The 54,715-nt window shown below is 63.6% G+C and carries 60 protein-coding genes (1 of these 60 only partly in view); 19 read left to right on the top strand and 41 right to left on the bottom strand.

Features of this window, described 5'->3' with window-relative positions; all coding sequences use genetic code 11:
* The 4 genes from AC2ETI_RS17750 to AC2ETI_RS17735 all read right to left on the bottom strand — a co-directional run.
* The coding region (locus AC2ETI_RS17750) for an ABC transporter ATP-binding protein (RefSeq protein ID WP_483634170.1) at positions 1–581 on the bottom strand (581 nt) is incomplete at its 3' end.
* Entirely contained in the window at positions 578–1,321 is a 744-nt protein-coding gene (locus tag AC2ETI_RS17745) for an ABC transporter ATP-binding protein (RefSeq protein WP_007728482.1), read from the bottom strand. The genes AC2ETI_RS17750 and AC2ETI_RS17745, both read right to left, overlap by 4 nt.
* A complete protein-coding gene (locus tag AC2ETI_RS17740; protein ID WP_195791843.1) occupies positions 1,314–3,572 on the bottom strand; it encodes an ABC transporter permease in 2,259 nt (752 codons plus the stop codon). Before AC2ETI_RS17740 ends, AC2ETI_RS17745 begins: the two co-directional genes overlap by 8 nt.
* 60 nt (positions 3,573–3,632) lie before the next feature.
* Positions 3,633–5,057, bottom strand: coding sequence for an ABC transporter substrate-binding protein (locus tag AC2ETI_RS17735; RefSeq protein WP_021343451.1), 1,425 nt, complete (start codon positions 5,055–5,057; stop codon positions 3,633–3,635).
* Positions 5,058–5,341: 284 nt separating this feature from the next.
* Here AC2ETI_RS17735 and AC2ETI_RS17730 point away from each other — a divergent pair, with 284 nt between their 5' ends.
* The 5 genes from AC2ETI_RS17730 to menE are packed head-to-tail and all read left to right on the top strand — an operon-like array spanning position 5,342 to position 8,653.
* A complete protein-coding gene (locus AC2ETI_RS17730; protein ID WP_019744333.1) occupies positions 5,342–6,541 on the top strand; it encodes an inorganic phosphate transporter in 1,200 nt (399 codons plus the stop codon).
* Positions 6,542–6,556: 15 nt separating this feature from the next.
* Positions 6,557–6,820: a hypothetical protein gene (locus tag AC2ETI_RS17725; protein WP_483634169.1), complete on the top strand. Its 264-nt coding sequence runs from the start codon at positions 6,557–6,559 to the stop codon at positions 6,818–6,820.
* A 54-nt stretch (positions 6,821–6,874) separates the two neighbouring features.
* A complete protein-coding gene (locus AC2ETI_RS17720; protein ID WP_019744335.1) occupies positions 6,875–7,210 on the top strand; it encodes a DUF3349 domain-containing protein in 336 nt (111 codons plus the stop codon).
* Positions 7,211–7,214: 4 nt separating this feature from the next.
* The gene (locus tag AC2ETI_RS17715) at positions 7,215–7,517 is read left to right on the top strand and encodes a DUF3349 domain-containing protein (RefSeq protein ID WP_019744336.1); all 303 of its coding nucleotides are present in this window, start codon (positions 7,215–7,217) and stop codon (positions 7,515–7,517) included.
* Entirely contained in the window at positions 7,514–8,653 is a 1,140-nt protein-coding gene (menE, locus tag AC2ETI_RS17710; RefSeq protein WP_020968952.1) for an o-succinylbenzoate--CoA ligase, read from the top strand. The genes AC2ETI_RS17715 and menE overlap by 4 nt, the downstream gene beginning before the upstream one ends.
* A 54-nt stretch (positions 8,654–8,707) precedes the next feature.
* Here the strand turns inward: menE and AC2ETI_RS17705 are convergent, their stop codons facing one another.
* The gene (locus AC2ETI_RS17705) at positions 8,708–9,601 is read right to left on the bottom strand and encodes a hypothetical protein (RefSeq protein ID WP_483634168.1); all 894 of its coding nucleotides are present in this window, start codon (positions 9,599–9,601) and stop codon (positions 8,708–8,710) included.
* A gap of 155 nt (positions 9,602–9,756) precedes the next feature.
* On the opposite strand from AC2ETI_RS17705, the gene AC2ETI_RS17700 reads away from it, so the two are divergent.
* Positions 9,757–10,764, top strand: coding sequence for a daunorubicin resistance protein DrrA family ABC transporter ATP-binding protein (locus tag AC2ETI_RS17700; RefSeq protein WP_003941960.1), 1,008 nt, complete (start codon positions 9,757–9,759; stop codon positions 10,762–10,764).
* The gene (locus AC2ETI_RS17695; protein WP_003941848.1) at positions 10,761–11,588 is read left to right on the top strand and encodes an ABC transporter permease; all 828 of its coding nucleotides are present in this window, start codon (positions 10,761–10,763) and stop codon (positions 11,586–11,588) included. The genes AC2ETI_RS17700 and AC2ETI_RS17695 overlap by 4 nt, the downstream gene beginning before the upstream one ends.
* Positions 11,589–11,609: 21 nt before the next feature.
* Here AC2ETI_RS17695 and AC2ETI_RS17690 read toward each other — a convergent pair whose 3' ends face one another.
* The gene (locus AC2ETI_RS17690) at positions 11,610–14,858 is read right to left on the bottom strand and encodes an AfsR/SARP family transcriptional regulator (protein WP_483634167.1); all 3,249 of its coding nucleotides are present in this window, start codon (positions 14,856–14,858) and stop codon (positions 11,610–11,612) included.
* Between the two features lie 49 nt (positions 14,859–14,907).
* Between AC2ETI_RS17690 and AC2ETI_RS17685 the strand changes: the two genes are divergently transcribed.
* Positions 14,908–15,777 carry a 1,4-dihydroxy-2-naphthoate polyprenyltransferase gene (locus AC2ETI_RS17685; protein WP_019744341.1) on the top strand — a complete coding sequence of 290 codons (870 nt, stop codon included), beginning with the start codon at positions 14,908–14,910 and terminating at the stop codon, positions 15,775–15,777.
* Between the two features lie 12 nt (positions 15,778–15,789).
* On the opposite strand, the gene AC2ETI_RS17680 is transcribed toward AC2ETI_RS17685, so the two are convergent.
* Genes AC2ETI_RS17680 through AC2ETI_RS17665 form a run of 4 tightly spaced genes read right to left on the bottom strand, consistent with a single transcriptional unit; the run spans position 15,790 to position 17,865 of the window.
* Positions 15,790–16,170 carry a phage holin family protein gene (locus tag AC2ETI_RS17680; protein WP_003941998.1) on the bottom strand — a complete coding sequence of 127 codons (381 nt, stop codon included), beginning with the start codon at positions 16,168–16,170 and terminating at the stop codon, positions 15,790–15,792.
* Between the two features lie 49 nt (positions 16,171–16,219).
* Positions 16,220–16,816, bottom strand: a complete 597-nt coding sequence (locus AC2ETI_RS17675) for a Clp protease N-terminal domain-containing protein (RefSeq protein ID WP_283384611.1) — start codon at positions 16,814–16,816, stop codon at positions 16,220–16,222.
* A gap of 5 nt (positions 16,817–16,821) precedes the next feature.
* Complete coding sequence (locus AC2ETI_RS17670; RefSeq protein ID WP_003941869.1) at positions 16,822–17,073, bottom strand: helix-turn-helix domain-containing protein; 252 nt, start codon at positions 17,071–17,073, stop codon at positions 16,822–16,824.
* A gap of 54 nt (positions 17,074–17,127) precedes the next feature.
* Positions 17,128–17,865, bottom strand: coding sequence for a lysophospholipid acyltransferase family protein (locus tag AC2ETI_RS17665; protein WP_007728504.1), 738 nt, complete (start codon positions 17,863–17,865; stop codon positions 17,128–17,130).
* A gap of 122 nt (positions 17,866–17,987) precedes the next feature.
* On the opposite strand from AC2ETI_RS17665, the gene AC2ETI_RS17660 reads away from it, so the two are divergent.
* Positions 17,988–18,611: a GNAT family N-acetyltransferase gene (locus AC2ETI_RS17660; RefSeq protein WP_019744345.1), complete on the top strand. Its 624-nt coding sequence runs from the start codon at positions 17,988–17,990 to the stop codon at positions 18,609–18,611.
* On the opposite strand, the gene cds1 is transcribed toward AC2ETI_RS17660, so the two are convergent.
* Positions 18,509–19,612, bottom strand: coding sequence for an L-cysteine desulfhydrase Cds1 (gene cds1 / locus AC2ETI_RS17655; RefSeq protein WP_019744346.1), 1,104 nt, complete (start codon positions 19,610–19,612; stop codon positions 18,509–18,511). The genes AC2ETI_RS17660 and cds1 overlap by 103 nt on opposite strands.
* The gene (locus AC2ETI_RS17650) at positions 19,609–19,995 is read right to left on the bottom strand and encodes a DUF4229 domain-containing protein (RefSeq protein WP_019744347.1); all 387 of its coding nucleotides are present in this window, start codon (positions 19,993–19,995) and stop codon (positions 19,609–19,611) included. The genes cds1 and AC2ETI_RS17650 overlap by 4 nt, the downstream gene beginning before the upstream one ends.
* Before the next feature lie 291 nt (positions 19,996–20,286).
* Between AC2ETI_RS17650 and AC2ETI_RS17645 the strand changes: the two genes are divergently transcribed.
* Together AC2ETI_RS17645 and AC2ETI_RS17640 are read left to right on the top strand one after the other, a co-directional pair.
* Positions 20,287–20,499, top strand: a complete 213-nt coding sequence (locus AC2ETI_RS17645; RefSeq protein ID WP_003942029.1) for a BldC family transcriptional regulator — start codon at positions 20,287–20,289, stop codon at positions 20,497–20,499.
* 164 nt (positions 20,500–20,663) lie between these two features.
* Complete coding sequence (locus AC2ETI_RS17640; protein ID WP_019744349.1) at positions 20,664–20,870, top strand: hypothetical protein; 207 nt, start codon at positions 20,664–20,666, stop codon at positions 20,868–20,870.
* A gap of 25 nt (positions 20,871–20,895) precedes the next feature.
* On the opposite strand, the gene AC2ETI_RS17635 is transcribed toward AC2ETI_RS17640, so the two are convergent.
* From AC2ETI_RS17635 to hemL, 7 genes are all read right to left on the bottom strand, one after another.
* Positions 20,896–22,269 carry a MinD/ParA family ATP-binding protein gene (locus AC2ETI_RS17635; RefSeq protein ID WP_483634174.1) on the bottom strand — a complete coding sequence of 458 codons (1,374 nt, stop codon included), beginning with the start codon at positions 22,267–22,269 and terminating at the stop codon, positions 20,896–20,898.
* 475 nt (positions 22,270–22,744) lie between these two features.
* The gene (gene ccsB, locus AC2ETI_RS17630; protein WP_047889757.1) at positions 22,745–23,707 is read right to left on the bottom strand and encodes a c-type cytochrome biogenesis protein CcsB; all 963 of its coding nucleotides are present in this window, start codon (positions 23,705–23,707) and stop codon (positions 22,745–22,747) included.
* On the bottom strand, positions 23,704–25,368 hold the full coding sequence (gene resB, locus AC2ETI_RS17625) for a cytochrome c biogenesis protein ResB (protein ID WP_021333939.1): 1,665 nt from the start codon (positions 25,366–25,368) through the stop codon (positions 23,704–23,706). Before resB ends, ccsB begins: the two co-directional genes overlap by 4 nt.
* Positions 25,365–26,213, bottom strand: coding sequence for a cytochrome c biogenesis CcdA family protein (locus AC2ETI_RS17620; protein ID WP_003941906.1), 849 nt, complete (start codon positions 26,211–26,213; stop codon positions 25,365–25,367). The genes resB and AC2ETI_RS17620 overlap by 4 nt, the downstream gene beginning before the upstream one ends.
* A 2-nt stretch (positions 26,214–26,215) precedes the next feature.
* The gene (locus AC2ETI_RS17615; protein WP_021333937.1) at positions 26,216–26,821 is read right to left on the bottom strand and encodes a TlpA disulfide reductase family protein; all 606 of its coding nucleotides are present in this window, start codon (positions 26,819–26,821) and stop codon (positions 26,216–26,218) included.
* Complete coding sequence (locus tag AC2ETI_RS17610; RefSeq protein WP_003941868.1) at positions 26,818–27,477, bottom strand: histidine phosphatase family protein; 660 nt, start codon at positions 27,475–27,477, stop codon at positions 26,818–26,820. Before AC2ETI_RS17610 ends, AC2ETI_RS17615 begins: the two co-directional genes overlap by 4 nt.
* Positions 27,478–27,544: 67 nt before the next feature.
* The gene (gene hemL / locus AC2ETI_RS17605) at positions 27,545–28,870 is read right to left on the bottom strand and encodes a glutamate-1-semialdehyde 2,1-aminomutase (protein WP_283384609.1); all 1,326 of its coding nucleotides are present in this window, start codon (positions 28,868–28,870) and stop codon (positions 27,545–27,547) included.
* 110 nt (positions 28,871–28,980) lie between these two features.
* Here hemL and AC2ETI_RS17600 point away from each other — a divergent pair, with 110 nt between their 5' ends.
* On the top strand, positions 28,981–29,328 hold the full coding sequence (locus AC2ETI_RS17600) for a hypothetical protein (RefSeq protein ID WP_007735283.1): 348 nt from the start codon (positions 28,981–28,983) through the stop codon (positions 29,326–29,328).
* Between the two features lie 59 nt (positions 29,329–29,387).
* Positions 29,388–31,319, top strand: a complete 1,932-nt coding sequence (locus tag AC2ETI_RS17595; RefSeq protein ID WP_046379830.1) for an acyl-CoA dehydrogenase family protein — start codon at positions 29,388–29,390, stop codon at positions 31,317–31,319.
* Between the two features lie 40 nt (positions 31,320–31,359).
* On the opposite strand, the gene AC2ETI_RS17590 is transcribed toward AC2ETI_RS17595, so the two are convergent.
* Positions 31,360–31,563: a hypothetical protein gene (locus AC2ETI_RS17590; RefSeq protein ID WP_483634166.1), complete on the bottom strand. Its 204-nt coding sequence runs from the start codon at positions 31,561–31,563 to the stop codon at positions 31,360–31,362.
* Positions 31,564–31,655: 92 nt separating this feature from the next.
* Between AC2ETI_RS17590 and AC2ETI_RS17585 the strand changes: the two genes are divergently transcribed.
* Positions 31,656–32,048: a hypothetical protein gene (locus AC2ETI_RS17585; RefSeq protein ID WP_483634165.1), complete on the top strand. Its 393-nt coding sequence runs from the start codon at positions 31,656–31,658 to the stop codon at positions 32,046–32,048.
* A 12-nt stretch (positions 32,049–32,060) separates the two neighbouring features.
* On the opposite strand, the gene AC2ETI_RS17580 is transcribed toward AC2ETI_RS17585, so the two are convergent.
* The 12 genes from AC2ETI_RS17580 to AC2ETI_RS17525 form a co-directional block, all read right to left on the bottom strand.
* On the bottom strand, positions 32,061–32,342 hold the full coding sequence (locus AC2ETI_RS17580) for a metal-sensitive transcriptional regulator (RefSeq protein ID WP_003942012.1): 282 nt from the start codon (positions 32,340–32,342) through the stop codon (positions 32,061–32,063).
* Between the two features lie 31 nt (positions 32,343–32,373).
* The gene (locus AC2ETI_RS17575) at positions 32,374–32,646 is read right to left on the bottom strand and encodes a hypothetical protein (protein WP_483634164.1); all 273 of its coding nucleotides are present in this window, start codon (positions 32,644–32,646) and stop codon (positions 32,374–32,376) included.
* Entirely contained in the window at positions 32,639–33,154 is a 516-nt protein-coding gene (locus tag AC2ETI_RS17570) for a hypothetical protein (protein ID WP_019744369.1), read from the bottom strand. The genes AC2ETI_RS17575 and AC2ETI_RS17570 overlap by 8 nt, the downstream gene beginning before the upstream one ends.
* A complete protein-coding gene (locus tag AC2ETI_RS17565) occupies positions 33,147–33,584 on the bottom strand; it encodes a hypothetical protein (RefSeq protein WP_019744370.1) in 438 nt (145 codons plus the stop codon). Before AC2ETI_RS17565 ends, AC2ETI_RS17570 begins: the two co-directional genes overlap by 8 nt.
* A gap of 15 nt (positions 33,585–33,599) precedes the next feature.
* On the bottom strand, positions 33,600–33,755 hold the full coding sequence (locus AC2ETI_RS17560; RefSeq protein ID WP_019744371.1) for a hypothetical protein: 156 nt from the start codon (positions 33,753–33,755) through the stop codon (positions 33,600–33,602).
* 57 nt (positions 33,756–33,812) lie between these two features.
* On the bottom strand, positions 33,813–34,475 hold the full coding sequence (locus AC2ETI_RS17555; protein ID WP_483634163.1) for a hypothetical protein: 663 nt from the start codon (positions 34,473–34,475) through the stop codon (positions 33,813–33,815).
* Positions 34,476–34,524: 49 nt separating this feature from the next.
* Positions 34,525–35,499 carry a porphobilinogen synthase gene (gene hemB, locus AC2ETI_RS17550; protein ID WP_113682361.1) on the bottom strand — a complete coding sequence of 325 codons (975 nt, stop codon included), beginning with the start codon at positions 35,497–35,499 and terminating at the stop codon, positions 34,525–34,527.
* Positions 35,500–35,574: 75 nt separating this feature from the next.
* Positions 35,575–37,137, bottom strand: a complete 1,563-nt coding sequence (locus AC2ETI_RS17545; protein WP_003941969.1) for a bifunctional uroporphyrinogen-III C-methyltransferase/uroporphyrinogen-III synthase — start codon at positions 37,135–37,137, stop codon at positions 35,575–35,577.
* A 60-nt stretch (positions 37,138–37,197) separates the two neighbouring features.
* The gene (hemC, locus tag AC2ETI_RS17540; protein WP_019744374.1) at positions 37,198–38,172 is read right to left on the bottom strand and encodes a hydroxymethylbilane synthase; all 975 of its coding nucleotides are present in this window, start codon (positions 38,170–38,172) and stop codon (positions 37,198–37,200) included.
* Positions 38,169–39,530, bottom strand: coding sequence for a glutamyl-tRNA reductase (locus tag AC2ETI_RS17535; RefSeq protein ID WP_020968933.1), 1,362 nt, complete (start codon positions 39,528–39,530; stop codon positions 38,169–38,171). Before AC2ETI_RS17535 ends, hemC begins: the two co-directional genes overlap by 4 nt.
* Entirely contained in the window at positions 39,527–40,390 is an 864-nt protein-coding gene (locus AC2ETI_RS17530) for a redox-sensing transcriptional repressor Rex (protein ID WP_483634162.1), read from the bottom strand. The genes AC2ETI_RS17535 and AC2ETI_RS17530 overlap by 4 nt, the downstream gene beginning before the upstream one ends.
* A 140-nt stretch (positions 40,391–40,530) precedes the next feature.
* The gene (locus tag AC2ETI_RS17525; protein WP_003941953.1) at positions 40,531–40,791 is read right to left on the bottom strand and encodes a glutaredoxin family protein; all 261 of its coding nucleotides are present in this window, start codon (positions 40,789–40,791) and stop codon (positions 40,531–40,533) included.
* Positions 40,792–40,991: 200 nt separating this feature from the next.
* Here AC2ETI_RS17525 and AC2ETI_RS17520 point away from each other — a divergent pair, with 200 nt between their 5' ends.
* A complete protein-coding gene (locus AC2ETI_RS17520; protein ID WP_020968932.1) occupies positions 40,992–41,987 on the top strand; it encodes an HAD family hydrolase in 996 nt (331 codons plus the stop codon).
* Positions 41,988–42,026: 39 nt separating this feature from the next.
* Here the strand turns inward: AC2ETI_RS17520 and AC2ETI_RS17515 are convergent, their stop codons facing one another.
* The 7 genes from AC2ETI_RS17515 to AC2ETI_RS17485 form a co-directional block, all read right to left on the bottom strand.
* Positions 42,027–43,064 carry a lysophospholipid acyltransferase family protein gene (locus AC2ETI_RS17515; protein WP_021333923.1) on the bottom strand — a complete coding sequence of 346 codons (1,038 nt, stop codon included), beginning with the start codon at positions 43,062–43,064 and terminating at the stop codon, positions 42,027–42,029.
* Positions 43,061–44,194: an NAD-dependent epimerase/dehydratase family protein gene (locus AC2ETI_RS17510; RefSeq protein ID WP_483634161.1), complete on the bottom strand. Its 1,134-nt coding sequence runs from the start codon at positions 44,192–44,194 to the stop codon at positions 43,061–43,063. Before AC2ETI_RS17510 ends, AC2ETI_RS17515 begins: the two co-directional genes overlap by 4 nt.
* 237 nt (positions 44,195–44,431) lie before the next feature.
* On the bottom strand, positions 44,432–44,533 hold the full coding sequence (locus tag AC2ETI_RS17505) for a 30S ribosomal protein bS22 (RefSeq protein ID WP_003402602.1): 102 nt from the start codon (positions 44,531–44,533) through the stop codon (positions 44,432–44,434).
* 244 nt (positions 44,534–44,777) lie between these two features.
* Positions 44,778–45,014, bottom strand: a complete 237-nt coding sequence (locus AC2ETI_RS17500) for a helix-turn-helix domain-containing protein (RefSeq protein ID WP_003941845.1) — start codon at positions 45,012–45,014, stop codon at positions 44,778–44,780.
* A gap of 126 nt (positions 45,015–45,140) precedes the next feature.
* Positions 45,141–45,956, bottom strand: coding sequence for a pyrroline-5-carboxylate reductase (gene proC / locus AC2ETI_RS17495; RefSeq protein ID WP_019744381.1), 816 nt, complete (start codon positions 45,954–45,956; stop codon positions 45,141–45,143).
* A gap of 34 nt (positions 45,957–45,990) precedes the next feature.
* The gene (locus AC2ETI_RS17490; protein WP_483634160.1) at positions 45,991–46,836 is read right to left on the bottom strand and encodes a thioesterase family protein; all 846 of its coding nucleotides are present in this window, start codon (positions 46,834–46,836) and stop codon (positions 45,991–45,993) included.
* Entirely contained in the window at positions 46,833–47,471 is a 639-nt protein-coding gene (locus AC2ETI_RS17485; RefSeq protein ID WP_020968930.1) for a MerR family transcriptional regulator, read from the bottom strand. The genes AC2ETI_RS17490 and AC2ETI_RS17485 overlap by 4 nt, the downstream gene beginning before the upstream one ends.
* Positions 47,472–47,621: 150 nt before the next feature.
* Between AC2ETI_RS17485 and AC2ETI_RS17480 the strand changes: the two genes are divergently transcribed.
* The 4 genes from AC2ETI_RS17480 (at position 47,622) to AC2ETI_RS17465 (ending at position 53,641) form a co-directional block, all read left to right on the top strand.
* A complete protein-coding gene (locus AC2ETI_RS17480; RefSeq protein ID WP_019744384.1) occupies positions 47,622–48,245 on the top strand; it encodes a TetR/AcrR family transcriptional regulator in 624 nt (207 codons plus the stop codon).
* 159 nt (positions 48,246–48,404) lie between these two features.
* Entirely contained in the window at positions 48,405–49,871 is a 1,467-nt protein-coding gene (locus tag AC2ETI_RS17475) for a wax ester/triacylglycerol synthase domain-containing protein (RefSeq protein ID WP_041814780.1), read from the top strand.
* Between the two features lie 3 nt (positions 49,872–49,874).
* On the top strand, positions 49,875–52,211 hold the full coding sequence (locus AC2ETI_RS17470) for a glycerol-3-phosphate 1-O-acyltransferase (protein ID WP_243617454.1): 2,337 nt from the start codon (positions 49,875–49,877) through the stop codon (positions 52,209–52,211).
* A complete protein-coding gene (locus AC2ETI_RS17465) occupies positions 52,208–53,641 on the top strand; it encodes an HAD-IB family hydrolase (RefSeq protein WP_019744387.1) in 1,434 nt (477 codons plus the stop codon). The genes AC2ETI_RS17470 and AC2ETI_RS17465 overlap by 4 nt, the downstream gene beginning before the upstream one ends.
* Here the strand turns inward: AC2ETI_RS17465 and AC2ETI_RS17460 are convergent.
* Entirely contained in the window at positions 53,621–54,505 is an 885-nt protein-coding gene (locus tag AC2ETI_RS17460; protein WP_019744388.1) for a sugar phosphate isomerase/epimerase family protein, read from the bottom strand. The genes AC2ETI_RS17465 and AC2ETI_RS17460 overlap by 21 nt on opposite strands.
* Positions 54,506–54,512: 7 nt before the next feature.
* Positions 54,513–54,715, bottom strand: partial view of a hypothetical protein gene (locus tag AC2ETI_RS17455; protein WP_483634159.1) — the 3' end only. The gene runs 913 nt beyond the window's last position; 203 of the gene's 1,116 nt are visible here — the last part of the coding sequence; its start codon lies off the right edge, out of view — the gene reads right to left on this strand; its stop codon occupies positions 54,513–54,515.

Genomic DNA, 54,715 nt, shown 5'->3' with positions numbered 1-54,715 from the left:
TACATCTGCGAGACGATTCGAGGTGCGAGACCCATCGACAGCTCGTCGAGCAGGAGCACCGTCGGGTGAGTGCCGAGCGCCCGTGACAGCGCCAGCATCTGCTGCTCGCCGCCGGACATCGATCCGGCCAACTGCCCGCGCCGCTCCCCCAGGATCGGGAACCTGCTGTACGCAACCTCTTCGAGTTCGGCCAACCCGACGCCCGTTCCGGTGGCGATCCACAGATTTTCGCGCACGGTCAGGTTTGCGAAGATCCCGCGCCCCTCGGGGATGGAGCAGACGCCCAGCCTCGCCAACTCCGAAGGCTCGACGCCGTTCACGACCTGGCCCGCGAGCCGGAACTCGCCGCGGGTGACCGGCAGGACGCCTGAGCAGATCTTGAGCGTCGACGTCTTGCCGCCGCCGTTGGGTCCGAGCAGCGCCACCACTGCGCCCGGTTCGAGTACCAGATCCACCCCGTGCAGAACCTCGATGGATCCGTAACCGGCACGGACACCGGACAGTTCGAGCAACGGTTCGGAGCGGTCGGGGCTGCGTATGCCCTCGTCGATTTTCGCCTCGCCAATTTTCGCTGAAGTCATACCGCCTCCTCCTCGGTCCCGATGTAGGCCGCGATCACTTCCGGATCCGTCCGGATCTTCTCCGGATCGCCCGATGCGAGGACTGCGCCGTAGTCGAGCACGTGAATGGTCGAGCACACCTTCATCACCAGCGGAATGTCGTGCTCCACCAGACAGATTCCGAGTCCACCCGCCGCCAGCTCAGTCAGCATCTCGGCAAAGACCTCGGTTTCCTGCTCGGTCTGGCCCGAGGCCGGTTCGTCGAGCAGCAGCACTCGCGGGTCGGTCATGAGCGCCCGTGCAACTTCGACGACGCGGGCGCGTCCGGTGGGGATGTCCGCGACGTCCTTGTCCGCGACATCCGTCAGCCCGGTCAGCTCCAGCAGACGATCCGTCTCGCTGTCCACGTCGATCTTGTTGCGGCCGTTCGCCTTGTGGATGTCTCCGGCGACACGCAGGTTGTCACGCACCGACAGCGAGACGAACAGTTCGAGCCGCTGGAAGGTACGTGCAAGCCCGCGACCTGCCCGCTTGTGCGGCGGTAGCTTCGTCACGTCGACGCCGCCGAGGAACACCTGACCTGACGTGGGTTTCTGCAGCCCGGTGATGGTGTTGAAGAGCGTCGTCTTGCCCGCACCATTCGGTCCGATGAGTCCCGTCACGGTTCCGGGTTGCACGGTGAGCGAAACGTCCTTGACCGCGACGTGCCCACCGAAACGAACACTCACACCGCGTGTTTCGAGAAGAGGTGTGTCAGACATGGGCGGTCAACTCCTTCGGCGAGCCGCCCTGGTACTGAGGAATCCCCAGTTCGCGGTCGATCTCGTCACGGATCTCGGGGCTGTACGGGACGTCGATCCCGACGTCTTCGGGAACGACTGTCGCCTTGGCGGCCAATTCTTCCGGAGTGAGAACCGCACGGGGCATGACCATCTCGCCGATCACGGGCAGCATGAACACCACCGCGATCGTGATGGACGCGAACCACCAGTTGCCGAGCACGCCGGTCAGAGCAAGGACGTAGGTCAGTAGAACGACTGCGGCGCCGCCGATCAGAACCGGCCTGGCATCGGAGAGTCGGCGGTATCCCTCGATCACGCTGTGCACGGTGCCACTGGGGTTCGCGCCGACACCGATGCCGATCAGCGCCGGGCTGACGGCCGCGATGTTGCCCAGCAGCAGCCACATTCCCTCCAACTCCGGTTGCGCCGAAGCCAGATTGGTGAACGAGACCATGATGACGGCAAAGCCGATTCCGGCCATGAGCCCACCGAACAGCGCGCCGGTGACGTATCCGATGCCCGCGACGACGGTCAGCATGAGCAGCGAGAGGCTGACCATGATGGCAAAGCTCTCGCCCGAGACCGAACCCATCGCGCTCGACATCAGAATGCCGCCGAGACCGGCGATCCCCGAAGAGATCATGAAGACGCTCAGCTTGAGCCGAACCAGGCTCTGGCCGAGCATGGCCGAACCGGCCGGGCTGTCCTTCATCGCAGCGAGACGGCGCCCGTAGCCGCTGTTACGCAACGCGATGACGCCGACGCCGAGTACCGAGAACAGCGCGGTCACGGTCATCAGGAACACCGTCTCGTTGCTCAGATCGAGCGGGCCGATCTTCAGCGGAGGGAGAGCGATGTTGCCGTCTTTGAACAGCGAATACTTCATGCCGAACAACTCGTGTTCGGTGGTGTCGCGAAGGACCATGTTGGAGAGGAACACTCCGAATGCCATGGTCGCAAGCGCGAGATACAGCCCTCGAAGTCGCAGCGCCGGCAGGGCGACGAGGCCACCGATCACTGCGGTGACGAGGACTCCGACGACGATGCCCCACAGGTTGAGGTGCGCAGCCAACCCGGAACCGGAGATCCCGAAGTGGAAGGCCACGATGGTAGCGATAGCGCCGAAAGATACCGGCGCCAAGTTCAATTCACCCGCGTAGCCGGTGAGGAGTGTGAGCGAGAGCGCGATGATCGCGAAAGTCATTCCGATGGTCAGTGTCGTGACCGCCGACGTCACCATCAGCAGACGGATCAGGTACACGATGACGATCAGTGCCACGCCCCAGACGACGGCCTTGCGTACGCTCGGAACGTGGTACCGCTCGCGAGTGCGAGTGACCGCGCCGCGCAGGCGGTCCTGAGGTAGGACGATGAGTACGACGAACAGCGCGATCATCGGCAGGGAGACACGGAAATTCGACGTCCAACTCCAACTTGTCGGGAAGTACGCCAATACGTACGTACCGGCAAGCCCGAGAACCACGGCGCCGACAAACGTGCGTGGGATGCTGCGCAACCGACCGAACATGGCCGCGGCAAACGCGTCGATCACCAAGAGCGTCAACATGTTCGCCTCGAGTGTGCCGCCACTGATCGGGGTGATCAGGATGCCGGCCAGGACTGCGAGCGTCGAACCCATCGCCCAGGACAGTGCCGCGAGACGCTCCGGATTGTGGCCGTTGAGGCGCAGTAGTTCCGGATCGTCGACGACGCCGCGCATCGCAACACCGGCCCGGGTGCGCGTGAATAGAATACGCAGACCGACGGCGATAGCGATCGCAACGAGGATGCAGATCAGCTCGTGGTAGCGGATGCTCGCGCCGAACACCGTGATCTTGGACTGGTCACCGAAGAACATCTGCATCGTTCGGGCGGTCTCGGGATGCCAGAACCAGTGAGAAATCGAGAGCATTCCGAGCAGGATCGATACCGTCACAACGATTTTGGTGACCTCGGCGGTATCGCGTAGCCCCTTCATGATCAGGACGTAGAGGCCGAGACCCATCAGCGGACCGACCAGGACCAACGAGATCAGCAAGGCAACGACAGTGGGAAGTTCCCAGCCGTAGCGCAACTGCCAGTAGATGAACGCACCGAGCATTGCCTGTGCACCGTGCGCGAAGTTGAAGATGCCTGACGTGTTGTACGTGAGTACCAGCCCGGAGGCGGCGATCGCGTACACCGATCCCAGGACCAGGCCCAGGATCGTGAAAGTGACAAAAGTGTTCATGGCTGAACCCTCGTTAGGGACTCGGGCGGCGGTTGGCGCTCGCCGCCCGAGTCGGAAGAATCAGGACTGCGGCTTGATGACGTTGGCGTTCTGGTACTTCGTCGAGACGCGGTCAGCGCCGAGCTCGGTTCCCCAGGTGCTCTTGTCGGTCGCGACGAGGTACTTGGGGTCGCACTTGAATTCGCCCGCGGTGGACGGGAACGCCTGCGAGTAGGTACTGCCCTTCAGCGAGGTCATGAGTCCGCAGGTGGCCGGCATGTTCTTGCCGGGATCGGTGGCGGCATGCAATCCGCCGCCGTCCCACTCGTGAATGTTCGAGAGTTCGTCGACCATGCACTGACGCGTCAGATCGCTGCCGCACTCGTCCGCGGCGGCCGCCCACAGCAGGAACGACGACGCCGCCTGCATACCGAGAAGCGCAGTCTTGCCACCTTGCTCGGAAACCAGATCCACGTACTTCTTCACTGCGGGCACCTTGTCCGCGTTCTCGAGCATCTGGAAGGTCATGCCCGCGTTGAGGTTGTCGAGCAGTCCGGTGTCCTTGTTCCAATCGGAGACGGTCGCGCCGTACCAGGTGGCTTCACCGAAGAAGATGGGATCGATCCCGACCTGATCGAGGGCCTTCACGAAGTTCAGCTCCGACGGGCTTGCCGATCGTGACGTCCAGATTCCCTTCGCACCGCACTCCTTGTACTTCTCGGCAAACGGCACGTAGCTCGATTCGCCCTCGTAGTTGAGTGTGACGCCGCAATCCTTGAGCTTGAAGCCCGCAGCCTCGGCGATCGAACGAATCTTCGTGGTGGAGCTGATGATCGTGGGCATCGTGCTGTTGACGACGTCGAAGTCGTTCACCAGATCGGGATGCATCTCGGCCATCTGGAACCACTGCGAACCGTTCGCGTAGTCGACGGGGAACGGAACTCCCTGGAACGTCATGGGTCCGTTCGCGGCGTCCGGCGAGACGGTGAAGCCTGGCACTGACACCAGGTTGCACGCGACACGCGTCTGCTCGGCGGTCTGATCCATCGCGAAGCCGTAGCCGACCATCATGAACTGACTCGCGCACGCTTCCTGCATGACCGAGTTGGCCTGCGTCATCGCGGCGTCGTAGTCGGTACCGACAACCTTGCGGCCGTTGATACCGCCTTGATCGTTGCACCACGAGATGAGCGCGTTCACCGCATCGCTCATTTCCTTGTTCAGCCCGGGAGACTTCACGTACCCGCGGTCGTCACCGAACCCGATCTTGATCTCGGTGTCGCTGACGCCTTGATCGGTTGCGCCGGTGGCATCGCCTTCGCCACACGGCGAATCGAGGGTGCCGAACTTCGCGTCGGATGTGCTCGACGCAAGATCGGCGCTGACGCCTGATCCGCCGACAGCGACGGCGTAGGGATCGTCACCACGATTCGATGCGCAGGCTGATGCCAGAACGGCGGTCGCTGCGAGTGCCACGATCAGCTTCGTGGACTTGTTGGGCTTCACGGTCGGAGCTCTCCTTCTCACTGACAGACACCGAGATACAGAGGTGAAACCCCTGTTCCGGTGCGCTCGGTGCCCGTAGGTAATCAGCGTTTAAAACGGTCCGAATGTGCCTTCCCGGTGAGTGAGACCAAAAAGTGAGGTCCCACACAGGGTTCGGATTTCGTGGCGCTGAACACATCGCGAACGGCAGCGCCGCAGCCCACGCGCGGGGACGTACTCCACGGAGGCCCTGTTCGCATCCCGTTCGCTGTACTTTTACGCGTTCGATACGCACAATTCACGTTGTGACCGCAGAGCTCGTAATCCTCCTGGTGGTAGTTGTCACCGCCCTCGCGTTCGATTTCACGAATGGTTTTCACGACACGGGTAACGCAATGGCCACCTCCATCGCGACCGGTGCACTCAAGCCCAAAGTTGCGGTCACACTTTCCGCGATCCTGAACCTGGTCGGTGCGTTCCTGTCCGTCGAGGTCGCCGCGACGGTAGCCAAAGGTGTCGTCAACCTCGGCGCGGTCAGTGGGCAGGATCTGCTGCTGATCGTGTTCGCCGGTCTTGTCGGCGGAATCATCTGGAACCTGGCCACCTGGCTTCTCGGATTGCCGTCGAGCTCCTCGCACGCGCTGTTCGGCGGATTGATCGGCGCCGCGATCGCCTCCATCGGTATGGGCGGAGTCGAGTGGGGCGGAGTGCTGACCAAGGTCGTCGTCCCCGCGATCCTCGCGCCGGTCGTCGCTGCTCTGGTCGCGGGCGTCGGCACCAAGCTCGTGTACCGCATCACCGCATCCGTCAAGGAAGACGAGCGCGAGCGCGGTTTCCGTTTCGGCCAGATCGGCACCGCCTCCCTGATCTCACTTGCACACGGCACCAACGACGCCCAGAAGACGATGGGCGTCATCTTTTTGGCCCTGGTCGCTCACGGCACCATCACCGCCGAGACCGAGATGCCGTTCTGGGTGAAGTTCACCTGTGCCGTCGCGATCGCCCTCGGCACCTACCTCGGCGGTTGGCGCATCATCCGCACCCTGGGCAAGGGTCTTGTCGAGATTGCCGCGCCGCAGGGTCTGGCAGCCGAAGCGTCGTCCGCCGCCATCATCCTCACGTCGAGCCACCTCGGACTCCCCCTCTCGACCACCCACGTCGCCACCGGCTCGATCCTCGGTACGGGTATCGGTCGCAAGGGCGCCGAGGTCCGTTGGGGTGTCGCCGGCCGGATGGCCGCAGCCTGGCTGATCACATTGCCGTCGGCTGCCGTCGTCGGAGCTATCTGCTGGGCTCTTGCGCATCTGGTCGGCGGACTCGCCGGCGTGCTCGTCGTCTTCGCCGCGCTCATCGCCTTCGCGATCTTCATGTACATACGCTCGCGTAAGGAACCCGTGGACGCGGCGAACGTCACCGCCGAATGGGACGAGAATTCAGATGCGGCAATTGCCGAGATCCCGGCAGCCGAACCCACGCCGTCCACCGAAGCCACCCGCAACTCCTGAAAGGGGCGCAAGAGAATGCATCTACTCACCGATACCCTCGATTCGCTCTGGCAGGTAGTGGCAGTAGGACTGCTCTTCGGAGCGGGACTGCCGGCGATCTTCGCATTCGGCCTCAAGTCGCTGAGCCTGCCTAATGCCGACGGCACCGAAGGACCGACCACCCTGGGTAAAATGGGTGCGTACCTCTGTTTTGCGATCGTGCTCGTCACGATCTTCGCCGGAATTCTGTTGTTGATGAAGAACTTCTTGGCCAGCACGTTCGGAATCCACGTCTTCTGAGTGGTCGTCGCGGCACACCACTGAAACCACCGAAACGAAAATGAGGCCGAGGATTTGAGCAAGTATTCATTGCGCAGCGTGCTCGACTGGCTACGCGCCGGGTACCCCGAGGGCATCCCGGACAAGGATCATTTCGCCCTGCTCGCGGTTCTCCGTCGACGTCTGACCGACGAGGAGATCGAGCAGGTCGTTTCGATGTCCATCGAGTCCGCGCACGAGGTACCGGACCGCCACGTCGACTACGACACGATTCGCGCCATCATCGAGGGGATCCTCAATGAGGAGCCGTCCGAGGACGACGTCGATCGTGTCACCGAAAGACTGCGCGCAGGTGGGTGGCCGGTTATCGAAGACGTGGACGCCGACAACGAAGTTCGAGATGTGAGCTGACGTCATGGCTCTTCCGCCCTTCCTCACGTCGATAGTCGGCTGGTTGCGGGCCGGCTATCCCAATGGCGTCCCCGAACAGGACTACATCCCGCTCTTCGCACTCCTCACTCGCAGACTCTCCGAGGCCGAGGTCGACGCCGTCGCCGACGCGTTGATCGAGGACGGCGATCTGCCCATCGAGAAGACCGACATCCAGGTCCTCATCACGAAGATCACCAACGAGATGCCTCTCGAAACCGATGTCGACCGCGTGCGAAGCCATCTGGCTGACGGCGGTTGGCCCCTTGCCGGGCCGGACATCCGGTGAACGTTCTTCGCACACTCGCGGTTCCGCAGGGCGAGGCGGCTTTCGAGGTATTGCCTGCCGTCGCGCAGATCCTGGGCGGCGAGCACGACGCCGTGCTCCCCGTCCCGGCTGCCGACGCACGCGAGACGGCCCGACTGAGCGACGCTCTGCACCCCGATCAGCCCATCGACGACGGCGTCTCGCTGGTGGTCGCCACGTCAGGAACCACGGGAACGCCGAAGGGCGCGATGCTCGGTGCTGATGCCCTGCGTGCCAGCGGCGACGCGACCCACGAACGCCTCGGCGGCACAGGATCCTGGTTGCTCGTTCTCCCTCCGCACCACATCGCCGGTATGCAGGTTCTGCTGCGCAGTGTTCTCGCCGGAACGCAACCGGTGATCGTCGACGTCAGTGCGGGTTTCGACCCGGCAGCGCTTCCGGGCGCCGTCGCCGCGATGAGCGGACCGCGCCGCTACACCTCCTTGGTGCCGACGCAGTTGGTCAAGGCGCTCGGTGATCGCGCCGCGGTCGAGGCGCTGGCGTCACTCGACGCGGTTCTGCTCGGCGGCGCTGCGACTCCCGCGCCGGTACTCGCGCAGGCCACCGAAGCGGGCATCACCGTCGTCCGCACCTACGGGATGAGTGAAACCTCCGGCGGTTGCGTCTACGACGGAATCCCGTTGTCCGGAGCGCAGATTCGTATCGACGACGGGCGAGTGCTGCTGGGCGGACCGATGCTCGCGTCCGGGTACCGCGGGCTTCCCGACCACCCCGCTTTCGCCGAACCCGGTTGGTTCCGGACCGACGACGCCGGAGCAGTGGTCGACGGAGTCCTGCGCATCAGCGGCCGGTTGGACGAGGCAATCTCCACCGGCGGGCTGACCGTCGTACCGCAGGTGGTCGAGGCCGCGCTGGCCGATCACCCGGCCGTTCGCGAGTGCGCGGTGATCGGCATCGAGGACCAGCGGCTGGGGCAGCGGGTGGTGGCCGTGGTCGTACCCGAGGGCGAAGCTCCGACGCTCGAGGAACTACGCGCACATGCTCAGCGGACACTCGACGTGACCGCAGCGCCGCGCGAGCTGTTCGTCGTGGACGCACTGCCGCTCCGGGGGCCGGGCAAGCTCGACCGCGCCGCTCTGGTGGCTCGGTTCAGCTAGCAGCCGCAGCACGATTGTTCAGCCGCAGGCCTGATCAGCGCCGCGGCTGCACAATCAGCGCGCGGCTCCGCGGAGGCAAGCCCGCTCGAACCTTTCGCGGACACGTTCGAAGTCGCGAAGATCCGCCCATACCCACCGGAACACCTCGAACCCCGCGTCCCGGATCGCGTCCTCCCGCAGTTTCTCGCGCTCTACCGCCCTCCCCGGATTGTCGCCGCGATACTTGACCATCCCGTCGAACTCGCCCACCACACCGTGCTCTTTCCAGAAGAAATCGACTCTCCCGATGAACCGGCCACCGTGACGGATCTCGTGCTGCAGGGTCGGCATCGGCCAACCGTCGTCGCGCATGCGTACCCGGCTGATGGACTCCCCCGGACTCTCGGCACCTGGTTCGATGAACGTCGCCGCCACTCGAGCGCGACTCATTCCCAGCCGTCCGCGCGCATGATCGAGCGAAGCGTCGACGTTCTCACGCCTCATCCCACGTCGCAGGGCGCAATCACCGATCACCACGGCGGTCTCGAACGGCGTCGTCCGTGCGAGGTCGACGAACGTTCGCGCAAGCGACGTGGTTGCGACGCCGTCGATCAGCACGACCTCCTCGGCCGGGACCACTGCCGGATGAAGATGCAAGGTTTGACTCTTCCGCCCACCCGAGCACCGGTTACGCGTCATGTGCACGGTGCCCAATCGCAATCCGCCGCAATCCAATCCGTGCAAGACCGCTGCCGAAGCGTGGCTCACGATTGCGCCTGGTCCACAGCTTTCGGTGGCTACCATGACAGCGCAGCGGTGGCGTGCTCTCGCATCGAGTTCGCGGAAGTGATCGGCGCGCATGTAGATCCCCGCTGCGATTCGGTGCAGCTCGCCGCGCCTGACCGCTCGCTGCAACTGCGCGTCGCTGGTGCCGTCGCGGTGAGCCTGTGCCCGCGTGAGAATCTCCATGCAGCGAGCGTGATGCCGCCGCGCCCGCACACCGACAAGCAAGATCCGTCTGGGGATTGTTTGCCGGTTGTGGAGCACCGACCCTCGCGCGCTGTGCAAGTAACCGCAAGTTCCACGCAAGGTCCATGCAAGATCGATCTGCCAAGCTTCATCCCATGAACCACACAGCTTCGCCTCTTGCCATCGAGGCCGACGGACTCGTCAAGAAGTTCGGCGAGCACCGCGCGGTCGACGGCGTCAGCCTCACCGTCCCCACCGGCTCGGTGTTCGGCGTCCTCGGGCCGAACGGCGCCGGCAAGACCACCACTGTCCGCATGCTCGCCACCCTCCTTCGCCCCGACGGCGGTGAGGCGCGCATCTTCGGTCACGACGTCAGCCGTGAACCCACCGCGGTCCGCTCCCTGATCGGCGTCACCGGGCAGTACGCCTCCGTCGACGAGGACCTGACCGCGACCGAGAACCTCGTGATCTTCTCCCGGTTGCTCGGCCTGAGCCGCCGCGATGCGCGCACCAAGTCCCTCGAACTCCTCGAGGAGTTCGACCTGGTCGAGGCCGCAACCAAGCCGCTGAAGAACTTCTCCGGCGGTATGCGTCGGCGCCTGGATCTGGCGGCCAGTCTGATCGCTCGCCCGCCGCTCCTGTTCCTCGACGAGCCCACCACCGGCCTCGATCCGCGCACCCGCGCCCAGATGTGGGTGACCATCCGGCGACTCGTCGCCGAGGGCTCGACGGTGTTGCTCACCACGCAGTACCTCGACGAGGCCGATCAGTTGGCCGATCGCATCGCAGTGATCGACCGAGGTCGCGTGATCGCGAACGGCACCGCCGACGAACTCAAGGCTTCGGTCGGGATCTCCTCCCTCCAGCTCAAGTTGGTCGACCGTGACCGAACCGAGGAAGCTCGCTCGCTCATCGCGGCTGCGCTCAGCGTCGAGGTGGGTGTCACCCCCGAAGTCGGGCGGATCACCGCACCGCTCAGCGACCCGTCGATCACTGCGGACCTGTTGATCCGTCTGCGTGAGCAAGGAATTGCCGTCGACGAGATCAACGTACAGAAACCCAGCCTGGACGAAGTGTTCCTGACCATTACCGGGCACCAGCCCGAAGACGGTGGACGCAACGACGCCCAGTCCGACAACGACTCCGATCGGAGCGTCGCATGACAACCACCCTCACCAAACCCCGGTCGCCGATAGCCCAGCCGGATGCCGCACCCCGCCGCATCAGCCTGCAGCAGAGCTTCGCGAACACGTTCACGATGGCGTACCGCGGAATTCTCAAGATCAAGCACAACCCCGAGCAACTGTTCGACGTCGTCATCCAGCCGATCATCTTCACGTTGATGTTCACGTACATCTTCGGCGGCGCGATCGCCGGTGACGTGACGGCATATCTGCCGACGATCATCCCCGGCATCCTCGTCCAGACCGTCATCACCGGTTCCATCGTCACGGGCACTCAGCTTCGTGAGGACATGGACAAGGGCGTGTTCGACCGCTTCAAGTCCCTTCCCATCGCTCGTATCGCCCCGCTGTCCGGCGCATTGCTCGCCGACGTCGTGCGCTACGGCATCGCCACGACCATCACGTTCATCGTCGGTTTCGCGATGGGATACCGCCCCGCAGGCGGCGTGGTCGGCATTCTGTCTGCCGCGATTCTGGTCATGGTGTGCGCGTTCTCCATCAGCTGGATCTTCGCCCTCATGGGCGTGCTGATGAACAAAGCGTCCACGGTGCAGGGTGTTTCGATGCTCGTGCTGTTCCCGCTGACGTTCCTGTCGAATGCGTTCGTCGATCCTGCCACCATGCCGAGTTGGCTTCAGAAGTTCGTGAACGTCAATCCGGTCTCACACTTGGTGACCGCGGTTCGCGAGCTGGCCAACGACGGTCACTTCGGTATCCACGTCGTGTGGTCGTTGGTCGGCGCCGCGGTGATCGTTGCCGTCATGGCGCCCCTGACCGTCCGGATGTACATGCGCAAGACATAAGTCCCGCAACATCGTCCAGCTCTAATCCAGCACCGGTCCGCGAAGCGCAGCCAACACTGCTTCGCGGACCGCTCTGCGTGAGTAGCCCGACACCTTCTCGGTTTCCACAGACCACCTGTCGACTCCCACCACACCGACAGCGAAGTCGGAGAGACGCGCATGGTGGAGCGAGACGAAGTCCTGTCTCCCCGGCATTTTCAACGACAGAGCCATCAGTTCGACCCCTCGATCGATGTTGCCCGTGACAAGATCGAACGACCCGATCGCCGACGCCAACGAACCCGCGAGCGGCAGGTCCGCATAACCCTTGGGATCGAACTTGAGAGCACTCGAATCCTTCATCTGCAGAACACGACTTGCCACGAGTTCATGTCGGCCGTGAACGACGTGAGCACACACGGCCGCAGCACCGAGCAGAACGACGAAGGGATCACCGAAGATGTTCTCGATCGCAGAGCCCAACAACTCCAGTGCTTCTCGATACCTGGCCAACCCTTCGTCGATTCGGCCGTCCGCGAGATCCGCCTCGGCGATGCTCGCTATGAGCGCCGCGCGCCGTTGATCGGTTTCGATGGCACCGGTCCCACCCGAGTGCGCCAAGGCCGGACGTGCCCGATCGAGAAGTGTTCGCCCGCCGGCGGTGTCACCGGATGCGATCATTGCTCCGGCTTGAAAGCAGATGAGCTGCATCGCCTCGTCACGTGCACCGAGGCGTTCCATCGACGCCGCCGCAATCGCGTAGAACTCGATGGCCTCGCCGTATCGCGCGGATTGGCTGTGGACCGACCCGACATGCTGGGCCGCCATCGCAAGGCCCCACTCGTCACCGGCATTGGTCGCGTAGTCGAACAACGCTTCCCCGTCCAGCAAAGCGCCCCGCAGATCCCCGATGTTCTCGCGCATATTCGAACGCGCGGACAGCGCAGCCATTCGGGTCTCGGGGTCGGAACTGCGAACGCCTTCCGCGACCAAACGCGCAAGTCTGTGGTTGGCGATCCCACTCGTGGTCAGCTTGATCAGAAATGCGAACAACGGACCGAGATCATCGCGCTCACGCAACAGCTTTCGAAGACGAACCCGCGCGCGGGCATGGTTTCGATCGGTCTCCGCGAAGAACAGATGCATCGCCACCAGGATGAACGTCGCGCCAACCAATTCTGCATTTACATCGCGTAGATCGTTGTCCGCGGTCGCCCCGACGATCTTCGACGCCCAGTTCGAGACTTCCGAATTCGATCCTCGTACGGCCCACAGAATCGCGAGGACGGGAAAGACGTTGGCTACGGTCACCGCGTCGCCGCGCTCGACAGCCCAGCGAAGAACAGCCAGAAGGTTGTCGTGCTCGGCGTCGAGGTCGGCAATCAGACGCAACTGATCCGTGCGTGCACGCACGACGGCGTCCTCTGCGATCGCGATTGCCCAGACATCCAGGCGCCGGATCACTTCCGGCCCCTCTCCGGACGCGGCGAGCTGCTCCTCGCCGTATTCACGGACCGTCTCGAGCATGTAGTACCGAAGCTCACCCTGCCCGTCGCTGACGGAAAGAAGTGACTGATTGACCAGCGCTTCGACAGCGCCGGCCACATCGTTCAACTCTCCCCACCCGGCAACGGCCTGCGCCGAGGAAAGCGTGAAACCTGCCGGGAATCGGCACAATCGACGCAGCGCAATCTGATCCCCGCTGCCCAACAGATTCCAGCTCCAGTCGATCACCGCGTGCAGCGTGCGATGCCGATCCGGAGACGTCGGATCATCGGAGCGCAACAACGCGAACCGATCTCTAAGTCTCGAACCGATTTCGTCGACGCTCATCGTGCGGACCCGGGCAGCCGCGAGTTCGATCGCCAACGGGAGTCCGTCGAGCGTCGTACACAGCTTGACGACCGCGTCGACGTCCAGATGAACGGACGGCCGCACCGCACGGGCTCTCGCCGAGAAGAGTTCGACTGCCGAGCCGGTTCCGTCGTCGATCGCCAACGGCGGCAACGGGTACACCGCCTCGGCACTGATCATGAGCGGCGAACGACTGGTGGTCAGTACCGTCAGCTGACGACCGGCCGCGATCATCTCGGCCACGATCTCCGAACACGCGCCGATCACGTGCTCACAATTGTCGAGGATGAGCAACATCGGGCCGGCGGACAGCGCCTCTTTGAGTCGCTCTCGCGCCGAATGCGTCCGGCCGACGGTCAATTTGCCTGGCGCCAGATCGGATTCGCTGATTCCGAGGGTGCCGCCGATGGCCGCGATGACATCTTCGCTGCTGCGCAACGACGCCAACTCCACGAGTACCACCGCGACGCCAGGCTGGTTCACGGATCCGCGTAGGCCCAATTCGTGTGCGAGACGGGTTTTTCCGGCGCCACCGGGTCCGAGAATGGTGACCACACGTGAGCGAGCCAGCAAGGATTCGATCTGGTCGATGTCGCTGTCGCGACCGAGCAAGGTGTTGGGGGCGGCGCGTAGACCGATCGCCCGCGCAGCTCGCGGTGTTGCCGCAGGTGCCCCGAGAAGTTCCGTGTTCAGAGTCACCAGTGCGGGTGACGGATCAGCGCCCAGGCGATTGGCGAGGTGGTTGCGGAACTCCGCGAACACTTCGAGTGCCTCGTTGACTCGGCCGGCTCCGGCGAGCGCACGCATCAACGCTTCAGCCGCTGTGTCGTCGAACGGGCTAGCCAGATGGCGTCCGCGCACCAGTGGAATTGCGGCCGCGTACTCCCCCAACGTGAGCAACGCGTCGATCTGCACCGTCTCCAGTTCGTCGTACACGCGGCCTGCGTCGAGCGCCAGACGATCTGCGACGTCGCCGACCACGTCGCTCCCGGGGGTACCGCGCCACAGGCGCAGCGCCGCGGTCGTGACGGCGAGTGCCTCGGACGCGTCGGCGCCGCCGGCGCGCAGACGACGGACGGCGTCCGCTGCCCGGGCCAGGTCGACACGCTCCCGCGCGAGAGTGAGCCGGTATCCGGCCGCCGTGACTTCGAGCGCCCCGTCCGGAAGTGCAGATCGCAGGCGCGAGACCTGAGTGTGGAGGGCGTTCATCGGTGAGCGCGGCGGCTCCAGCCCCCAGACGTCGTCGATCAGGCTCTGCGCGGTACGGGGCTCACCCGGAATGCGAGCCAGCGCAACCAGCAGAGTTCGAGCTCGCGGACCTGGCAACGGAACCAGACGATCGCCCACTTTGGTCGAAATGGGTCCGAGCAAGGCAATGTCTGCCGGGTCTTCGCCCGACTGCGCGTACCTGGCGCGCTCACTCACGTCTCGAGTCATGTGCTGATCCACCGCGTTCGATCGTATTGCACAGTGCAAAGATCGTTGTATGGCAACAGCTGCTCAATGGATCGAAGGCGCGAGGCCGCGCACACTCCCGAACGCGATTGCGCCCGTGCTGGTCGGCACCGGAGCCGCGGCGTCCCTGGACCTCGCAGTGTGGTGGAAGGCGCTCCTGGCACTGATCGTCTCCTTGGCCTTGATCGTCGGGGTGAATTTCGCGAACGACTACTCCGACGGAATCCGCGGAACGGACGACGACCGCGTCGGGCCACTGCGCTTGGTCGGATCGAAGTTGGTCAGTCCCGGAGCTGTGAAGGCCGCAGCGATCAGCTGCTTCACCGTTGCCGCGGTAGCCGGGTTCGTTCTGGCGGCGACCACAGCCTGGTGGCTGGTTGCGGTCGGCGTGTTCTGCATCATCGGTGCCTGGTTCTACACCGGCGGCAAGAAGCCGTACGGATACAGCGGGTTCGGCGAGATCGCCGTGTTCATCTTCTTCGGGCTGATCGCAGTGCTGGGAACTCAATTCGTACAGGCCGAACGGGTGGATCTGGCCGGGCTGGCCGGCGCGATCGCCATCGGTTCATTCTCGAGCGCGGTGCTCGTTGCCAACAATCTTCGAGACATCCCGACCGACACCGAGTCCGGAAAGATCACTCTCGCAGTCCGGCTCGGCGACGCGAAGACCCGCACGCTGCACGTGATCCTGCTGGCCGTCCCGTTCGTCGCGACCCTGCTGCTGATCCTGCGTACTCCGTGGGCCCTGCTCGGATTGCTGGCGTTGCCTCTGGCAATCCGAGCCAACGCCCCACTGCGTTCGGGCGGGCAGGGTATGGCCCTGATCCCCGCGTTGCGCGACACCGGACTCGCCATGCTCGTCTGGGGTGCCGCGACCGCAGTTGCGCTCAGTCTCGCCTGAACGTCGACGTACTCAACGATTGTCGGGGACGAACGCGCTGAGCAGAAAGTTCACGATCGAGATGATCAGCGCGCCCCAGACTGCCGTCCAGAAGCCGTCGACCGTCAAGCCGTAGGACGTTCCGGACGAGATCCACGCCGTCAGCATCAGCATCAGGGCGTTGATCACCAGCGTGAACAGTCCGAGGGTCAGGATGAGCAGCGGTAGTGAGAGAAGCTGCACTACCGGCTTGATGAAGGCGTTTACCACCGTGAAGATCAAAGCGATCACCGCGATCACGAGAACCGTGCCCCAGGTGCCGTTGTCGTGGTTGGCGATCGTGATGCCGGTGACCCACGCCGACGCCAGCCAGATGGCTATGCCGTTGATGATGAGACGTGCCAGAAATGTCATGTCTGAATGCTGGCACATCCCGCCCCGTGCATGCGGAGCCGTGCCGAATCTAGGCGGCGCGATTCATCTTCGCTTCCAACCGCTCACGGATCACCGACATCGTGACCTGCGTTTCGAGGGCCTGACGGGTAGGCCCGTCGGCGACACGCAGGATGCCGAGCAGGATGTGTTCGGCACCGATTCGATTGTCCTTGTGCGCGAGCGCTTCACGAAGCGAGAGTTCCAACACCTTCTTGGAGTCCTTCTCGAATCGTGAACGAGGAAACCCGAATCGGCCTTTCCGCGAAGTATCGACACCGTCCGGCACGGGCGTCTCGTCCAGCACACCTTCACCGAACGACTGCTCGAGGCTTTCCCGAACCGCATCGAGATCGATGCCGATCGACTTGAGTATCTCGGCGTCGTCGTCGAGATTGTTCGAGCCAGCGCCTTTCGAGTCAGCGCCTTTCGAGTCACCGCCCTTCTTGCCGGCGCCGGCACGGCGGATCGCGTCGAGGGAGACACCGGACTCGGTGAGCACCTCGGTGGCGATGCCCCGATCAGAGGTGAGCAGCGCGGTCAGAAGTTCCATCGGCGTGACCGGACCGGATCCGGCGACAGCATCGACAACGACGCCACGAGCCTGTGCGGAGAACCTTTCGAACATGGCAATTACCTGCCCTTCTCGCGCAGTGAACGCAGCATCGATTCCGACTGCGCGGACGCGTATTTCTTGTGGACGGCTTGACGGCTGACCTCGAGAGCTTCCGCGATCGCCTGCCAGGACCATCCGTGACGGCGCGCATTGGCGACCTGAATGGCCTCGAGTTTTTCGAGTAGACGACGCAGCGCTCGAACAGCACGCAATCCCTCGGTGGGATCCGGGCTACCGGCGGCAGCAGCGAGAGAGGTTGCTTCGGTCATGTTGTCAATTTAGGTTGACAACCGGAATTTGTCAACCAAAATTGACAGGCGCGCCTAGTACCCGGCGACGGCCCCGTCCACTGCCACCTGCAAGTCGGCCTGCACAGTTCGGGCGATATCCATCGGCTTGTCCGGAAGTTCGGTCACCGGCATTCCGACAAAGACACTCGCAGCCTTGACGTCGCCGGCCACCGGACCGTAATTGATGCCGATCGACACCAGGGCCGGTGAGCATCCCAACTTCTCGGCGCGCGCGACGATGTGGCCGATTCCGCTGTTGACGTGCTGCAGCCGCGTCGGATCTTCGGTGTTGCACGTCCCTTCCGGGAAAATCGCCAGACAGTCCCCGTTGCCCAGCCGCTCGGCCGCGACGTCCATCATCACTCGGCCGGCATCCGAAACTGCACGAAGGCCGTAGTTCTTGCTGCGAAAAACCGGGATGCTGCCCATCATGTCGACCTTCTTGCGCTGTGAAGGATCAACGAAGAGTTCGTCTTTGGCGAGGACCCGGGTCCGTCCGATCACTCGACGCAACGGAGTACGCCACGCGGTCGCGGCGAGCGTGAACTGGTCGCTCTCGGTCAGATGATTGACTGCCACGACCAACTGCGTCTTACGTTCGAGCAGAGTCTTCAGCGCGGCTTCCGCACCCGGCGCGTACCTCACTCGCGGGCGGTACTTCAGCGCCAATGCGGCATAAGCGAGCTTCGCCACGAATCGGTTCTGCTGATGACTGCGGTAGTACTCGTACACAGCCTCGTAATTGTCGAGTGAAACTTCAGGATTGCCCATGATCCGCCCTCGCTGGAGAAGTGCCCCTTGATCAAACGATACACAACCTACGGTTGCGTAGGTTTGCGTTACAGAAGGCGTAGCGCTGGGAGAAACTCCACTCTCGAGGTAAAACGGTTTCTGTGATCCGCTCGGCCATATCCACCGACCTACCCGCACTGCAACAGATCGAGATCGCCGCGGGCGAACCGTTCCGAGACATCGGGATGGACGCCATCGCAGACGATCCACCGCCGACGCTCGACGAGTTGAACGATTTTCTCGCAGCCGAGCACATCTGGGTTCAGACCGACGCAAACGACGTACCCGTTGCGTATGCGCTCGTCGAGATCGTGGACGGCGGTGCACATATCGAACAAGTTTCCGTTCACCCCGATCATGCCCGCAAAGGCCTCGGAGCTCAGCTGATCGACGCCGTCACCGAATGGGCGGCGGACCATCACCACGATCTCGTGACTCTGACGACGTTCGTCGACGTTCCGTGGAACGCGCCGTACTACGAGCGACTCGGGTTCGTGCGTCTGGCCGAGAACACGCTCTCTCCCGGTCTGATACGCATCAGAACGGACGAGCAGGCGTCCGGGCTGGACGCCTGGCCGCGCGTGACGATGAGCCGCCCGTCACACGGTCCGGCGCCGGCGATTCAGGAACTGGCGGTCCACGCACCGGAACGTACGAACTCGTCCAACACTGCCGTCGGACCGAGCAGGTCGATCCCTTCCGACGCCACCCATTCGTCGTTGTAGTACGTGCCCGAGTAACGCTCTCCGCCGTCGCACAGCAGCGTGACGACGCTGCCGCTGCGCCCGGCTGCCATCATCTCGGCAATCAACGCAAAAGCTCCCCACAGGTTCGTCCCCGTCGAGCCACCTACTTTGCGCCCCAGGGCTGTGCTGGCGTGCCGGGCGGCCGCGATCGAGCCTGCGTCCGGCACCTTGATCATTCGGTCGACCACCTGACCGACAAACGACGGTTCGACGCGCGGACGGCCGATGCCCTCGATCCGGGAACCCCGTGTACCGACGATCGACGGATCGCTCGCTCGCCACGCGTCGAAGAACACGGAGTGCTCCGGATCTACCACGCACAGCCCCGTGTCGAATTTCCGATAGCGAAGAAAGCGGCCGATCGTGGCGCCGGTTCCGCCCGTCCCGGCTCCGACGACCACCCAGTCGGGAATCGGATGTTCCTCGTGCTCGAGCTGAGTGAAGATCGATTCGGCGATGTTGTTGTTTCCACGCCAGTCCGTCGCGCGCTCGGCGTGAGTGAACTGGTCCATGTAGTGACCGTTCAACTCACTCGCGAGCCGATGTGATTCCGAGTAGATCGAGGACGGATCGCTCACGAAATGACAACGTCCACCCTGCGCCTCGATCAGTGCGATCTTGGCGGGACTCGTGCTCGCGGGCATCACCGCGACAAAATCCAGGCCGAGCAACTTCGCGAAATACGCCTCGCTGACAGCCGTCGAACCTGACGACGCTTCGATGACGGTGGTCTCTTCGGTAACCCAGCCGTTGCAGATGGCGTAGAGGAAAAGCGACCGTGCGAGTCGATGCTTGAGACTTCCCGTGATGTGGGTCGACTCGTCCTTCAGATAGAGCTGGACGGTCCAGTTACTCGGCAGCGGATAGCGCAGTAGGTGAGTGTCCGCGCTGCGTTGCGCGTCGGCTTCGATCAGCCGCACCGCGTTGTCGACCCACTGGCGCGAGGTCCGACGGTCGACGTCGAGCGACTCCGTGGTCACCGCCCGTCTCCGCGCAGCTTGGAGCGAAGATCGTCACGATCGGACCGACGCTGGGCGTCGACCGCCGCGATGCCCGCATTGACACGCTTGCGCAGTTTCGCGAAGAGCAGCAGCGACAGCGGCAGCGCGATCAGAACTGCGAACAGTGCCGCGACGATCAGGGGAACGTCGGTGCCGGCGAGCTTTCCGCCACCGATGATGACGGCACCGATCACGACGACAAGCAGCAGCCGAGCGACCGAGTACAGCACCACGTCGCGGGCTAGTTGACCCTTGGTCACCGGCCCGGCAGCCGACTTTGCTTGCCCAGAGTTTGCGGAGGGTTTACTGGCCTTGACCGGCTCAGAAGGAACATTTTCGGGGTTTTCAGACAACTGACTCACCCTCTCAGGTTACCCATTCCGAATACGGGTGGGACTGAGCCCGCTATATCCATTTTGTCCTTTACTTAAACATTACTTTATCTTGAAAGATCGACTACCCGGCTATATCTGTGCAAACATTGCGCTACCACTCAGAAAACGGTCGAATGTGAGCGAAGGACTTCGAAACAAACTCGACGCAGGTTTTTGGCAACTGGTCGACACAACGGTTCGGAACCAAAGTTCGGAATCACTGCTCGGTTCGGAATCACTGTTCGTCAAACGTTCGACATCAACATGGAGGACCTCACAATGAGCGCACCAACCTTCAATACCGCCGCAGACGCACTCATGACGCCCGGACAGGTAGCGGCATTGTTTCATGTCGATCCCAAGACCGTGACCCGCTGGGCACACGCAGGACGACTGGGCTCGCTTCGCACACCAGGAGGACATCGTCGATTCCGTGAGACCGAGGTCATGCAGCTTCTGCGCTCGCTGACCACCGAAGCGGACAACAACTGAGCAACTTCAGCTCACGTCGAAGTACATGTAGTACCCGACAGATCTTGCAGTACCCGACAGATACAGCACTAGCGCACTGAGCCGAAACGCTTGTCCGCACCACTTCTGGTGAAGCGGGCCGGAGACTGAGTAGGCTCGACTTCAGTTCCCTGAGGAGGTGCGCCGTGTTGTATCTGTTGGCGTTGGTGGGTTTGGTGACATTGATCGTTCTGATGTGGAAGGCGTTCGGGCCCGATCCGTCGACGCGTACCCCGGTGAGCGGCGTACGCGGGCCGGACGACGATCCCGAATTCCTGTGGAATGTGAACCAGCAAACACGACGCAAGCGCACGGAAGGGCCGGACGTACCGCCGACTGACACGTCGACGTAGCGTCCGGGCTCACCCGGCTATCCGATTACCGCCCCGGCAACGCGAACGGGGAGGCAGGAAAGTCCTGCGCAACCACCGCAGCCAACTCCAGCACCGCTTCCCGAGTACCTGGACGCAGCCGGTCCAGATCGATTTCGGCGCCCTCTTCCAAATGCGGATCGAACGGAATCAGTCTCACCGCTCGACAGCGCTGCTCGAAATGCTCGACGACCCGGGGCAGATCAACCTTGCCCGAGCGAGGCCGTACCGCGTTGATGACGGCTACGGACGTGGCGACCAGCCTGCTGTAACCGTGAGCGTCGAGCCAATCAAGTGTCGCGGAGGCGCTACGTGCACCGTCGACGGATCCGGAACTGACCACGATCAACGAATCTGCACCTTCGAGAATGGCCTGCATCGCCGAGTGCATCAATCCGGTGCCGCAGTCGGTCAGAACTATGCTGTAGAACTTCTCGAGCATGTCGACCGTGCGCGTGTAGTCCCCGCCGCTGAAGGCTTCTGAAACTGCTGGATCGGTGTCGGATGCAAGCACTTCGAGACGGTGGCGATTCTGCGATGTGTAGCCACGGACGTCGCTGTACTTCTCGATGCTGTTCTCGTCGCGCAGCAGGTTTCGCACTGTTGCCGGAGTTTCGAGCGGGATCTTCTGGCTCAGCGTTCCCCGGTCGGGGTTTGCATCGACAGCGACGACGCGATCGCCGCGGATCGACCCGAACATCGACCCAAGTGTCGCAGTGGTCGTGGTTTTTCCGACGCCACCTTTGAGACTGAGCACCGCAACCTTGTAGCAGCCCTGCAACGGCTGGTTGATCTGGCGCGTCAACTCGACGAGGTGCTGCTCCTTTGCACCGTTTCCGAGGTTCACCGATCGGCCGGACAACGTGTACAGCGCCTTACGCCAGCCACCCACCGGGGCAGGCCGGACAGGCCGCTTGACGAGGAGCGCAGCCGAGAGATCTTGCGCAGTCATCGGGAGAGCTGACTCGAAGCGACTGTCCGGAGCCGAGTTGAATCCGGTCTGCGGCATCGGAGCGCGAGTAGGTGGCGCTGTCGGCGGGGCCATCGGCATGGCCAACCCATTCGGCACGGCCTGACCATTCTGCAGGGCGTGGCCGGTCTGCTGGGCCTGGCCGTTCTGCAGGGCGTGGCCGGTCTGCTGGGCCTGGCCGTTCTGCACCGGCGCAGCGCCGGGGTGCCCGAACTGCCGAATCACGGGATTGGGCGGATGCACGCCGGGCGCAAAAGGCGCCTGCGGGTGCTGGAGCGGTCTCGCGGATCCATGCGCGGTCGGACTGGGCTGCGAATTCTGGACAGGCAGCGAATTCTGGACAGGCTGCGGAGCGCCAGTTCGCGAATCCGGAACCGACCCTGCGCGATTCGTAGGTTCGTAGGTCTGCATCGGCATCGCGGGCGAGGTCGAGAACTGGCCGTTGATCGGGCCGGGCTGTGCTGCCGGATACTGGATGACCGGAGTCTTGGGACCTGGTACCGGCGCCGCCGGAGCCGCTGGGGTCGTCGCCGGCGGCGGAGCGGCGGGTGCACTGGGCGCCTGGCCGGCGACTTGCTGGAGCGGGCCGGAGTCGACCGGGGCCACGAAGAGACTGCGAACATCACTGGGAACCGAGTCGGATGACGGCTCGGGCGCGGATGTGCGTAGCTCGCGCCGCGTCGGCTCGGCAGGACGCACCGGCTCCCACAATCCTGCTCCGGCGTCTTCGATCTTGTCGGCCATCTCGCAGTTCCCCCTCGTCGATCCCGCAGCTACCAGACAGCTAGTAATTCACCAAGCTGCATCGTAGCTGGCGCCGCCCCTGACTTACCCACCGGTAATACCTACAGACCGGTCGGCAGCCACCCACGGTACCTCGAGAGGATCAGTTGAGTCCCGCGTAGGAGTGCAAGCCGGACACGACCATGTTGATGATGAAGAGATTGAACAGCATCGCAACGAATCCGGCGATGTTGATCCAGGCAGCCTTCGTCTCCCGCCAACCAGACGTTGCCCTCGCGTGCAGGTAGGCCGCGTAGATCACCCAGGCGATGAAGGACATCGTCTCTTTGGGGTCCCAACCCCAGAAGCGTCCCCATGCAGCTTCCGCCCAGATCGCACCGAGGATCACACCTGCGCCGAACAGCGGAAACGCGATGATCGTGCTCTTGTATGCCAAGCGGTCGAGCGTCTGGGCATCCGGCAGTCGCTCTGCGATCCGGCCGCCGATGCTCGTGCCTTCGTCACCGGGCGGGAACTTCAGTCGCAACAGGAACAGGAGGCTGGCGATACCGCCGATCATGAAGATGCCGGAGCCGACGCTGACGATCGTCACGTGAATCGGCAGCCAGTACGAGCGCAGCGCCGGCACCACGGGAGCCGCGTCGGCGTAGAGAACCGTGCCGGCGAGGAACATCAAGATCAGAACTGGTACCAGCAGGAAGACCCACATCGGACGGTACGCCGGCTTGATCAGCAGGACGTGCCCGACCAGCAACGACGCCGCACACGCCATCGCCACGAATTCGTACATGTTGCCGAGTGGGAATCGTTCCGTCGCAAATCCGCGGAGCACGATCGACGCGAAGATCAGTACCGTTCCGACAACCAAGACAGCTCGGCCCATTCCGCCGAATCGCTCCGAGAGCGACTTGGTCGGAGTCTCCGCGACCCTGCCAGGCACGGACGCATCGACTCCGCCGGCGGTGACCAGTTCCTTGTCCTGAACCGCCTTTGCTCTGGCCGACGCGTACTGCACGATGAGCAGCACAAACGCCAGCACAAGCACGGTGAAGGCGGACTTGAAGGCCCAGTCGCTGTACTGCGCGAGTGTCTCGTTGGTTGTCATCGGGCGTTCTCCTGCGCGTGCGGTTGGTTCACCGCGGTGGTCGGATTGCTTTTCAGCAAGCGGTCGGCGAGGCGGTCGAACTCGTCGCCCCAGCCTGCGTGGTCGGTGCGGGCAAGCCCACCAAGTTCTACTACAGTACGTCGTTCGTCATCTGGATAGATACGTGCCCAGACGCGGCGACGCTTGATCACGAGCGAGACGAGTAGCCCCGCCATCATCGTCAACGCTGAAACCAGTACCCACACCTGAGCGGGATCGTGAGAGACCTGCAGGTTGACGAAGTCGACGGCACCATCGAATCGCACCTGAGTTCCGTCGGCAAGCGTCGCGCTCTCACCCGGGAACAGATTGACTCGATCCTGCTTGACCAGCCGGCCCTGATTGATCAGTTCGGTGTTGAGTTCGAACAGCGATTGCGGGTTACCGGTATCGAGTCCGGTATCACCCTTGTAGATGTCAATGGCGACTGCCGGATCGTTCATCGCCGGGTAACTCGACGACAGCAGGTTGCCGTGGAACAGCGCTGTGGGCGCGAACAATCCTTCGATGGCAATCTGATTCTTCCGGCGCTCGTCCGTATCGGGATACATGCCGCCCGGCGGGTCGAAACGCATTGCGCCACTACTCAGGAACGTCGTGGCGTCGTCCGGACGCCACTGGAGCGTCTCGGTGCGGGTCTCACCGTTCGGGAACGTGACGGTGAATGTCGGCGCGTATCCGTGTCCCTGCAGGTACACACGATCGCCGGCGATCCGCAGCGGGTGGTTCACCTGGATGGTCGTGTCCCGCCAGGTATCGGACTCGAGGTCGTCGCCTGCCTGGTACGAGATGTCCGAGGTGAACATCTCGGCCTGACCGGTCTCGAGGTAGTCGGCCTGGAAATTCTTCACACGGACACACAGCGGAGTCATGCCGGTGCCGTCGAGGCTCAGGCCCGCGACGAACGAGTCGAACACTGCCGGCGAAGTCGTGCAGAATCCGGGGCCGTCGTTGGCGATGACGATGCGATTGCCCTCGTAGCCGAACAACTTGCCCGCGGCAATCGCGATCAACAATCCGACCAGGGACAGGTGGAACACGAGGTTGCCGAATTCGCGGAGGTATCCCTTCTCCGCCGAGATGGTGATCTCGCCTTCGCGTCGTGATTTCGTATCGCCGCGACGCGTTTCGACGCGCCACCCACGCAGTTCTTTCGACACCCGGGCAGCAAGTTCGTCGGGAGTCTCGCCGTCGACGACGCTCTTGGTGTGGTGCGGCAGGCGAGCAAGATTGCGCGGCGCATTCACCGGACGGGTGCGCAGCGCCTTCGCGTGCTCCACGCAACGCGGCAGGATGCAGCCGACCAGCGAGATGAAGAGCAAAGCGTAGATCGCGGTGAACCAGAAGCTGCTGAACACGTCGAACAGTTCGAGGCGGTCCATCCACGGACCGAGCGTCGGACGCGCGGCGATGTAGTCGGCGACCTTGCCCTCGTTGAGGGTTCGTTGTGGCAGCAGGGCGCCGGGGATCGCCGCGAGTGCGAGGAGGAACAGCAGAACCAGCGCGGTCCGCATCGAGGTCAGGCCGCGCCAGGTGTTGCGCCCGAGTGCAACGACTCGACCGATCACCGACTGCTTCGGCAGCACGGGTGTCGGGTTGTCGTTATTGTCGTCAGCTGTCATATCGGCAGCGTCACCTCCGAGATAAATGCGTCGCGAACCCAGCCGACGAACTGGTCCCACGCGCCTGTGACGAGGGCGATTCCCACTGCCACCAACATGATTCCGCCGAAAATTTGAATGGTGCGTGCATTACGACGCAACCAGCCGACGCCGGTCAGCGCACGCGCCGATCCCAGCGCCAAGATGATGAACGGCAGGCCGAGTCCGATGCAGTACGCGACGATCAAGGTGACACCGCGCGCGGCGGTCATCCCGTCGGTTCCCGCGGCTACGGACATCACGCCTGCCAATGTCGGCCCGAGGCATGGCGTCCACCCCAGCGCGAACACTCCCCCGAGCAGCGGCGCCCCCACCAGCGACGACACACGACGCGGTTCGAAACGGACGTCTTTCTGCAGCGCCGGGATCAGTCCGATGAACACCAGACCCATCGCGATCGTGACCACACCGCCCACGCGCATCAGGACCTCGCGGTTGACGAGCAGAGTCGAGATCACGCCGAACACCGACGCGGTCGCGAGAACGAAGACGACGGTGAAGCCGGCGACGAACAGTCCGGCCGCACCGGCCACCCTCAGGCGACTGCTCCGGGTGATCGTCCGGGTCCTCGCCTCGTCCGCGGTGATCGCGGGGGCGTCGGCGCCGACGACGCCGGCCAGGTAGGACAGGTAGCCGGGAACGAGCGGCACGACGCACGGTGAAGCGAACGACACCAGACCGGCGAGCACACAGGCGCCGAGGGCCAGCAGAAGCGGACCGGACGACGCCGCGTTCTGAAACGCTTCGCCCACACCGGCACTCAGTGTGTCGCTGCCTGCCAGCAGCGTGGTGGTCGTGGTTGTCATCTTTACTGCGCGTCTTCCTGAGCTACTCGCTGGACGACGGGCAGCAAATCCTCGGCGAGAAGTTCTTGGAGGAACACCGCGGCAACGCGATGCTGGCGGTCCAGGACGATCGTCGTCGGAATGACCGACGTGGGGTAGCCGTCACCGAGGGCGATCAGCGAACGCATCGACGGGTCGTAGATCGACGGGTACGAGACCTTGTTGTCGACCACGAAGTCCTGCGCTTTGTTCTTGGTGTCGTCGCGGACGTTGATGCCGAGGAACTGCACGCCCGAATCCTTGGTCTGCTCGTAGACCTGTTCCAGGTCGTCGGCTTCGGCGCGGCACGGCCCGCACCACTGACCCCAGACGTTGAGGACGACGACCTTGCCCTCGAAGTCGTCGACGCCGACCTTCTTACCTTCGTTCATCAGATCGGGCCCGGAGAGCTTGCCGATGGTGCCTCGGTCGGACGGTGGATCGTAGAAGATCTTGGTCTGCCCGCCCGGTGAGACGAAGTCGAAAGTTCCGCCCTGTGCGACGGCGTCGTCGCCGGTCGCGCAGGACGAGAGAAGAAGCATCGCCGACGCAGCGGCTGCGAATGCTGCGGCGATGCGGCGCGAAATCATGCTCCTGTCACTCTCGGGTCGGAGGCACCGGCAGGTTCGGAGTAGACGATGTCGACCAGGGTGTCGCCCTCGTAGACCAGTGAGGTCAACGAGGCCAGTCCACACTGACGGTGACGGGGATCGTGCCAGAGACGCTCGCCCTGCAGGAATCGACGCAGTGTCCAGACCGGAAGCTGATGGCTGACGACGACGGCTTCGTGTCCGACTGCCGCGACGCGTGCGGCGTTGACGGCTGCGAGCATGCGATGAGCGATCTGCAGGTAGGGCTCGCCCCAGGACGGGGTGAACGGGTCACGCAATTTCCACCAGTGACGCGGACGTGAGAGCGCACCGTCCCCGACGGCAACCTTGAGACCCTCGAACTCGTTGCCTGCCTCGATGAGGTTTTCGTCGGTGACGATGTCGAGCTTGTGTGCCTCGGCGATCGGCGTCGCGGTCTCTTGTGCGCGCTGCAGCGGCGACGCGACCACGTGGGTGATGTCGTGATCGGCGAGCACCGACGCGACCGCACGAGCCTGGGCTTCGCCCGCCACCGACAACCGGAAGCCCGGGAGCCGTCCATAGAGGATCCCGCGCGGGTTGTGAACTTCGCCGTGGCGAAGGACGTGGACGATGGTGCGGGTGGACGTGTGGTCGGGGTGATCGGCGTCGGTCACAGTCGAGGGTCCTCGCTGAAGAAGATGGATGTCGGAAGCGTGCGGTTGTTGCTCGAGCTTGAACGTGTCAGGGCTTGACGGCAGCAGCTGCGGCCTTGGCGGCGTGCGGCATGGCGTCGGCGATGATCGAGAATGCTCGATCGTCGAGTGCAGCGGAGACGAACCACGCTTCGAACGCGCTCGGCGGCGGGTACACGCCGCGGGAGAGCAACGCGTGGAAGAAGGCGGGGAATCGCCAGGTCTGCGCGGCTTTGGCTTCGTCGTAGTTGGTCACCGTGTTCTCGGTGAAGAACACGCTCACCAAGGTTCCGGCGTACTGCACACGGTGTTCGACGCCTTCGGCGGTGAGGGCTTGGGTCATGAGGTCGCCGAGGGCGGTCGCGTTCCGGCCGAGCTTGGCGTACACCTCGGCGTCGGCGGCGCGCAGACTCGCGAGTCCGGCGGCGACGGCCACGGGGTTACCCGAGAGGGTGCCGGCCTGGTAGACGGGACCGTCCGGCGCGAGGTGACCCATGATGTCGGCGCGGCCGCCGAATGCTGCGGCAGGCAGGCCGCCGCTCATGACCTTGCCGAAGGTGTAGAGGTCGCCTGCGACGTTGTCGATGCCGTACCAACCCGAGGCGCTGACGCGGAATCCCGTCATCACCTCGTCCATGATCAGGAGTGCGCCGTGCTCACGGGTGAGGCGACGCAGACCCTCGTTGAAACCGGGAATCGGTGCGACGGCGCCCATGTTTCCGGCTGCAGCTTCGGTGATGACGCACGCGATGGCGCCGGGGTTGGCGGCGAACGCCGCGGCGACTGCATCGAGATCGTTGTAGCGGACGACGATGGTGTCTTCGGCTTGAGCGCCGGTCACGCCGGGCGAGGTCGGCAGCCCGAACGTCGCGAGGCCCGATCCGGCGTCGGCGAGAAGGGCGTCGACGTGGCCGTGGTAGCAACCGGAGAACTTGATGATCTTGGTGCGTCCGGTGAATCCGCGGGCGAGGCGGACTGCGCTCATCGTGGCTTCGGTTCCGGAGTTGACCAGGCGAACCTTTTCCACGGGCGCGACGCGGGCGACGATTTCCTCGGCGAGGGCAACTTCGCCTTCGGTCGGCGCACCGAAGGAGAGACCGCCGAGCGCTGCTTCGCGAACGGCTTCGACGACTGCCGGGTGAGCGTGCCCGAGAATCATCGGACCCCAGGACGACACCAGGTCGACGTAATTGTTCCCGTCGACGTCGGTGAGGGTGTAGCCGGATGCTTCGCGAATGAATCGCGGTGTTCCACCGACCGAACCGAACGCGCGGACGGGCGAGTTGACGCCACCCGGAATCACGTTGCCGGCACGTTCGAAGAGCCGAGCGGAGTTCGTTGCATGCACGTCGGGATCACCGGAAGACACAGTCACGGCTTCCAGTGTCCCAGTTCTGTCGAATCTGACAACGACAGGGTGTAGGACTTCGGTGCTCGAGGCGAGTTTTCCGGTCGAACCGGGCCCCGCGTGAGACGATTCCGAGCATGAAGCGACTGTTGACGACGCTGATGGTCTCGGCTGCGATTCTTCTCACATCGTGTGGTTCGGACGCTTCGAACGACGACAAGGCGACAGTTTCGTCGCCGCCGAGCGCCACCGACTCGGCTCGAACCACCGCGGCAACGAGCACCGACCCGGCGTTTCTCGGCGGGTGTTCGGCAGTGTCCGTCTACGTTCAGCAGCGTGTTCAGAGCGGCGACACGTCGACACAGACAGCGGGCGCCGACTTCCTGAAGATCGTCGAGAACGACCCTTCGTACCAGGCTATGTCCGAGAGCGAGAAGGAACTCTTCCGCCAAGGAATCGAAGCGGGTGCCGCGGGCTCCTGCTGAATGTGAGGTTGGGATCGAACCGGGTTGCCCGCGGTGCGCTACGCGCTATCGTCGGTTCCATGGCCACCACAGCGGACCACCTCAGGACAACACTCGACGGACGCTGGCGGGAGGTGCGTGAGCGCGTTCGCGGCGAATTGAACGACGAACGTTTTGCTCCGCACTACACACCCAACACCGCCATTGCGCGCTCCAAGGCTCTCGAACAGATGCGGGTCCTCGCCGATCTCGGCTACGCCGCAAACGGTTTCGCGGTCTCTCACGGCGGAACGGGCGACGCGGGTGGCGCCGTCACCAGCATCGAGATGCTCGCGATGTCCGACCTCTCACTGATGGTCAAGGCCGGCGTGCAGTGGGGACTGTTCGGCGGCGCCATCGAAAACCTCGGCACCGAGCGTCACCACCAGGCGTACGTCAAGCCGCTGATCGACCTGGACCTGCTCGGTTGCTTTGCGATGACCGAGACCGGTCACGGCAGCGACGTCCAGGAACTCGAAACCACGGCAACCTACGACGTCGAGACGGGCGAGTTCGTCGTCAACTCCCCCACCCCGTCTTCTCGCAAGGACTACATCGGCGGCGCTGCCCAGCACGCCACTGTCGCGGCAGTGTTCGCACAGCTGATCACCGGAGGCGAAAGCCAGGGCGTCCACTGCTTTGTCGTGCCGATTCGTGACGACGCCGGCAACGACCTCCCCGGAGTGACGACGTCCGACTGCGGGCTCAAGGGTGGACTGCCCGGAGTCGACAACGGCCGCATCGTCTTCGACCAGGTCCGCATCCCGCGTGAGAACCTGCTCAACCGTTACGCCGACGTCGCCGAGGACGGCACGTACACTTCGGCGATCGAGAACCCGAACCGTCGGTTCTTCACGATGGTCGGCACATTGGTTCGTGGACGTGTCACCGTCGGTGGTTCGGCGGCAGCGGCCGCGCGCGTGGGATTGGCCATTGCCGGTCGATATGCCCTGCAGCGCAGGCAGTTCAGCGCCCCGAAGAGTGACGACGAGGTCCTGATCATGGACTACCTCGTCCACCAGAAGCGTCTGTTGCCGTTGATCGCCCGCTCGTACGCTCTGCAGTTCGCACAGAACGAACTGGTCGCCGCGATGCACGACATCCAGAGCAGCGACGACCCGGACCCGCAGGAGCAGCGCGAACTCGAGGGTCGCGCCGCCGGACTCAAGGCCGCCAACACGTGGCATGCCACTCGGGCAATCCAGGAAGCACGCGAAGCCTGTGGTGGCGCAGGCTATCTCGCCGAGAACCGCCTCACCGCGCTCAAGGCTGACACTGACGTCTTCACCACGTTCGAGGGTGACAACCACGTTCTGACGCAGTTGGTCGCAAAAGAACTTCTCACCTCCTACGCCGACGAAGTCCGCGGCATGAGTCCGGTCGACTGGATGCGCTTCGCGGCTACGACGGTCTCCGACGTGGTCAAGAAGCGCACGGCAGCGCAGCAGATCCTGCAGACGATCGTCGACACTCGCCAGGACAACGAAGAGGACGGCAGCCTCTTCAACCGCGGCACCCAGATGAAGATGTTCGAAGACCGCGAGGAGTACCTACTCGCCACTGCGGCAAGGCGATTGCAGGCAGCGCAGAAACGCGAGGAGAACCCGTTCGACGCGTTCAACTTCGTGCAGGACCACGTGCTCAAAGCCGCTCAGGCGCACATCGAGCGCGTCATCCTGGAAGCATTCGTCGCCGGCATCGACTCGTGTGAGGACGAGACCGCGAAGGAACTCTTCGGCGAGGTGTGCGACCTCTACGCACTGTCCGTCATCGAGGAGGACAAGGCCTGGTTCATGGAGCACCGGCATCTGTCGGTGGAGCGTTCGAAGGCCGTGACGCGCGGGATCAACGAGCGGTGCCGCACCCTGCGCCCCCACGTCGAGACACTGATCGACGGGTTCGGCATTCCGGACATCCTGCTGGGGTCCGCGATGCTCGACGGACCGGGCACGGACGCGGTACGGCTGAAGTAAAGGGTTCGGGTGGGGTCGGCAGTCGCCGGCCCCACCACATTTATTGCGCTGCCGTCTTTTTCGACTGCCGAGAGGCAAGCAGTCCGGTCAGGCCGAGTGCCGCGACCAGCCAGATCCCCAGAACGAGCAGGTGCGGTCCGGCGCCGTTCCCATCGAAGTAGATGACGGAGCGGATGGGCTCCATGGCCGCTGATCCGAGCCAGAACGAATGGATGTGCTGCCAGAATCCGGGCAGGAACGACACCGGGATGGCACAACCAGCACCGGACTGATCTACCAGTATTTCGTCGACAAGCAGGACATCTTCGCAGCCCTCCTCAGCGTAAGTCAGCTGGAATGGCGGACTTCGTGAACACGCTCCCCCGCGAGCAGGGACTGAGCGCCTTACTCGAGTCCATGATTTCCGAATTTGCTCGGCACTGGGCACGGGTGGGTCGACTCACCACCACTTGGCGCGACATCGAAGGCATGGCCGGGTCCGACCGAGAAAGCATGCGGGAACTTCACGCATCCGTAGCGGTCTACAACTCGGCATTGATTCGAGCGCTCACCGAATCTGCTGCAGCCGAAGGGAGCCGGTTGATCGACGACCCCGCGGTGATCCATCTCGTGCTCTCCGGACTCAAAGGCCTGTCGGACACCATCGTCATCAACATCGCCAAAGAAGTCACACCCGAGTACTTCGTGAGCTTCTCCGCCCGGGCGCTCGCGCGGTCCATCACGGAGTGACGGACCGACACCTTACGAACGAACGAGGCGAGCGATGGCCGCCTGAGCTTCCTTGATCTTGACGTCCGCTTCCGGACCACCCTGCTTGGCAGCTTCGACGACGCAGCCCGCAAGGTGCGCGTCGAGAAGCTTCAGGGATACGGACTGCAACGCGCTCGTCGCGGCGGACACCTGGGTGAGCACGTCGATGCAGTACCGGTCGTCTGCGACCATGCGCGAGATTCCGGCTACCTGACCTTCGATACGACGAAGGCGTTTGAGCAGATCGTCCTGCTCGGGGCTGTAACTACTCATACCGCAACTATACCCCCTACCCGTATGAGGGCTACTGCGATGCGACGAAGCCCACCCGGACGCGGCGCACGACATCGATGGCCATCAGCCCCGCAACCAGAATCGACAACCCGGCGCCCGAGATCCAGAGACCGTCGTAGTGCGTGCTCTCGAACGGCGGAGCGCCATCCAATATCGGTCCGAAGTCGGACGTCGTCGTACCCGCTCGCCAGCACACGACCGCCAGAATCGTTGCGGCGACGATACCGAGTACACCGATCCACGTCTTCACGTCGACACGCGGGGATGGCTGTGGCTCAGTCATCGGCAGACCCGTCCGGTTCCACACCGACCGTGACAACCTGGCTCAACGCCTCGCGAAGTGCCCGATCGTCTTTCGCCCACGCTCGCACCAATCCCCCGGTGGTCAGACGCAAGCCGATACCGTGCCGACGCCGGGGCACTCCAGACAGCTCACCCAGCGCGCGTGCCGTTTCCCACGGCTCCATTTCGTCTTCATAGGCGGCGTCGTCGGACTCCGGGAACACCTCGGCGATCTCGGTGATCGGCACCTCTTCGGTTCCCTGACGCAACGTGGTCGCGGTCAGAAGCACACTCGCATGCCGGCGCGCGGCAATCACCTGCACGTACACCAACCCGGTGAGGATCACGGCGAACATCGCCAGACCGAACCAATGCACCACCGGGCCGGTGAACAGCTCGATGACCAAGGCGATCAGGCAGAAGATTGGCCCGAACGCGATCGCCCACCACCGAGATCCCGGTTCGTAGTACAGAACGTCCGGGCCGATTTCAGGAGCACGGTCAGCCACGGGCGAACCAACTTCGGGTGGTGTCGCGGTAGATCGCGACGCAGGCACAGATCAGCATGACGGGAACGACAAGCGCGAGCACGGTACTGATCCCGGCGACGACCAGCGCGATCTGCAGCACCGCGAACACCCCGGACACGATCACCAGGATCCGTCGGCACAGAGGTTTTCCGGCGCGAGTGGGACCGGCGAGGCCGCCGATCGCAAGGCCGGTCAACAGCAGAACCAGCCCGGACACCCGCACGAAGGTGACGTAGATGTCGATGTTTCCGGCCGATACGCCTTGATCGGTGAATTGCTCACGCAGCGAATACGAGGCGCTGGTGACATTGATCAGGCCGAAGAGTATGAGTAGGAACGCGCTGGCGATCCACAGCCAGAATGCTGCCTCGACGGCCGTCGGGCGCCGGACCTTCGTAGAGATACTCACGGGTTCAAGTGTGCGCTATCCGCTGACGATGCCCGGAATCATGAGCACCAGGAGTGTCACCAGAACAGAGGCTCCAAGGATCGCGAACAAGATCACTTCGGTCCGTGAACCACGTTGGCGCAGTGGAGCGTCGTGGGTGCTTTCCGTGCGCAGGGCTTCCTGAGAACTCATTGTCTACGACCTCTCCCCTACTACTGCAGTGACCCGTTTCACAGTACCCCGAGCTACCTATCGGTTCCCCGCCGGGGGGAAACGAAGAAAGTACGGATTGGACTCTTTTCGGTGCATCATCACGATGGCCCCGACAGCAGCAACTGCCTGCAGGATTTCCGCTCCGCCGAACAGCAGAGTGGCCGCGCCGCCGTCACCGCCGAGCCCGAAGATCACGGGGATCGCAGAGACCAACATGAAGACTCCACAGAACGACAGCAACATTCGAGCCCAGTTCTTGCCACGACTCATCGAGCGCACGAACAAAAGGAACACCGCGGTGACGATCACCACCAGGACAGCGGAGAACACGATGACCAGTGGGAACATGCCCTCCACGTCGGAGCGTGTCAGACCGGCGTCGACAGCCGCCTGGTTCCTGAGCATCTCGTCGACGAACATCGACTTCTGCCCGAGCAGCATCCAGATCATCGCGCCGCCCTGGACCAATCCCAGCGCCGTCACAGCCCACCACAACTGAATCGCAGTCACGACGTCCGTCGGCAGCTCGGGTTTCGGCTGGGGGCCCGGGTATCCGTTGTAACCGGGGCCGTATCCCGGGATCTGACCCGTCGGCATCGGTCCGAGTTCGCGGTACGGCTGATTCTCGAACGGCTGGTTCTCGTAGGGAGGTTCCCGGCGGGGCGGTTCCTGGCGCGACGGCGGCCACTGCTCGGTCATGACACCAGCGTATCGGTCGATACCGGTGCAGCCACCATGCGTGACTCCGTCACAGCCATCCGGCAACTTCCGACGCCCAGTACGTGAGGACCACGTCGGCACCGGCGCGGCGAATGCTGGTGAGCGATTCGAGAATCGCCGCGTCCCGATCGATCCACCCGTTCTGCGCGGCCGCCGTGATCATCGAGTACTCACCCGAGATCTGGTACGCCGCGACCGGAACCGGAGACCGGTCGGCGGTCTCACGCAGAATGTCGAGGTAGGACATTGCAGGCTTGACCATCACCATGTCAGCGCCCTCGGCGATGTCGAGGTCTACCTCGCGCATCGACTCGCGGCGGTTGGCGCCGTCCTGCTGATAAGTACGACGGTCGCCTTGCAGTGAGGATCCGACGGCTTCACGGAACGGCCCGTAGAACGCTGACGCATATTTCGCGGCATAGGCGAGCTGACCGACCTCGACATACCCGGATGCATCGAGCGCACCGCGGATCGCAGCCACCTGACCGTCCATCATGCCGCTGGGGCCGAGCAGGTGCGCACCCGATTCAGCTTGCGCGAGAGCCATTTCGACGTACCGGATCAAGGTTGCGTCGTTGTCGACGGCGCCGGTGGCGTTAAGCACGCCGCAGTGGCCGTGATCGGTGAACTCGTCGAGGCAGGTATCGGCCATGATGACCGTTGAATCACCGAGTTCTTCTGCCAGAGCGCGCAATCCGACGTTGAGGATGCCGTCGGGATCGGAGGCACCGGAGCCCTGGGGGTCCTTGTCCTCCGCCTTGGGGACGCCGAAGAGCATCAGGCCACCGACGCCGGCTTCCACTGCTTCCACCGCGGCGGACCGCAGCGAATCGAGGGTGTGCTGGAAAACGCCTGGCATGGAACTGATCTCACGCGGCGTATCGATGCCGTCTGCAACGAACATCGGCAACACGAGGTGCCGGGGTTCGAGCGAGGTCTCTGCCACGAGTCGCCGGAGCGCTGGGGTGCGCCGGAGCCGGCGAGGGCGATGAGTGGGAAACACGAGAAGTAGCCCTCCTTCGTCGGAACCTGTGAGTGGTTGAGGAGTCCACAGACTCCTCAACCGCTCACGGGTGCGCTAGCGCCTTCGAGACTTCTTACGCGGCGGCGGCAAAGCACCTTCAGCGCGCAGCCGAGCTGCGTGCTCGGCGAGAGCCTCCACCAGCGGTCCCACCTGCGAGGTCTCGGGCTGCACGTCGACGCGCAGACCGAACTCGATAGCAGTTTCGGCCGTCTTCGGGCCGATGCACGCGACCAACGTGCGGGCGTGCGGCTTGCCGGCGATGCCGACGAGGTTGCGCACGGTCGAGGACGAGGTGAAGCAGACGGCGTCGAATCCACCGGTCTTGATCATCTCGCGGGTCTCGGCCGGCGGCGGCGCTGCCCGGACGGTGCGGTAGGCGGTGACGTCGTCGATCTCCCAACCGCGTTCGCGCAGGCCCTCGGCGAGGGTTTCGGTTGCAATGTCCGCGCGCGGCAACAGAACCCGGTTGACCGGATCGAAAACGTCGTCGTACGGGGCGAATTCGGCCAGCAGGCCTTCGCTGGACTGCTCACCGGTCGGGATCAGCTCGGGGTTGATGCCGAACGAGCGCACCTTGGCTGCGGTTGCTTCACCGATGCAGGCGATCTTCACACCGGAGAAGGCGCGAGCGTCGAGGCCGAACTCCTCGAACTTCTCCCACACTGCGCGAACAGCATTGGTGGAAGTGAAGACCACCCACTGATAGCGACCGTCGACGAGGCCCTTGACCGAACGCTCCATCTGAGCCGGGCTGCGAGGCGGCTCGACGGCGATGGTCGGAACCTCGATCGGGATCGCTCCGTGAGTGACCAGTCGGTCGCTCATCTCGCCGGCCTGATCCTTGGTGCGCGGCACGAGGACGGTCCAGCCGTACAGTGCGCGCGATTCCCACCACGACATCTTGTTGCGCTGCGCGACAACCTTGCCGACGGTGACGATGAGCGAGCCCACCAGTTCCGATCCGGCTTCGTTGAGCGTCGCGAGAGTTGCCTCGACGGTTCGCTGCTGACGAGTGGTACCGCGGACGGTGATCGCAGCAGGCGTCTGCGGGGCCAAGCCGTTCTCGACCAGCGCGCTGGCGGTCTCGGCGAGATGTCCGGACGTCGCGTGCAGGACAAGCGGTCCCGGTGCAGCGGCCAGAGCAGCCCAGTCGACTTCACCGCGAACGTCGGCCTCGGTGTGACCCGAGCCGAGCGCCATGCCGGCGTAGCTCGGCACAGCCGAACCGGAAGGCAGACCCGGGAGAACCTCGAACTGAACCTGCGTGCGGGCGACTGCGGTGACCTCTGCGATCACGGAATCCGTGGTCAGCGGGTCGCCAGAGACCAAACGCACGACGTCGTGACCGTTCTTGGCCTCGTGCACCAATGTCTTTGCAACCTCGGCAGGCTCACCGAGTGCCGGACGCACGTCCGCGATCAGCTCGCCGGTCTCCTCGTCGCGGCCCATGTCGATCCCGACGAGTGCGACGACGCCCTTGTCGACATCCGGATCGGTGAATGCCATTGCGGCGCCGGTGAGGACGTCACGTGCGCGAACGGTGAGCAGGGCGGGGTCGCCCGGTCCCGATCCCACGAACAGGATCCGTCCGGGAGTGTTCTTTCGGACTCGGGTCATCGGTGATTCTCCAGTGCGCTGTATCGAAATGGGAACTTGGTGCAAGTGCAAAGTGGGGCGTCAAACATCGGCTGCCTCGCCTGTAGTCACGTTCATCAACTCGCGGGCGCCGAGTTCGAGTAACTCGCGCGCTACCGCTCGGCCGAGTTCCTCGGCCTTGTCCGGCGCACCGACGGCGCCGGTACGGATGACGTCCGAACCGTCGATGGCGGCTGCGCAGCCGCGTACCGACAGTTCGTCGAAGATTCTGCCGTCGTCGTCGAGGGATTCGACGATCTCCGCGATCGCTCCGACCGGAGCGGTGCAGCCCGCTTCCAGCTCGGCGAGAAGTGCACGCTCGGCAGTGACTGCCGCCCGGGTACCGGCGTCATCGTGCTCAGCCAGGATCGCCGCCAATTCCGCATTGGCAGAAAGGCATTCGACGGCCAGAGCGCCCTGCGCCGGAGCGGGGAGCATCTGCACGGGCTCGATGTTCTCGGTGATGAGATCGAGCAGACCGATACGGGACAAGCCGGCGCGAGCGAGGATCACGGCGTCGAGTTCACCGGATTCGACCTTGCCGAGACGGCGTTGCAGGTTGCCCCGCAACGGCACGATGTCGAGGCCGAGCCCGAGTGCCTTGAGCTGCGAAACGCGGCGCGGCGCGGAGGTTCCCACCTTGGAACCGGCCGGAAGCTCCCCGAGGACCAGACCGTCGCGGGCGACGAGCGCGTCACGCGGATCTTCGCGTGGCGGAATCGCCGCGATGACGAATCGCGGATCCTGCGCGGTCGGTAAGTCCTTGTAGGAATGCACAGCAACGTCGACGCGGTTGTCCAGCAAAGCTTCTCGAAGTTCTGCGGTGAACACTCCGACGCCGATCTTCTGGACGGGATCGGTGGACTGGTCGCCCTTGGTCTTGATGATGACCAACTCTGCGGGATGTCCCGCTGCAATGAGGGCATCGCGCACGGTACCGGCCTGCGTGGTCGCGAGAAGACTTCCGCGAGTGCCGATCCGCAGCGGGCTCCCCGATCGAGGGGTGGTGACGCTCATGCCTGCAGGTCCCTTCCAGTGCGGTCGCCGTCCACCAGGTCGGTGGGTGTGGCCACGGCCGCGGGAGATCCGGGGCTGAGTTCGAAGAGTTCGCGCAGCGCTGCTGCGTAGGAGTCGCCGCCGGGGGCCGACGCCAGTTGCTTGACGCGCACGGTCGGGGCGTGGAGAAGCTTGTCCACGACGCGTCGCACGGTGCGTGCAACCTCGTCGCGCTGCGGATCGTCCAGGCCGGGCAGACGCGAATCGAGCCGCATCAGTTCGGCTTCGACGACGTCGGCGGCGCGCTGACGCAAAGCCGTCACGGTCGGAGTGACCTCGGCGAGGCGCTGTCCGGCAAGGTAGGTCGCAAGTTCGCCGGCGACGATGGTGCGTGCGGCTTCTGCGTCGGAAGCGGCTGCGCCTGCCGCCGGATCACGCTGCAGCGTCTCCATGTCGAGAACGGTGACACCCGGCAGGCCGGCGACGGCGGGATCGATGTCGCGCGGCAGTCCGAGGTCGCAGATGACCAGGTGCTTGGTGTTGTCGCGATCGGGCTCGGCGAGTGCGCGGTGCACATCCGCCAGGGTGACCACTGCCCCGACCGCGCCGGTACAGGTGACCATGACATCTGCCTGCGCCATCGCGGCCGAAAGCTGATCGAAGGCAACACCGTCGGCGTCGACGCCGTTGGAGCGTGCCGTCTCTGCCAGGTGCTCGGCGCGTTCCTGTGTCCGGTTGACGACGACGATGCGTTCGATTCCGGCGCGAGTGAGATGCGCAACCGACAGACCGCCCATCGAGCCTGCTCCGACAACCACGGCAGTGCGGCCGACGAGGCCGCCTTCACCGATGATGCCCGCTGCACGATCGAGAGCCACGGATACGACTGATGCTCCGGCGGAGTCGATTCCGGTTTCGGAATGCACTCGCTTGCCGACGCGCAGTGCCTGCTGAGCCAGTTCGTGGACGACGCGTCCGGCGGCCTGCTGCGCATCCGAAGATGCGTAGGCCGAACGGATCTGGCCGAGAATCTGCTGTTCGCCGATCACCATCGAATCGAGGCCACTGGCCACGGCGAAGAGATGTTCGACCGCTGCTTCGCTGTAGCGGACGTAGGCGTGAGCGTGCAGCGCCGTCAGGTCGAGACCTGAATGGTCGGCGAGGATTTCACCGACCTCGGTGAGTGCACCGTGGAACGCGTCCACCACCGCGTAGACCTCCACCCGGTTACAGGTGGAGACGATCATCGCTTCGGAGATGTGCGAAGACGCCAGAAGCTTGTCGATCAGCTTCGGACGATCGGTGTCGGTGACAGCTACTCGCTCGAGCACCGGGACGGGCGCGGTTCGATGCGAGACCCCGACAAGCAGAACACTCACGGCGCGATCACTGATCCGTTTCTTGTCGAACCTGCTCCGACCGGAGCGGGTGAACTGGTGGATGGGACTGACGAAGCGGATGCGGCGTGAGCCACTCGTACTCGCGGCGCGCTGGATGCCTGATCGGCATTGCGCGCACTGTTGAAGGAGAGAACCTGCATCTCGACGGCGAGATCGACGCGTCGCAGTTCCACGTGATCGGGAACGTCTAGGGCGATCGGCGAAAAACTCATGATGCAGCGCAGTCCGGCGCTGACGAACTGGTCGCACACGCCCTGAGCGGCCTCGTCCGGTGTGGAGATGACGCCGATGGTCGCGTTCAATTCGCGGCAGGCGACGGTCAGTTCCTCGGTGCTGCGCACCACGAGGTCGCCGACTTTGCTTCCGATTCGATCTGCGTCACTGTCGAAGAGTCCGACCATCTCGAAACCGCGGCGGCTGAATCCGCCGTAGCCGACCAGCGCCTTGCCGAGGTTTCCGACTCCGACGAGAACGACCTTGTGCCCACGATCGAGTCCGAGTGCACGCTCGATGCGGATGCGGAGCCTGTTGACGTCGTATCCGACGCCGCGGACGCCGTTGGGTCCGAGGAATGACAGATCCTTGCGCAACTTCGCTGATCCGACACCGGACGCCTGCGCAAGTTCCTCGCTCGAGACGATGGAGGTACCCCGGTCGGACATCACTCCGAGGACCCGCAGGTATGCGGCCAAGCGCGTCACCGTAGCCTGAGGGATGACGCGATCCTGAGCGATCGGGTCGGTGACAGAAGAGCCCGCAGCGCCGGTGACGCGCTGAGCCACAGGCTCATGCGTCTGGTGCGGTTCGGTCACGTCGCTGGCTCCTCGTCCGGTCGACACGACTGTCGACCTCCACGATGCTCCGGGGGAATGTTCACACCACGGTAACCGCTTGTGAACCCATGCACAAAGTTGCTCGAGACGGGTTCGATGTGCCGTTCACCTGCAAAGCGGCTACGCGGACAACTTTGAGGGTTGCCTTACTTGCGTAAATCGTCACGAAGGCGCTCTTCGTCAACTTCCCAGTAACCGTGCTCGCGTCCGTCGAGAAGAATGACCGGCAATCTGTCTCCGTACTCCGCTCTCAGCTCTGGATCCGTCGCGGCAGCTTCGTCTACGTCGATGCACGTCAATTCCAGCTCGAACTCGGAACAGACCCGTCGTAGTACCTCCGCCGCGCCGACGCAGGACGCGCATCCTGCGCGTGTCAACAAGGTCACTTCATGCGTAGCTGCAGTCATCGACGCATACCTTTCTTCTACTGGGACGCCATCTACTTGATCGGTCGAGTGTGCCTCCGGAGCCCCACTCGGTACCAAATCGGCGGAGAGGAACGTCACACACCACAGGGAAGGTCACCATCCAACCCATCGGGCCTCATCGCGGAGGATAGGCTGACTCGAAGAGTTCTCTGCTCGAGAATGCAACACGGGAGGTGCGGGTGCCTGCGCGATCACTACCGAACGGCTCCGGATTCGGATCAGGGCTTGCCGGGGTCATTCTCCCCGGACGTCGCCATGTAAAGAATCCGCTGGGCCCGAGTGAGTCGGAAGTTCGAGCCAATCTCGCCGGCGAGGCGAGCGCTGATGCAGCTCTGGCATTGCACGAAGCTGCCAACCCCACAGAACCGGAAACCGGCGAAGAGCCCCCGGCCGTTCCGCGCGACCTCACGGCCGCCGCATTCTTCGACGTCGACAACACCATGGTGCAGGGTGCGTCGATCATCCACTTCGCCCGTGGTCTCGCTGCACGAAAGTATCTCAAGACCTCGGATCTGGTGGATTTCGCGTGGAAGCAGATCAAGTTCCGAGTCACCGGCCGAGAAAGTAGTGACGACGTCGCCGAAGGCCGCGAGAAAGCACTGTCCTTCGTGGCCGGTCGATCCACCGCCGAACTCGCCCGCCTCGGCGAGGAGATCTACGACGAGGTCATTGCCGACAAGATCTGGCCAGGCACGAGGGCGTTGGCCCAGATGCACCTCGACGCCGGACAACAGGTGTGGTTGGTGACGGCAACTCCGGTCGAACTGGCCCAGGTCATCGCTGAGAAACTGGGATTGACCGGCGCCTTGGGCACCGTCGCCGAAAGTGAGGACGGAGTCTTCACCGGCCGACTCGTCGGCGACATCCTGCACGGCATGGGCAAGGCGCACGCCGTACGGACGTTGGCGGTGCGTGAAGGCCTCAATCTCAAGCGCTGTTCCGCCTACTCGGACAGCCACAACGACGTACCGATGCTCTCGTTGGTGGGGACACCGGTGGCGATCAATCCCGACGCAGACCTTCGTGAACTCGCGAAGAACCGCGGTTGGGAAGTTCGTGATTTCCGCACCGGACGAAAGGCCGCCAAGATCGGCGTTCCCACAGCGCTGGTGCTCGGAGCGGTCGGCGGTGCGCTCGCGGCAATTCTCGCCAGGCGCAAAGAACAGAACGCCTGAGCGGGTTCGGTCCGGATCGAGAAGCGATCCGGACCGAACTCAGCCGAGAAAGACGTTGCGCCGCTTGGCCAACAACCGATAAAGCGTCTGCTGAATCGTTTCTCGGACGTGGTCCGTGACCTCGAACAGGACCATCGGATCGTCGGCTGCACCGCTCTCGAAGGTGTCGGTGACGATCGGTTTTCCGAACTCGATGTACCACTTCGACGGCAATGGAACCAGGCCGAGTGGCCCGAGGTGCGGAAACAAAGGTGTGACCGGGAAATACGGCAAACCGAGAACGCGTGCGAGTGTGGTGAGATCACCGATCTTCGGATAGATCTCCTCCGAGCCCACGATCGAGCACGGGATGATCGGAACACCGGTTCGCATTGCGGCCGACACGAAGCCACCGCGCCCGAACCGCTGCAACTTGTACCGCTCACTGAACGGTTTCCCGATGCCCTTGAATCCTTCCGGGAACACGGCCGCGACTTCACCTTCGTTGAGCAGACGCTCGGCGTCGGGGTTGCACGCCAACGTATGGCCGGCTTTGCGCGCCAGTCCGCCCACCACCGGCATTTCGAAAGCCATGTCCGCAGCCAACATTCGCAGTGGACGATGCGCTGGATGGTGATCGTGCACGGCAACCGACGTCATCAGCCCGTCGAGTGGGATGACACCGGCGTGATTGGCAACCACCAACGCTCCCCCGGTGAGGGGAATGTTCTCGATCCCGCTGACCTCGACGCGGAACCATTTCTCGAACAACGGCCGCAGCACGGGCATGACGACGTTGTCCGCAAAATGCGGGTCGAATCCGAACTCGTCGACCTCGTAGTCGCCGGACACCCGACGTCGGAAAAATTCTGCTGCCGAGGCGATCTGGTCGACGATCGCCGACCTGGCCGCATCGACGAACGTGCTCTCACCACCATGGTCGGCCGCCGACGGCACTCCGGACGGATGCCGACGCTGACTTTGTTCACGGACGTCACGCTCCGCGCCGGTGACGGACTCACGCGAACGAGAAGCTTCCGACTTTCCGGTGTGAGTTGCGCTGGGCCGCAAGGGAATTACCTTCGCCACGTCAGTCACCCCTTCACCGCACTTCGTCCCGACAACGGCATGTGCATCACGTCTGCACTTACGCTCGCCTCGGCAGTGTCACCGCCGAGGATGGTGGTCAACGCATTCTCTGCCCGATCGATCCACTCGGACTTGATGATCCGGCGCGTCTGCATCGCACGCATGAAATCGTCGAGTGCTTGCATGGTGGTCCATCGCGGCTCGAACCCCAACTCGCTGCGCATGCGAGTGGTGTCGAGTCCGCAGCCGAACCGGAAGTACTCGAGTTGCTCGTCGGTGTAGAGCCTCATGGACGACCCCACCAACGCGCTCCCGACACTACGGAACAGAGCGAGCGGCATGGGAACTTCCACCCTGCCTGCCCGGCGGATCGCCTGCGACATCATGACCACTCCGTCGCCGGCGATGTTGTACGTACCCGAGGCGTGGCCGATAGTCGCCTTCTCCAGCGCCGCGAGGGCATCCTCGACGTGGAGCAATTGCAGGCGCGCGTTGCGCCCGACGATGGTGGGCACGAGTGGGGCGGTGACGTAGTGCCCGACGGTTGCAGTCAGCTGAGGTCCGATCAACGGCGCCAACCGCAGAATCCCGACCGAGATGTCCGGGCGCCGACGCCCCATCCCGCGGAGGTATCCCTCGATCTCGAGGCTGTCGCGGGCATATCCGCCCGGCGGCCGGCGGCGCGCACTCATTTCTTCGGTGAACTGAGCGGGATCCTTGGCACTGCACCCGTAGACGACCGAAGCCGAGCGCAGGACCACCTTGCGAACCGTCGGAGCTTTCTGGCAGACCGCGAACAGTTGCATAGCGCCGATGACGTTCATGTCCTTCATCGCGGCGCGGCTGCCGGCTTTGGGGGCTTTCTGAAGCGTCGACGCGTGCACGACGGTGTCGACCTCGGCGTTTCGGATCACTTTGCCGATCAGCGGATTGCGGATGTCTGCTCGCACGAATTCCGCGCGGCCCATTCTGCGCATCATGTCCTTGCTCGGACTGACGGCGTCGACGGCGATGACACGCTCTATCGACGGATTCTGCGCAAGCCTGGTCACCAGGTAGCCGCCGAGAAATCTGCTCGCCCCGGTCACCAGTACGACGCGAGGCGTCGTGCCCCCTGAAGTGTTGTCACCTTCAACCACCAAGTACCCCCATATCCAGTAGAAACGCGCTCTGCCGAAGCGTTCCTCCCGCGATTTTCCCCCACTTTACGGGCAGAGGGGGTCCCGCGCTGACTACCCAAAATTCGGCCATTCAAGACAAACCGCCCAGACAATGAGACGGCCGACACATCTCTCCCCTGAGATACGTCGCCCCTCCCCTGAAATACATCGATGCCCGCCACCCCGGAAGGGGCGGCGGGCATCAACAGGTACTGCTTATTTACCGAGTTTCCTGCGCTGTACTCGGGTACGACGAAGCAGCTTGCGGTGCTTCTTCTTCGACATGCGCTTGCGACGCTTCTTGATCACTGAACCCATAGCGGGTGTCCCTCACGTTCTTCTCTAGCGTTCCTGCGCACGCCGGTCACGTACGCCTGCGCCAAGCAATTGGCGCCTGGCCCTCGTTTTAACTAGCTCAGCGCCTTACGACACCAGCTTGCTGGTACGACAGTGACTCATCGTACCGGTGTGGTCTCACTCGGCATAAACCGAGCCTCCGGCACAGCAACCGCTGTGCCCGCGACTCGGCTCACGCCGAGGTCATCCTCTTCGAACCGGCTGGTCAGCCGGCATCGAAGTACGAGGTTTCGAGGTAATCGTGTACCGCCTTCGCGTGTACACGGAACGAACGGCCCACTCGTACAGCGGGCAATTCGCCACTGTGTACCAACCGGTACACAGTCATTTTCGACACCCTCATCAAAGTTGCTACCTCAGCAACAGTGAGGAATTGCGTGCCGGCCACTGCCGGCTTTCCGTCGTGGGACGAACCCATGGACGGCTTGTTTGCAGACACCATTAATCCACATACCTCCAGCACGACTCGCGCCGCCGGCTTCCCCTCCGGCGGAACAGACACGTACGTACTAAGTCGAGCTTAGCTGTACTGGTGGGGTTAAAGCGACGGGTGTGGCTAAACGGACGACTATTCCGCAGCTGAACCCATCGCGGCCGAGCGCGACTTGGCGGCATCCAAGGCATCGAAGAACGCCGTCCGCAGGCCGCCCGCTTCGAGCTGACGCAGTGCCGCAGCCGTCGTTCCACCCGGTGACGTCACCGCGGCGCGAAGATCCGTCGCGCTGTCGCCGGTGCGATCGAGCATCGCTGCGGAGCCAACCATCGTCTGCACCACTAATTCGGTAGCGACCGGGCGCGTCAGGCCGAGACCGACTCCCGCATCGATCATCGCTTCGGCAACCAAGAAGAAGTAGGCCGGGCCGGAACCGGAGACAGCAGTGACCGCGTCGATCTGCGATTCGGGAACCGTGACCACCTTGCCGACGCTGCCGAGGATGCCGCGTACGAGCTCGAGATGCTCGGCCTTGACGTGCCGTCCGGGCGAGAGGACGCTCACGCCCTCCCCGACCAACATGGGGGTGTTCGGCATGACGCGGATGACCGGGAACCCTGCGGGCAGACGCGTTTCGAAGAACCCGGTCGGGATACCCGCCGCAAGGGAAACGATCAATTGCTCGAGGTCGCCGTCCAGATCGACCTTCGTCAACGCGGTGAGCGCTGATTCGACGTCGCCGGGCTTGACCGCGATGACGATGACGTCGGCGCCCTCGGCGGCGTCGGCGATCGTGCTGACGCGGATGGAGTATTCGGCGATCAATTCGTCTGCGCGAGGTTGATACTGCTCGGCGACAACCAGATCCTTGATGGCGTGGCCGGCCTGCAACAGCCCGGAGATCAGCGCCTCGCCGATCTTGCCGCCACCGATAATCGCAATTCTTGTCATGGCGAACAGCCTGCCACGACCGCAGCGATCGACCCTAGCGGGGCATCATCGCCAATTGACGGCTCTGTACGACGACTGCGCCCGTCGAATCGAGAACAGCATGATCCTCTTCGAACCACATGCTGCCCAGAACATCCGAGCTTGCCCGCACGCGAAGCCATCCCGGCGTCGGCAGTCGGCGCAGGTACGTCGTCAACTGCACGGTCGGCGCCCACCCGAACAGGCCGCGGTTCATCGTCACGGGCGCGCTGATGTCGCCCGCCATGATCGCGAACAGCACAGCGGTGTCGATGTCGTTCTCGTCCTCGGGTCGAGGACGAACCCACATCCTGACCTCGGCCTCGCCTTGGCTGCCGGTCAGGAAGTGCGCCGAGGTGGTGTCGATTCGCATGTCGCAGCCCTGCCCGACGTGCACGACCTGCGCCATCGGGTGATCGCCGATGACGGCCACCGCACTCTCCGGCGGTTCCGGTGACATGTCGTCGATCGACGAGGCAGTGACGAAGGTGGGGTCGCCGTCATCGGGGAATCCGAGCGTGACCGCCGCGCGAACAGCGCTGCGTCCCGCCTGGCTCAACTCGACGTCGAACAACGCGACCTGGCGTCCCTGCTTTCGGACGATCACCTCCAGTTCGACTTCACCGGGGTCGGGGGCGGACAGATAGTTGGCGCTCACCGCGAGTGGCTGCATCTTCAGAAGCGAGTCGTTCTCACCTGCGCCGTCTCGCAGACATTGACGCGCGGCAGCGGCGCACACAGCCATCATGGAGCCGCCGTGCACTTTCGGCCCGATGGTCCAGATCGGATCGATCGTTGCGGTGTATCGCCCGTCGCCGAGCGAGGTGAGGCGATTGAGATCTTGAAAGGGGCTGGTGCTCATCGATTTTCCTGTTCGGTGCTTTCTCGGTGTTGCGGGAAATGTCGTGCGGCCAAGTCCTGGTGCGCCAGGCGTCGCAATGCTGTCAGGACGGGTTCGTACATGGCGGTTCCGAGGACCGCATAGCGAATGCCGTCCTCGGTCGAACTGGTAGGCATCAGCTCGATTTCCACTTCGGCAATTCCTCGGATGTGGTCGCCGTAGGCGCGCAATCGCTCGTCCGAGAGGCTCAGTCCGGCATCCTCGAGACCGATCAGTGCACGCTCGAGGTGAGCAACCGCCACGTACCTCGGCTCGTAGACCTGACCGAGAAACTCCAGAACCTTGCGAGCTCTGGGGAACTGTTGATCCGGCACCGGATCGACGTAGGGCGGTAGTTGCGCGATCGCGCGACCGAAAGTCTCGAATTCGGATCGCTCGTCACTGTCCACCAATTCGAGCACCGCACGAATCCGTGGAATCGCGAGTCCCGCCCCGGCCAGCGCCCTGATCAACGCGAGTCGCCGGACGTGCTGTTCGCCGTACCTCGCTCCCGTCGCGCTGGTCGGTTCACCAGGCATCAGCAGACCTTCACGGAGGTAGTACTTGATCGTGGCCAATGCAACGCCGGACTGTGCGGCCAATTCGGAAACCTTCACCGCTCCTCCGTCCAACTCGCTCGGGCCACCACTGGATAGTGATGCTATCCAATGGTGGCCGAGCATCGGTAGGCAGGACACGCCTTGCGCTAGGGTTGAACCTTCTCTGCGCACACCACCAGAAATTTCCGAACGGAGCGAACAGGCGGAATGACGGATTTGCAGTCGGGGGCTCAACCCGACGAACAGTGGCGCATCGTCGAACCACTGACGCTGACTCCCCTGCTCACCGCCGCACTCGAGGTCTTCCACGAACTCGGTTACCACGGAGCGTCGGTTCGTGACATTGCAAAACGCGCCGGCGTCACGGTGCCGACGCTGTACTACCACCACGGCAACAAACAAGGAATCCTCGTCGCGCTGATGGAACCGGGCATCGAGAACGTCACCGCACGCGCGAGCGCTGCGGTCGACGCTGCCGGACCGTCGCCGACGGCACAGTTCGGCAATCTCGTCGAGGCGTGTGTTCTGCACATGACCAGTCGCTCCGACATCGCGTTCCTCGATTCCGAACTGCGGTACCTCGAGGACGCCGAACGAAAGAGCTACGCCGCCAAACGAAAGAAGCTCGAGAATCTACTCGTCGACGTTTTGACGGCAGGCGTCGACAGTGGTGAGTTCACGGTCCCGGACATCACCGGAACGGGCCGCGCACTGCTGGGCATGTGTCAGTCCGTCGTCCTCTGGTATCGACTCGACGGACCGCAGACTCCGCGCGAAGTCAGTGTTCTCTACCGCGAGATAGCTCTGAAAGCCGTCGGCGTCACTTCGTGAACGCTGGTCGAATTTCCAGGCATGTCCGATTAGCCCTTAACTGACGAACGTCACACCTGTCGGCTGACACCGAAACCGGGACGCGCCCACTGTCACGGGTCCACACTTAGAAGCAGAGATGCGCGGGGTGGATCCGCAGACCGAGGGAGTTCTTGACGTATGGCCAACAGCAATCCATTTGTTCCTCCGAGCGCGGTCGACGTCGACCTTTCCGCGGTTGCCTGGGGGGCGAACCGCACGATGTCCGACTTCGAGACGGGCATGTGGCGGATGGAAGAGGCGCAGCCGCAACTGCGCTCACCGATCGTTGCGGTAGAGGTTCTCGATCGAGCTCCGGATTGGGATCGACTTCTCGACGCAGTCGAGTGGGCATCACACGTGGTTCCGCGTATTCGTATGCGCGCGGTGGAACCGGCAATGCAACTGGGCAATCCGGTGTGGTCGGTTGATCCCGAGTTCGACATCGGCTATCACCTACGACGCGTCCGCTTGCCTGCACCGGCGGACTTCGATCACGCGCTGCGCATGTGCCGTCACCTTGCGACCGAACCTTTCGACAAGGCTCGGCCGCCGTGGAGCGCGCTGCTCATCGAAGGTCTCGACGACGGTCGTGCCGTGTTCGTGGTCAAGACTCACCACTCCATCACCGACGGCATGGGCGGCATCCAGATGATGACGCTGCTGCACAGCAGGCGCCCGGATCCCACTCCGAACAAGCCCGACCGCACACCGCCGGCTCCGGAGCACCTGTCGTCGGTAGGTGCATTCGGCGAGGAGGTCGTCAGCGAGATCCGGCGTGCGCCATCCCGTATCGCCAAGCTGGTTCGCGGCGCCACCAATGTTGCGACCACGGCGATCTCGAGTCCGTTCAGCACGGCTTCCGAGGTCCTCGGGTACGCCAATTCACTCCGCAAGATCGTCACTCCCCCAGCTCGTTCCGGTTCCCCCCTGCTCCACGATCGTGGTCTCGGACGGTGGTTCGGAACTCTCGAAGTGGGTGTTCCCGAGCTCAAGGCCGGAGCAAAAGCTGCCGGCGGCTCACTCAACGACGCTTACGTCGCCGCTTTGCTCGGCGGCTTCCATCGCTACCACGAAGCCTTCGGACAATCTGTCGAGAGCATCCCGATGGGTATGCCGATCAGCATGCGCACCGGCGCGGATGCCAACGGCGGCAACCGGTTTGCAGCCGTTCGCTTCAACGGCCCGGTCGCCGAAACAGATCCGGCCAAACGCATCAGGCAGGTGCGAGAAATCGTACTGGGTCTGCGTGAGGAACCCGCGTTGGACGCTCTCGACGTCGCCGCCCCGATCCTCGCTCGCCTGCCGAATTATCTACTCGCGAACTGGTATCTGTCCCAGTCGACAGGACTGGACCTGCAGGCTAGCAACGTCGCCGGCGTACCGGTACCGGTCTATCTCGCCGGAGCGAAGATCGAGCGGATGTTCCCATTCGGCCCGGCGCCCGGTTGCGCGGCGATGGCGACACTGGTCTCCCACGTCGGGGTGTGCTGCATCGGAATCAATCTCGACACCGCCGCGATCACGAAGCCCGCGCTGCTGATGCAGTGCTTGCAGGAGAGCCTGGACGAGATCGTGGCTCTCGGAGTCCCAACGGAAGGTGCGTGAGTCATGAGCGAGAACACGACCAACCCGCGCGTGTACCTCACCGAAACCATGACAGAGGCCGAAGCCGGCGTGCTGCGAAAGTGGCTTGCCGACAAGGCAACCTCATCCGAAACTCGGCCGGTCACCGTGAACATCACCGACAAGACCCTTGCAGAACTGGCGGCACGGACCGACGACCCGATGCTCGCACCGCTTCGAGTGGTGTGGATTCCGGACACCCATACCAAACACAACGTCGCGGTGCGACTGCGTGATGCACTGGCACCGCGCGATCCCCTCCACCCCGGACGCGGTGCGCAACGCAGAACCCTGCGCACCGACCCTTCACGGTGCCAGGTCATCGAAGGTGAACCAGCACCACTGAGCGATCTCGAGCGTCGCCTCGAAAAGAGCGGTGGCGGTTCACTACCCGAGTTCATCCGACGGCAGGCCGCCCTCGCACTCGAGCGCGCCGAATTGGGCCTTCTGGGTGGCCAGTACAAGGTGTCGCGGTTCGTCGTCGACGAGATCACCGACACCCGCCGGTTCACCACCGAGGTGATGGCTTTGGCCGACCGGTTGAACATCGCCGTCGCCGAAGTCGACCGCCGCGCCCGTGAGGCTCTCGATGAAATGGTTGCCACCCAGAGTCGCCAAGCCATCGCGGTGTGGGATCGCCTGGGCCGCTACTTCGCTCGCGCCTACAAGCTGGACGTGGACACGAGCCGCTTCGAGGAACTCCGTGAGCTGAACAAGGAACACTCACTGGTCTTCCTCCCCAGTCACCGTTCGTACCTCGATCCCCTCGTCCTGCGTCCGGCGTTGATCGCGAACGGCTTGCCGCTCAATCACGTGATGGGCGGCCTCAACATCAGCTTCTGGCCCATGGGCTCGATCCTCAAGCGCAGCGGCACCGTCTTCATTCGTCGAAGCATCGGCAACGACGAGGTCTACAAGTGGTCGATGCACGAGTACATGCGCTACCTGCTCACCAAACGCTTCAATCTGGAGTGGTACATCGAAGGTGGACGCGGGCGTACCGGCAAACTACGCCCACCGCGCTTCGGTCTCCTGACCTACCTGACCAAGGCCTTTCAGGTCAGCGGCGCATCCGACGTGTACCTCGTCCCCGTCGCGCTGAGCTACGACCAGCTCTACGAGGTCGGGGCAATGGCTGCCGAGGCACTCGGCGCCGAGAAGACACCGGAAGGCCTGCGCTGGATGGTGGGTTACGTACGCGCACAGGGAAAACGCAACGGCGTCGCGCACGTGACCATCGGCCGGCCGCTCTCACTCGCGGACGCACTCAGCCAGGAAACCGATCAGCGCCTCGCCATTCAAAAGGCCGGCATCGAGGTGTGTCACCGCATCAACGAGGTCACACCGGTGACCGTGTCTTCACTGGCGATGTTGGCGTTCCTCGGAATCGAAGACCGGGCGTTGACAGTTCGTGAACTCACCGCGATTCTCACGCCGCTGTTCGGATACATCACCGCGCGAAATCTTCCGATCGCCGGCGACGTCGAACTGTCCGATCCGCGTGTCATCGAGAAGGCGTTGCAGACACACGTCGATTCCGGTGTGCTCGAGCGCTTCGATCGCGGCGGCGAGCAGGTCTTCTACCTCGGCAAGGACCAGCATCTTGTTGCTGCCTTCTACCGCAACAACACAATTCACTTTCTCGTCGTGCGCGCCATCACCGAACTCGTGCTCCAGGCAGCCGTCGAAGAGCGGTTCGAGGATCCCGTCGGAGACGGTTGGGCCGAGGCCAAGCGCATCCGCGACCTGATGAAGTTCGAGTTCTTCTTCAGCGACCGGGACACGTTCGAGCAGGAGATGCGAACCGAGCTGACCCTGATCGATCCCGAGTGGGAAACCGTCATGGCCGCCGACAAACGAACCGAGCACATGATCGAGACGGTGCGGCCGTACCTCGCGCACCGAGTGCTGCAACCGTTCCTCGAGGCGTACCAGGTTGTCGCCGATCAGCTTGTGCTCGCGCCGATTTCGACGTCGTTCGACGAAAAGTCCTTCATCAGCAACTGCATCGACGTCGCACATCAGCGTCGCCTGCGGCAGCAGATCGCCAGCAACGAATCGGTCTCCGGTGAGTTGTTCGCCACTGCACTGAATTTGGCGCGCAACCGTAACTTGATCGAAGTCGACGACGACGGAGTCCGGGCCAGGCGCCTGGCGTTTGCCGCGGAGATCAAGGTCCAGGTCGAACGTCTGCGCCATATCCGAGCACTCGCGCACGCACGGCTCGATCAGGTGGCAATGCCCGTGCCCGACGCCGCAGCAGTAGTGACCATTCCAGAAGCAAACCGAGCGCCCGCCGAGAACGAGGAAGTAGGACTGTGACCGGACTCGAGCGTCTGCACTCCGCCATCGAAGCCGCGCCTCCCGGGCCCGGAACGATCGCCGCCTTCGACCTCGACGGCACGTTGATCAGCGGGTACTCAGCCAGCGTTGTGTACCGAGACCGCCTGCGACGCTTGGATATCAGCGTCGGCGAATTGTTGCGCACCACCGGCGCCGCGATCGACACCCAGTTCCGTGGCGCTGATGTCGGAGCGCTGATGGACATCGGCGTTCGCGCCCTGGGCGGCCGTACCGTCGAGGAACTCAACGACTGGGGCCGACGGCTGTTCAAGCAGGAGATCGCCGCGATGATCTACCCGGAAGCCCGTGGGCTATTGGCGGCACACCGGCGAGCCGGCCACACGATCGTGATGGCCACGTCGGCGACTCCGTTCCAGGCCAAGTACGTCGCCGAAGATCTCGACATCGAAGACGTGCTGTGCACCGAGCCCGAAGTCGTCGACGGCATGCTCACCGGCGAACTGTCCTCGCCCGCTCTGTGGGGGCCGGCCAAGGCCAATGCCCTTGCGGGCTATGCCGAGAAGATGGGCGCCGACTTGAAGAACGCGTTTGCGTACTCCAACGGTGTCGAAGACGTCTTCATGCTCGAGGCCGTCGGGCGACCTGTCGCGTTGAATCCCGATCGTGGTCTGGCCAGGATCGCGTTGCGCAATCACTGGCCTTCGGTCAGCCTGCGTAAACCGCAACGAGGCGCAACGCCGATCTCGACGATCCGAACGGCGACCGCCATGGGCGCTCTTGCTGCCACCGCCGCCCTCGGCGCGTCGGCGGGCATCGTCACCGGCAACCGTCAACTGGGTGCGAACCTGGTCGGCACCTACGGCCCCGACATCTCGCTCTCACTGCTCGGCATCGACGTCGAGATCGACGGCGAGCACAACGTGTGGGACCACCGCCCGGCGGTGTTCATGTTCAACCATCAGAGTTCCCTGGACATGTTGGTCCTGGGCACCGTGATCAAGCGTGACGTGACCGGCGTCGCGAAGAAGGAAGCGGCAAGCGATCCGCGGTTCATGCCCGTCGGCGCACTGCTCGACGTCGCCTACATCGACCGCACCGACACCACAAAAGCGAAGGCTGCACTGCAACCGGCAGTCGACAAGCTCAAAAATGGTGTCTCGATAGTCATAGCTCCGGAGGGCACCCGTTCTCCGACGCCACGCCTGGGCCCTTTCAAGAAGGGCGGATTCCACTTGGCGATCCAAGCCGGTGTGCCGATCGTGCCCGTGGTGATTCACAATGCGGGTGAACGGATGTGGCGCAATTCGCTTGTCGCCCATCCAGGCCCGGTCTACGTCTCGGTGCTCGATCCCATCTCGACCGAAGGCTGGGAGACCAAAGACCTCGACGCACACGTCGAGAAGGTACGCGCGCAGTTCGAAGCTGCGCTACTTGCCGGCCACCGCTGAGCGTGCCAGGTGCTCGCGTGCAAACGCGAGCGCCTGCGCCAGCATCGACGACCGCTCCCGCCGGGTGCGCGCGTTCTGCGTGTTGATCTCGATGACAGCCTGGCCGCTGAATTCGCTCGCAGCCAATTGCTGACACAACTCCGCGCACGGCTGTGAGCCATGCCCCGGAATCAGGTGCTCGTCCATCGACGCCCCGCGACCGTCGGCCAGGTGCAGGTGCTCGAGCCCCTTGCCCATACGGGAGGCCAACTCCAGGGCATCCATGCCCGCCGTCGCGGTGTGCGACAGGTCGAGTGTGTAGTGAGCGTGATCGGAATCGGTCGGGTCGTACGACGGACTGAACGCGGACAACGCTGCCCCCGGACCGCCACGTTTACGCAGACGCTCCGCGGACTTGTCCTTGCCGCCGAAGAAGCTGTCGGCGCGCATGGGGAACATGTTCTCCACCGCCACCACGACGCTGCTCTTCGATTCGAGATCGACAACCTGTTCCGCGAAGCCTTCGGCGTACTTGCGCTGCCACCGGAACGGCGGGTGGACGACCACCGTCGTCGCTCCCAAGGTTTCGGCAGTGCGTACCGAACGCTCGAGCTTCTCGACCGGATCGGAACCCCACACGCGCTGCGAAATCAGCAGACACGGCGCATGCACGGCCTGCACCGGAATCGCATACTTGCGAACGAGGGCAGCGACAGCACCGATGTCCTGACTCACGGATTCGGCCCACACCATCAGTTCGACACCGTCGTATCCGAGATCAGCGGCGTAGCGAAATGCTGCTTCCGTGTTCTCCGGATACACCGAGGCCGTCGACAAACCGACGGCTATCGGCCGACGAACCATGCGCTGCGATCCCCCGATCATCGTCCGATCAACCCGAGGTCAACAAGAACGCCAGTGGACCGAGCGTCACGATCATGCCGACGACCACCGCGATCACGAAACTCGTGATGTCGTCCGTCTTGCGCAGAACCCGCACGACGGCCACCAAGCCGACGATCACGATCAGCGCGAGCACCAACGCCACCCACGGCAGCATGTCCCACAGCTTCTCGAAGCCCTTGAACATCGCGC

It is taken from the genome of Rhodococcus sp. MurmanLake-1 (genome assembly GCF_056945715.1).
This window is presented reverse-complemented; position numbering and strand designations above follow the sequence as displayed.

Bases quoted from the DNA above. Each gene is read 5' to 3' on its own strand.
- AC2ETI_RS17745 (WP_007728482.1), bottom strand. From the start codon at position 1,321: ATGTCTGACACACCTCTTCTCGAAACACGCGGTGTGAGTGTTCGTTTC.
- AC2ETI_RS17740 (WP_195791843.1), bottom strand. From the start codon at position 3,572: ATGAACACTTTTGTCACTTTCACGATCCTGGGCCTGGTCCTGGGATCG.
- AC2ETI_RS17725 (WP_483634169.1), top strand. From the start codon at position 6,557: ATGCATCTACTCACCGATACCCTCGATTCGCTCTGGCAGGTAGTGGCA.
- AC2ETI_RS17715 (WP_019744336.1), top strand. From the start codon at position 7,215: ATGGCTCTTCCGCCCTTCCTCACGTCGATAGTCGGCTGGTTGCGGGCC.
- AC2ETI_RS17705 (WP_483634168.1), bottom strand. From the start codon at position 9,601: ATGGAGATTCTCACGCGGGCACAGGCTCACCGCGACGGCACCAGCGAC.
- AC2ETI_RS17700 (WP_003941960.1), top strand. From the start codon at position 9,757: ATGAACCACACAGCTTCGCCTCTTGCCATCGAGGCCGACGGACTCGTC.
- AC2ETI_RS17695 (WP_003941848.1), top strand. From the start codon at position 10,761: ATGACAACCACCCTCACCAAACCCCGGTCGCCGATAGCCCAGCCGGAT.
- AC2ETI_RS17690 (WP_483634167.1), bottom strand. From the start codon at position 14,858: ATGACTCGAGACGTGAGTGAGCGCGCCAGGTACGCGCAGTCGGGCGAA.
- AC2ETI_RS17685 (WP_019744341.1), top strand. From the start codon at position 14,908: ATGGCAACAGCTGCTCAATGGATCGAAGGCGCGAGGCCGCGCACACTC.
- AC2ETI_RS17680 (WP_003941998.1), bottom strand. From the start codon at position 16,170: ATGACATTTCTGGCACGTCTCATCATCAACGGCATAGCCATCTGGCTG.
- AC2ETI_RS17675 (WP_283384611.1), bottom strand. From the start codon at position 16,816: ATGTTCGAAAGGTTCTCCGCACAGGCTCGTGGCGTCGTTGTCGATGCT.
- AC2ETI_RS17670 (WP_003941869.1), bottom strand. From the start codon at position 17,073: ATGACCGAAGCAACCTCTCTCGCTGCTGCCGCCGGTAGCCCGGATCCC.
- AC2ETI_RS17665 (WP_007728504.1), bottom strand. From the start codon at position 17,865: ATGGGCAATCCTGAAGTTTCACTCGACAATTACGAGGCTGTGTACGAG.
- AC2ETI_RS17645 (WP_003942029.1), top strand. From the start codon at position 20,287: ATGAGCGCACCAACCTTCAATACCGCCGCAGACGCACTCATGACGCCC.
- AC2ETI_RS17635 (WP_483634174.1), bottom strand. From the start codon at position 22,269: ATGCAGACCTACGAACCTACGAATCGCGCAGGGTCGGTTCCGGATTCG.
- ccsB (WP_047889757.1), bottom strand. From the start codon at position 23,707: ATGACAACCAACGAGACACTCGCGCAGTACAGCGACTGGGCCTTCAAG.
- resB (WP_021333939.1), bottom strand. From the start codon at position 25,368: ATGACAGCTGACGACAATAACGACAACCCGACACCCGTGCTGCCGAAG.
- AC2ETI_RS17620 (WP_003941906.1), bottom strand. From the start codon at position 26,213: ATGACAACCACGACCACCACGCTGCTGGCAGGCAGCGACACACTGAGT.
- AC2ETI_RS17615 (WP_021333937.1), bottom strand. From the start codon at position 26,821: ATGATTTCGCGCCGCATCGCCGCAGCATTCGCAGCCGCTGCGTCGGCG.
- AC2ETI_RS17600 (WP_007735283.1), top strand. From the start codon at position 28,981: ATGAAGCGACTGTTGACGACGCTGATGGTCTCGGCTGCGATTCTTCTC.
- AC2ETI_RS17595 (WP_046379830.1), top strand. From the start codon at position 29,388: ATGGCCACCACAGCGGACCACCTCAGGACAACACTCGACGGACGCTGG.
- AC2ETI_RS17585 (WP_483634165.1), top strand. From the start codon at position 31,656: ATGGCGGACTTCGTGAACACGCTCCCCCGCGAGCAGGGACTGAGCGCC.
- AC2ETI_RS17580 (WP_003942012.1), bottom strand. From the start codon at position 32,342: ATGAGTAGTTACAGCCCCGAGCAGGACGATCTGCTCAAACGCCTTCGT.
- AC2ETI_RS17575 (WP_483634164.1), bottom strand. From the start codon at position 32,646: ATGACTGAGCCACAGCCATCCCCGCGTGTCGACGTGAAGACGTGGATC.
- AC2ETI_RS17560 (WP_019744371.1), bottom strand. From the start codon at position 33,755: ATGAGTTCTCAGGAAGCCCTGCGCACGGAAAGCACCCACGACGCTCCA.
- AC2ETI_RS17555 (WP_483634163.1), bottom strand. From the start codon at position 34,475: ATGACCGAGCAGTGGCCGCCGTCGCGCCAGGAACCGCCCCGCCGGGAA.
- AC2ETI_RS17545 (WP_003941969.1), bottom strand. From the start codon at position 37,137: ATGACCCGAGTCCGAAAGAACACTCCCGGACGGATCCTGTTCGTGGGA.
- hemC (WP_019744374.1), bottom strand. From the start codon at position 38,172: ATGAGCGTCACCACCCCTCGATCGGGGAGCCCGCTGCGGATCGGCACT.
- AC2ETI_RS17525 (WP_003941953.1), bottom strand. From the start codon at position 40,791: ATGACTGCAGCTACGCATGAAGTGACCTTGTTGACACGCGCAGGATGC.
- AC2ETI_RS17505 (WP_003402602.1), bottom strand. From the start codon at position 44,533: ATGGGTTCAGTGATCAAGAAGCGTCGCAAGCGCATGTCGAAGAAGAAG.
- AC2ETI_RS17500 (WP_003941845.1), bottom strand. From the start codon at position 45,014: ATGGTGTCTGCAAACAAGCCGTCCATGGGTTCGTCCCACGACGGAAAG.
- proC (WP_019744381.1), bottom strand. From the start codon at position 45,956: ATGACAAGAATTGCGATTATCGGTGGCGGCAAGATCGGCGAGGCGCTG.
- AC2ETI_RS17490 (WP_483634160.1), bottom strand. From the start codon at position 46,836: ATGAGCACCAGCCCCTTTCAAGATCTCAATCGCCTCACCTCGCTCGGC.
- AC2ETI_RS17480 (WP_019744384.1), top strand. From the start codon at position 47,622: ATGACGGATTTGCAGTCGGGGGCTCAACCCGACGAACAGTGGCGCATC.
- AC2ETI_RS17475 (WP_041814780.1), top strand. From the start codon at position 48,405: ATGGCCAACAGCAATCCATTTGTTCCTCCGAGCGCGGTCGACGTCGAC.
- AC2ETI_RS17470 (WP_243617454.1), top strand. From the start codon at position 49,875: ATGAGCGAGAACACGACCAACCCGCGCGTGTACCTCACCGAAACCATG.
- AC2ETI_RS17460 (WP_019744388.1), bottom strand. From the start codon at position 54,505: ATGATCGGGGGATCGCAGCGCATGGTTCGTCGGCCGATAGCCGTCGGT.